Raw genomic sequence first — 56,998 nt, 5'->3', positions numbered from 1 at the left:
ACGACGGACGGATCCTGTTCCAGCGCCGCCGGGACAGTGGACTCTGGGCCCTGCCCGGCGGCGGGATGGAGATGACCGATTCCCTGCCCGGCGCGGCCGTCCGTGAGGTCGCGGAAGAGACCGGGTTGGAGGTCGAGATCACCGGACTGGTCGGCACATACACCGATCCGCGTCACGTGATCGTCTACAGCGACGGAGAGGTCCGCAGACAGTTCAACATCTGCTTCACCGCCCATGTCACGGGCGGTGAACTCGCCATCTCGGACGAGTCCACCGAACTGCGGTTCATCGCCCCCGCCGAACTCGACGACCTCCCCATGCACCACACACAGCAACTCCGCATCAGGCACTACCTGGAGGGCCGGGAGCGGCCGTACCTCGGCTAGAAGCCGTGAGCGCGGTCAGCCGTCGGTGGGCGCTACGCCCACCGGGCAGCTCACGCCCGTGCCGCCGATACCGCAGTAGCCCGCGGGGTTCTTGTCGAGATACTGCTGGTGGTAGGCCTCGGCCGGATAGAACGGGCGGCCTTCGGCCGGGAGGATCTCCGTGGTGATCGTGCCGTAGCCGGAGGATGTGAGGACCTTCTGGTACGCCTCGCGGGAGGCCGCGGCCGTCGCCGCCTGGGCGGGGGAGTGGGTGTAGACCGCGGAGCGGTACTGCGTGCCGACATCATTGCCCTGGCGGAAGCCCTGCGTGGGGTCGTGGGACTCCCAGAAGACCTTGAGCAGCTGTTCGTACGAGATGACCGAGGGGTCGAAGACGACGCGGACCGCCTCGGTGTGGCCGGTACGGCCGGAGCACGCCTCCTCGTAGGAGGGGTTGGGGGTGTGGCCGCCCTGGTAGCCGACGAGGGTGGTCCAGACGCCGGGGATCTGCCAGAACTTCCGCTCCGCGCCCCAGAAACAGCCCAGACCGAAGTCCGCGACCTCCAGCCCCTCCGGATACGGGCCCAGCAGGGCGTTCCCCAGGACCGTATGCCGGTCGGGGACGGAGAAGGCGGGGGAGGGGCGGCCCGGGAGGGCTTCCTCGGGGGTGGGGAGGACGGGGGCGCGACGGGACAGGAACATGCGGGCTCCTCCTCGGAAGGTCGGTATCCATGGAACGCCGGCGGTGCGGCGGACATTCCGGAAGCATCATGCGCCCCGGGCGCCGCGCCCCGCCGTAGTGGGGGCCGGGAGGGGCCCCGCGCCAGGAACGGCCGGGAAAGTGCCCGCGCCCGGGGAGGCCGGGCACCTGCCTGCGGGTGGGGCGGCCGGGAAAGTGCCTGCGGGCGGGGGCCGGGACAGGAACCCCGGGCCCGGGGCTCGTCCTCGTCCGGGAAGGCCCTCCGGGCCCGCCCCGCCAGGATCTCCGGGTCAGACGCCGCCCAGCATCGCCGGGCTGCCGCCGTTCGCCTCGAAGCCCGCCACCGCGAGGTTGCGGTAGAGCGTGTACTCCGCGGCGGGGTCCTCGTTCAGCGTCCACGGGAGGGCGCCGACATGGCCGTCGATCCGGATGAGCTGGGCCATCGCCTCGGCCCAGCGTTCGGAGCGGATCAGGAAGAACACCAGCAGATGGCGGACGTGGGCCAGCATCGGATCGTCGGGGCGGGCCGAGTGGACCGCGTACAGCGCGCCGTCGACGGCCTTGGAGACCACCGCGCTCCCATGGAAGTTCTGCATGATCACCAGGTCGGGGATGTGCTCGTAGACCGCGAACAGCGGCAGCGCGGCCAGCAGCGAGCCCTGCGGGGCGCGGGCCGCCGCGGTGGTCGCGAAGTGGTCGGCCTCCTCACGGGAGCCGTGCCACTTCTCGCACAGATACTGGAGGGCCGCCAGATGCGCGCCCATATGCTCGGGGGCCCGGTCGATGACCTTGGCCCACAACTGGTCGAACTGCTCGTGGCCGTAGCCCAGGCCGCGGGCGACGGCCAGCTCCGCGATATACGGCACGGGGTCATCGGGGGAGAGCCGCGCGGCCTCCTCGCACACCGTCCGCGCCTCCTCCAGGATCATCCGGAAGTCGTCCTGGCCGACCGCGGACGACCGCCAGGCCTGCTGCACGAGGAACTGGGCATGCACCTGCGCGGCGCCCGGGTCCTCCGGGGCCTCGGACCGCCAGGAGCGCAGCCAGGAGCCGCCGACGCCGGGCCGCTGCTGCAGCTCCAGCGCCGCGGCGCCCGCGAAGGCCTGCACCCGCTGCCAGCGGACCTCCCCGGCCGCCGGGGTGCCCGCGAGGAGCTGGGCCGCGGCCTTCCAGCTCTGGGTCTGCTGGACCACATCGAGTACATCGAGGAGATCCTGGTCCGGTCCGGGGAGCCGGATGTCCTGCTGCTCCTGGCGCAGGAACCCGTAGGCCTCGGGATCAGCGGCGTCGGGTGAGCGGGGGTCGACGACCTGAAGGCCCCCGCCACCGCCGCGGCGGCGGCGCACGAACGGCGCGACGACGCAGAACAGCAGGCCCATCGCGATCAGGAACCAGAGAATCTCCATGCCCCCATTGTCCCGGACCCCGCGGGAACCGAATCCGCCCGCCCACCGGGTTCCCCGTAATGTGGCACCGAGTTGTCCACAACGTGCAGGTTGTCCACAGGCGGGGCCCGGTCGGTCGCCGCGCGGCTACTCTCGGGCCTCATGAGCGACGACCAGCACAGCCACCACCATCTCGAAACCCTCGCGATCCACGCGGGCAACACCGCCGACCCGCTGACCGGCGCGGTCGTGCCGCCGATCTACCAGGTGTCGACGTACAAGCAGGACGGCGTCGGCGGTCTGCGCGGCGGCTACGAGTACAGCCGCAGCGCCAACCCCACGCGCACCGCGCTGGAGACCAATCTCGCGGCGCTGGAGGGCGGCCGCCGGGGGCTCGCCTTCGCCTCCGGTCTGGCCGCCGAGGACTGCCTGCTGCGCACCCTGCTGTCGCCCGGCGACCACGTGGTGATCCCGAACGACGCCTACGGGGGTACGTTCCGGCTGTTCGCCAAGGTCGTCGCGCGCTGGGGCGTGGAGTGGTCCGTGGCCGACACCTCCGATCCGGCGGCCGTGCGGGCCGCGATCACCCCGAAGACCAAGGTGATCTGGGTCGAGACCCCGTCCAATCCACTGCTCGGCATCACCGATATTGCCGCCGTCGCCGGGATCGCGCACCAGGCGGGCGCCCGCCTCGTCGTGGACAACACCTTCGCCAGCCCCTATCTCCAGCAGCCCCTCGCGCTCGGCGCGGACATCGTGGTCCACTCCCTCACGAAGTACATGGGCGGTCACTCCGACGTAGTCGGCGGTGCCCTGGTCGCCGCCGACGCGACCCTGGGCGACGAGCTCGCCTTCCACCAGAACGCGATGGGGGCGGTCGCGGGCCCCTTCGACTCGTGGCTTGTGCTGCGGGGCATCAAGACGCTGCCCGTCCGCATGGACCGGCACAGCGAGAACGCGGGCCGGATCGCCGAGATGCTCACCCGCCACCCCAGGGTGACCTCGGTGCTGTACCCGGGGCTGCCGGACCATCCCGGTCACGAGACCGCCGCCAAGCAGATGAAGGCGTTCGGCGGAATGATCTCCTTCCGGGTCGCCGGTGGCGAGCAGGCGGCCGTCGAGGTGTGCAACCGTGCCCGCCTGTTCACGCTCGGTGAGTCCCTCGGTGGAGTGGAATCACTGATCGAACACCCCGGTCTGATGACCCATGCCTCGGTGGCCGGATCGGCGCTGGAGGTCCCCGCCGACCTGGTGCGGCTCTCCGTCGGCATCGAGGCCGCCGACGATCTGCTGGCCGATCTCCAGCAGGCGCTCGGCTGACGCGCCGAGCCGGTGAGCCGGCGCCGGAGGGGGCTCGCCCCGGGCGCCGGCTCACCGGACACTCGCACAGCCCCGGAACGGGGCAGAGCAGAGTGGGGCCAGCCGCAACGACAGCCGAGCCGACGGGGGAATCTCTAGGCGGGGACCTTCTCGTCCTCCAGCAGGCCGCGGATGTCCTTCCGCAGCTCGGGGGATTCGGTGTGCCCGTGCACGGAGACCGCATGTGCGGTAGCAGCCCGTACGACCTCGTCCTCTTCGCCGGAGATGGTCAGGGTGCAGCCCGATTCGCTCGGGTACTTGCGGCAGTCGGCGACTTTCCTGGTCATGACGGCCTCCTCGGATGTCCGTACTCCGCTCCCTCCAGAATAGGCAGTGCGGAAAGGGGCGAAGGGAATATCTTTCCCAAGGCCCGTCGCGCCACCGGACCCCTCCGCGCCACTGGCCTCCGCCGCGCCACCGGGCTCCCCGACGCTCGACGCCGGTCGGGGCCCGGTCCGGGTCAGATGCCCTCCACCGGCGGACTCTTCTCCCTCGGCGGGCCGCTCCACGGTTCGGCCACCGCCGCCCAGAGCAGCAGCCCGGTGATCAGGGCGAAGAGGAGCAGCCAGACCGCGGCTCGGGCCGTGCGCCGTCGCCGGGCGATGCGCGCGCCCAGCTCCATCGCCCGCCGCGCCAGATCGGGCGGCAGTGCGGCCGGGGCGGCGCTCAGCATGCGCCGGACGTCGTCCTGCTTACGGGTCCGCCCGCTCATCGGGCCCCCGGGGTGTGCACGGCCGCGACCGCGCGCCGGCAGATCGTCCGGATCCGCTCGGCGGAGAGCCCGAGCAGGGCAGCGGTCTGCTCCTCCGGCACCCCCTCGTACAGCCGCAGCACCAGGACGAGCCGCTCGCGCGGGCGCAGCACCCCCAGTAGCCCGCCGCGGGGCGGCTGGAAGCGCCAGGCACCCACGGCGAACCGGGCGGCCAGCTCCCGGCGGGCGTGGTCGTAGGGGTCCTCGTCGCGCAGTTGGTCCCAGACGGCGTAGGTCCGGGCCAGCGCCGAGACCAGCAGATCCCGGGCGCGTGGATTGCGGTCCGCCGTCTCGGCCGTCAGCAGGGTGGCGGCATGCAGCAGCCGGCCGCCCGCGCCCGCGACGAAGGATTCGAACCCCCGGGCCCGGCTGCTGCTCATGGACGGCTGCTCCGGCTCACCTCCTCATCTAGGAGCAGAGGTCCGGCCGGGGTCAATACGTCGGCGGCCATTCCCCGCGCCCCGGTGCTCCCGGGACGGTCGCGCGGACCGCGAACCGCTCGCCGAGCACGGGAAGGCATCGGAAGCCCAGAAGGAAGCCCAGAAGGAAGTGCAGGAGGAAGTGCAGGAGGAAGACGGCCGGAAGACGGCGGCGAGACGACAGAAAGACGGCGGGCAAGCAGCGGTCAGGCAGCGGGAAATCGGCGGGAAATGGCGGAGAAAGGGCCGGAAAGGATCGCGACGAGCGGTGCGGAACCGTGCCGCGGGGCGTGCGGCCGGGCCGGACGACCGGCGGACCCAGGTGGTCGGCGTACCAGGGTCGGATCGCCGGTGCGCGGGCTCGGCCGCGAAACCGCTGCGGACGGTGCGCGCCGGATGCGCGGGACGCGCCGTACCGGGATCGGAGACGTACGCAGAGGTGAGGGCGCGTACGGCCGGTGTCGGTGAACGGGCGGATTCTCGGAGTTCAGCGAAGGGGCATGGAGAAAGGGCAGGTCAGCCCGTGGCCGGGGGCGGTACCTCCGTCCCCGTCTGCCGGGCGGACAGCGCCCGGTTGAAACGCGTCAGCAATGAGGTGAAGGACTCCCTCTCGGAGTCCGACCAGCCGTCCGTCACCTGGGCCATCAGCGCCCGCCTCGACGAGCGGACCTCCTCCAGGCGGGCCTGCCCGCGCGGGGAGAGCTGAAGGACGACGGCACGGCCGTCCTCGGGGTGGGAGGTCCGCTTGACCAGGCCGGTGTCCACGAGGGGCGCGACCTGGCGGGTGACCGTCGACGAATCGATGCCCATACCGGCCGCGAGCGCCTTCACGCCCATCGGACCCTCCAGGTCCAGCCGGTTGAGCAGCAGATAGGCAGCACGGTCCATCGAGTTGCGGACCTGTCCGACTCCTCCGAGCCGGGTCTGCTCCGCACGCCGTGCGAAGAGGGCCACTTGGTGTTGGAGGGCATCGAGGAGACCGGGTTCTAGACGGGTCGTCATGTCCTGAGAAGTGGGCATGGCAAAGGGCTCTCTCGTGCGGGAGCGGTCGATTGGTGGGGGACAGAGTACGCGGCCCCGGGGCGGTCCGTACGGGGCCTGAGAAAACCGGCGGAGAAGCGGTACGCGCGCATTCGGCGGGGGCGCAGCCGGGCGGTGCGCGCCCCCGTCAGCTGCGAGACTGGGAGTCATGAGCTTCCGTCCGCGTCACACCTTTCACCCGGTCATCCTCGACGACGTCCGGGGGGCGCAGAAGATGCTGTCCGGGGTGGCCAGGGCGACCGCGGTGGAGGGCAGCCGTCATCTGACCCGGCTGGTGGGCGCCCCGGTCCACTTCAAATGCGAGAACCTCCAGCGCACGGGCTCGTTCAAACTCCGCGGCGCGTATGTCCGGATCTCCGGGCTCCGCCCCGAGGAGCGGGCGGCGGGCGTGGTCGCCGCTTCGGCGGGGAACCACGCGCAGGGCGTGGCGCTGGCGTCGTCGCTGCTCGGGGTCCGCTCGACCGTGTTCATGCCGCAGGGCGCGCCGCTGCCGAAGGTGGCCGCCACCCGCGAGTACGGGGCGGATGTCCGGCTGCACGGCCAGATGATCGAAGAGACGCTGGAGGCGGCGCAGGAGTACGCCCGTACGACGGGCGCGGTTTTCATCCACCCCTTCGACCACCCGGACGTGATCGCCGGACAGGGCACGGTGGGGCTGGAGATCCTGGAGCAGTGCCCGGAGGTGCGGACGATCGTCGTCGGCATCGGCGGCGGTGGTCTGGCGGCCGGGGTCGCCGTGGCGGTGAAGGCGGTCCGGCCGGATGTCCGGATCGTGGGGGTGCAGGCGGAGGGCGCCGCGGCCTATCCCCCCTCCTTGGCGGCGGGCCGCCCGGTGGCGGTGCGGACCCCGGTGACGATGGCCGACGGGATCAAGGTGGGGCGCCCCGGTGACCTGCCGTTCCGGATCATCGAGGAACTCGTCGACGAGGTCCGTACGGTCTCCGAGGACGAACTGTCGTCCGCGCTGCTGCTCTGCCTGGAGCGGGCGAAGCTGGTGGTGGAACCGGCGGGCGCGAGCCCGGTGGCGGCCCTGCTGAGCGACCCGGCCGCCTTCTCGGCGGGCCCCGTGGTCGCGGTTCTCTCCGGCGGCAATGTGGACCCGCTGCTGCTTCAGCGCATCCTCCGCCACGGAATGGCCGCCGGCGGCCGCTATCTCTCCCTCCGCCTCCGCCTCACGGACCGCCCGGGCGCCCTGGCGACCCTGCTGGGCACCCTTTCGCTCCTGGACGCCAACGTCCTCGACGTCAGCCACGTCCGCACGGACCCCCGTCTGGGCCTGACGGAGGTGGAGGTCGAACTCCAGCTGGAGACGAAGGGCCCGGACCACTGCGACGAGGTCGCCGAGACCCTCCGTAACGAGGGCTACGCGGTCACGGTGATGGGCTGACCTCGGTAGCCCTTTCCAGCCGCACGATGAGCTGGGCCGCACGCATCCATTTGATGCGAGGGTCTCCGTAGGCGAGCCCGCCGCCGGTGTCCGGGAGTGGATGGGGCAGTCCGGGCCGATGGAGCACCCCGTGTACCCCGAAGGGCACGCAGGACCGGGCCCGGACCAGGGCATGCTGCCGCCGTAGTGAGGGGCAGGCGCGCACGGCCAGTGCGGCGCAGGGCGCGCATACGGGCGGATGGGTGGTGGTGAGGTCTTCGTCGCTGGTGCCGCTGAGCAGCCAGAGAATCCCCTGCTCGTTGCGGTCGGCGGGGTGCCCGCACACCTGGCACAGCAACCGTCGCATGGCCCGTCGCTGCCGCATGGGATGCACCCGCCCGAACTGGGGCTTCCCCCGCCCCGGGCTGGAGGGTTCCCGGATCCACAGCACCCCGTCGCGATCCCGGTCGTACGGCGTCTCGTCGGCGTAGCCGATGCCCGCATCCTTGGTGATCACTAAAGGCCGGGCCATGGTCTCGGAGCTCCAGGCGGTGATGTAGGGGACGAGGGGGCCATGGTGGTCCAAGGGGCTCGTGTTCGGCACGGAGAAATCCCTCCCTGTGATATCTCTAGAGATGTATCTAGCGAACGCCAAGAACTCTAGAGATGTCAACGCCTCGTTCGGGTGGAACGCCCGGCCCCAGGGGACGGATGTGGTGCCCGTACGTGCCGCTTAGGATCTCCGGACGGGCTACGAGGAGAGTGCGCACATGGCCAGCGGTCGCCGACCCAAGTACCAGCTCATCGCCGACGCATTGCGGGAGGCGATCCACACAGGCAGGTACGGGCCGGGAGACCGTTTGCCGGGCGAGAACGACCTGATGGCGGAGCATCGCGTGGCACGCATGACGGCACGGCAGGCTCTCGGTGTGCTGCAAGCCGAGGGTCTCACCGAGACCCGCAAGGGCGCGGGAGTCTTCGTACGGGCGTTCCGGCCGGTACGCCGACAGGGAATCGGCCGTGTCGCACGAGCGGAATGGGGGTCGGGGCGCTCCGTCTGGGACGGTGATATCGAGGACCGTCAACTCACTGTCGACGAGATCGTCGTACGCGAAGAGCCCGCACCCGAGCGCATCGCCGCCGTGCTCGGGCTCGATGCCGGGGAGCCCGTGTGCGTACGGTCTCGGCGCTACGTACTCGACGGCAAGCCCGTCCTGCTCGCCACCTCGTATCTGCCCGCTGCGCTCGTCGCGGGTTCACCGGTCACCTGGCCCGACCCCGGGCCCGGCGGGATCTACGCACGGCTCGCCGATCTCGGGCACGCGCCTGCGCGGTTCCGCGAAGAGGTCCGGGCGAGGATGCCGTCACAGGAGGAGGCCGGGCGGCTCGGGCTCGGCAGCGGCGTGCCCGTCGTGCTGGTCTGCCGGACCGCATACACCGCACAGGCGCGGGCGGTCGAGGTCAATGAGATGGTGCTCGACTCCGCCGCGTACATCCTGGAGTACGGCTTCGAGGCCTGAGCCCTCCCCGGGCCGACTCTCGACGATCACCCGCACAGTTCCCCGCGCAGGGAACGCCGATGCCCCCGGGGCGGACCCCTCGGGGGCATCGGGCGCGGGCAAGCCGCGGGCTCAGCCGGTGTAGGGCTTGGCGTTGAGGATCTTGACCGAGGCGATGCTGCCGTTCGGGAGTTCGTACTCCGCGGTGTCGCCGACCTTCTTGCCGTTGACCCCGGTGCCGAGCGGCGACTGCGGGGAGTAGGTCTCGATATCCGAGCTGGCGTACTCGCGGGAGGCCATCAGGAACGTCAGGGTGTCGTCCTCGTCGCCGTCGAAGGCGATCGTCACGACCATGCCGGGCTCCACGATGCCGTCGTCCGCCGGCGCCTCGCCGACCTTCGCGGTCTCCAGGAGCTGGGTGAGCTGCCGAACCCGCAGCTCCTGCTTGCCCTGCTCCTCCTTGGCCGCGTGGTACCCGCCGTTCTCCCGCAGGTCGCCCTCCTCGCGAGCCGCCTCGATCTTCTTGGCGATCTCGGTGCGCGCGGGACCAGACAGGTATTCCAGCTCGGCCTTGAGCTGGTTGTACGCCTCCTGGGTCAGCCAGGTGACGTTCTCGCTGGTCTGGGTCACAGGTGCTCCTCGTCGGTACATGGGATACAAAGCTTCGCCCTACCCAGAAGCATGTGCCTCTACGGGAGGGCGAAACCACGACCCTAACAATTTCGTGCCGAAAGGGGGAGAACAAAAGGCATCAGAATCACATCAACGCAGGTCAGGTAATGATCCGTGGCCGAACGACCCGATCGGGTTTTCCGATCGGCGCCACTGGACCACACCACCGGACCACTCTGCGCCGGCCCCCTCGCCGCTGTTACCTCAGCCGCCGTTGCACTGGACCAGCTCGGCCGTCGTGCCCTTCGCCAGGGTGCGGATCTTGACCACCTGGTCGATCCGGCGCTCACCGCGCGCCTCCACCGGGACGTCCAGCCGTCCGACCTCGGCACCGTCCGCGGCGCGCGAACGCACGGTGCACGTGCCCGTGGCGTCGGCGTCCTTGCGGATCTCCAGATGGACCTGGACCTCCGAGTCCGAGGTCACATCGAACTTGATGAGTTCGGCACTGATCTTCTGCTCGGCGATGTAGTCGTAGCCGAACCAGCCGACCATGCCGACGAAGCCCACGCCCAGCACGGCGCCGAGGATCTTGAGCTTGCGGTCGGAGCGCCGGTCCGCCGAGCGCCCGTAGCGGGCCTCGGGAAGCTGCTCGCGCACGCCGCTCATGGTGATTCCTTCCGCACGGTCCGTCGTCGGGCGGACCGGAATTTTCCACCGCCCGATTCGGTCACTATAGAAGCCGTGCCGACCGACCAATGACTGAGGATCCCGTCTTGACTGAGCAGCTTCGACTGATGGCCGTGCACGCCCACCCCGACGACGAGTCGAGCAAGGGCGCGGCGACGATGGCCAAGTATGTGTCCGAGGGGGTGGACGTGCTGGTGGTGACCTGCACGGGCGGCGAGCGCGGCTCCATCCTCAACCCCAAGCTCCAGGGTGACGCCTATATCGAGGCCAATATCCACGAGGTCCGCCGCCGGGAGATGGACGAGGCGCGGGAGATCCTCGGCGTCCGGCAGGAGTGGCTGGGTTTCGTCGACTCGGGGCTGCCCGAGGGTGATCCGCTGCCGCCGCTGCCCGAGGGCTGCTTCGCGCTGGAGGATGTGGAGAAGGCGGCCGGGCGGCTGGTGCGCTCCATCCGTTCCTTCCGCCCCCAGGTGATCACCACCTACGACGAGAACGGCGGCTATCCGCACCCCGACCACATCATGACCCACAAGATCACGATGGTCGCGTTCGAGGGCGCCGCCGATGCGGAACGCTTCCCGGAGGACGAGTTCGGCCCGGTCTTCCAGGCGCAGAAGCTCTACTACAACCAGGGCTTCAACCGTCCGCGTACGGTCGCGCTGCACGAGGCGCTGCTGGCCCGCGGCCTGGAGTCGCCGTACGGGGAGTGGCTGGAACGCTGGAAGGAGTTCGAGCGGGTCGAGCGCACCCTGACCACGCATGTTCCGTGCGCCGACTTCTTCGAGATCCGCGACAAGGCGCTGATCGCGCACGCCACCCAGATCGACCCCGACGGCGGCTGGTTCCGCGTTCCGCTCGACCTCCAGAAGGAGGTCTGGCCGACCGAGGAGTACGAGCTGGCGAAGTCCCTCGTCGCTACTTCCCTCCCCGAGGACGACCTCTTCGCGGGCATCCGCGACAATGCCTGATATGACCCCTAGCGCAAATCTGGCAATGATGCACGCGGCCGAGTTCGCCAAGGAGCTGGACAAGAACAAGGTCACCCCCGGTGTGCTCGGCTTCCTGGTCTTCGCGGGACTCGCCGTCGGCGTGTGGTTCCTGATGAAGTCCATGACACGGCATATGAACCGGGTGAACTTCGAGAACCCCGGGACGGCGGCGGACGCTCCGGCCGGGGAGAGCCCGGAGACCGGACCGAGTACCTCCGCGAAGACCGCGTAGCGGCGCTTTCCAGAGGCGTGCGCGAGCCGCCCGTACCCCCGCCGGGGGCGCGGGCGGCTGCACCAGCGGGGGACGGGTCCCCCGCTGGTGCTGTGACCGGAAAGGTCTGCCGGGGGGCCCGCGGCTCCCCCAGCCCAGCGGCCGAGTGGGCCCCCGAATGCGCTGTGTCGCAAGGCGGTGGGGGCACGCCCCCTGGCTGCGCCGGGGGTCCCCCGCGCCCCAAGAGCCGCGGGGGAGTACTCGGGCGATTCCGGCCACGCAGCCCGGGGTACCCCTGGGCTACCCCCACCCGGGCCGCCGGGCCCAGGGGGAGTGCCGCAGCCGTCGTCGAGGGCCCGGCAAGAACCCCCGGACAGGGCCTACGGCACCGGGACGCCCATCACCTCCCGCGCATGCCGGTTCGGATACAGGCCCAGCTGCCAGGCCTGCCAGCCGTCCTCCAGCCGTACGCCGCGCTCCAGCATCACCGTCAGCGCCCCGGCGCAGTCCTCCAGCTTGCCGTCGCGCGCCGGATGGTGGGCGGCGGTCATCCGGGCCAGCTCCTCCTGAGCGACGACGGTGCCCACCTCCGTACCGCCGGGTGAGGCGTACGGCAGCAGGGTGCAGCGCAGCAGCTTCGCCCAGTCGGCGCCGCGTTCGTCGCCGTACGAGCCGAACAGTTCGACCGCCTCGTCGCAGAGCGCCAGCGCCTGGGCCTCCCGGCTGTTGCCCGCGTCGATCAGCGCCAGCTCCAGACAGGTCCACGCCTCGCCGTGGGCCACCCCGATCCGCCGGAAGTCGGCCCGCGCGTCCACCAGCAGCTGACGGGCAAAGCCCGAATTGCGCAGATTGCCGGTCCGGGCGGCCCGCATGTCCCGGGTCACCCGCCCCGAATGGTGCCGGGCGCACGCCAGCCCGTACACGTCCCGCATCCGCGAGAACATCGTCCGCGCCCGCTCCAGCTCCCGGATCGCCCGGTCCCGGTCGCCGCTCTCCTCCAGCGCCTGCCCCAGGTAGTAGAGGGTCCACGCCTCACCACGCGCGTCCTCGTTCTCCCGGTGCCGCGACAGCGCCCGCTCCAGCTCGTCCACGGCCGCCGCGGGATCGCCGTCCACCAGCTTCGCCCGGGCCAGCTGGGTCAGCGCCCAGGCCTCGCCGCGGCCGTCCCGGGTCCGCCCGTACTGGCCGAGCGCCGTCTCCAGCTCCGCCACCGCCCGCGGCACATCGCCCATCCGCAGACAGACCTGGCCGAGCTGGAAGTGGGTCCACGCCTCCCCGTGCAGCGACTCGCCCTCCCGGTGCAGCGTCAGCGCCGTGTCCAGCAGGGTCACCGCCTCCGCCAGATACGCCTGGTCGCGGCGGACCGCGGCCAGCGCGTGCAGTGTCCAGGCCCGGTCCTCCGCCTGCTCCTCGGACGACTGCATCGCGATCGCCTCGTTCAGTTTGGCCGCGGCCTCGGTGAGATTGCCCTGGTGGTGCAGGGTGATACCGAGGGAGCAGAGCGCCAGCGCCGCGCCCGCCTCGTTCCGGGCGTCCCGGTAGAGGCCGACCACCGAGGACAGGGTCGTCCGCGCCTTGTCCAGCTCGCCGAGCTGCCGGGCCGCGATACCGGTCCGCAACTGCACCGCCCGGTCCAGCAGCCCCTTGTCCACCGCCTGCGTCAGCTCCGATATCTCCCCGAGCCGGTAGAGGTCGCCGCGGAGCAGGCAGTAGTCCGCCAGCGCGCCCAGCAGATGGAGTACGGACTGCTGGTCGACGCCCTCCGCGTACCGCAGGGCCGAGGTGATGAAGCTGGACTCGTCGTCCAGCCAGCGCAGCGCCGCGTCCAGCGACGGGAACCCGTGCGCGTCGAACTTCCCGGCCCGGGTGGACAGCTTTCCGTCGACCATCCGGATCACGGCCCCGGCCAGATCCGCGTAGTTCCGGATCAGCCGCTCCTGCGCCGCGGCCCGCTCCGCCGGATCCTCCTCGTCCAGCAGCCGCGCCAGGGCGAAGGCCCGTACCGCGTCGTGCAGCTTGTAGCGGGACGAGCGCACCCGGTCGATCAGCCCGGCGGCCGCCAGCTCCTTCAGCAGCGCCAGCGACTCCGCCTCGTCGGTCGCCAGCAGCGCCGCCGCGGCCGCGCCGCCCAGCGACGAGCGGCCCGCCAGCGCCAGCCGCCGCAGCAGGCGGCGGGCCGGTTCGGGCTGGTCCGCGTAGCGCAGCCGGAGCGCCCGCTCGACCGGATCGGCCGGACCGGCGGCGGCCAGATCCTCCGCGAGCCGGCCCGCGGTCCGCGCCCCCAGCGACGAGCCCGCGACCCGCAGCGCCAGCGGCAGCCCGCCGCACAGCTCGCGGATCCGGTCCGCGCCCTGCGCGTCGTACGGACCCGTACCGTCCGCCGCCGCGACCCCGGCCAGCAACTCCTCCGCCCCCGCCGCGTCCAGCGCCTCCACCGGAAGCTGGTGCACCCACGCCGGTACGTCCGCGGGCAGGTCGAGCCGCTCGCGCGCGGTGACCAGCACCAGACTGTCCGAACGCTCGGGCACCAGGGTCCGCACCTGCTCCGGATCGCGTGCGTCGTCCAGGACCACCGTCACCGGAAGCCCCGTCAGATGCTGGTGGTACAGCTCGGCCAGCCGCCGCACCTGCTGCTCCGCCGACGACCGCTCCCGGAACAGCAGCTGCTCCCGGGGCGCGCCCAGCCGGTTCAGCAGATGCAGCAGCGCGTCCCGGGTGCTCAGCGGGCGCCCGCTCTCACCGCGCAGATCCACCACGCAGGCCCCGCGGAACTGGTCTTTGAGCTGGTGGGCGGCGCGCACCGCGAGGGCGGTGCGCCCGGCGCCCGGGCGCCCGTACAGCACCACGATCGTGGGTCTGGTCTCCGTGGCCGCCCTGGCCGTACGCACCCACTGCGCGATCTGCCCGAGGGCCTCACGGCGCCCCGCGAACGGGCCCTCCGGCAGCGGCAGATGCCCGAACGACTGCTCCAGCACCGACCGGCGGCGCGCGGCGGCGCTGCGGTCGGCCCCGCGCAGCCGGTCCACGGCGGCGGCGGGCGGGTTCGCGGGCCGGGTCCGGGAGGCCGTCAGCATCCGCTGCTGCTCCAGATACGGGCGGATGCCCCGTACCTCCAGCGCCGTCAGCCACTGGAGCCGCAACTGCTCGGGCCCGCCCGGCTGTCCCAGCCGGCCCGCGGTGCGATGGGCGGCGGGCCAGTGCGAAGCCGTCACCTTCAGCACGGTCGCCGCCGCGCCCGCCACCGCGACCACCGCCCCGGCGCCCAGCGCCGTACCCGATGAGGTGCCCAGGGCCAGATCGGCCCCCGTGGCGGCGACCGCGGCAACGGCCGTCACCAGCGCCGGAGTCGACAGATTCCGCCAGGCGAGCCGGGCCGACAGCGGCTGCCGGGCCGCCTCCGCCGCGCTCAGCGCCTGCTCGTACGCCGCGTACTCCTCGCCCGCTGCCGCGGCCATCCCGTCGAGGGCCGCCCGGCCGCGGGCCAGCAGCATCCGCCCGTCGCCCGTCCCGCCCGACCGGCGGCTCTCCTCCTCCACCGCGCGCGCCAGCAGCTTCTCGGCCTCGGCCCTATGACTTTCCCGCATGACGGCCCCCCTCCGTACCTTCGATCGTGTGACGCCCGGCCCCCGGCACCGGCCCCCGCCCATGCCAGGGCCGCGCCCGGGCGCCGTTGCCACCACGCGAGGAGACCGGGAATCCATGACAGGGACCCGAACCGAGGGCCGTGTCCTACGGATCCCGCCGGACACCGATCCGGCCCGATCCACAAGAAGCCCCCTTGGAGCTGCCCTACCCGCTCAGGCCCTGCCCACGCCTGCCGACAGCCGTCCGCCACAGTGCGCAGGGCCGGGCAGCTTGGGCGGGCGGTTCCCCTCCTGCTGTGGGTGACATGCGTCAGCACCCCTCCCTTCCGGACACGGCCAGCGGTAGACGGCCGCGTCGCGGCAGGTCTGCCGACCTGCCGCGACGACGCGTACAGGCAACGAGACCGGAGCATCCTCATTGAGCTGCAGAAGGACGTTTCGCCGGGTCACCTGACTGCACTACCCCTGGTGCTTGATGTAAGACAGTGCCGTGATGCCCGCGAGGAAGACGAAAGCGAGGGCGCCGCCACCAGCGGACAACGCCATGATGGTGGAGGCGTCGAGTGCGACAAAGACCACAGAGACGATCAGTCCGACGAGCATTGATCCCAAGGTGAGGATCATTACCTCGTAGACCCTGCCGCCCGGCACCGGAGCAGTGGGCAAGGACGGTCCTTCCGTTTCGGGGAGGCTCTCGGGCCGATTGTTTGGCAGGGGAGATAGCTGTGCCGGCGACGAGAGGCTCTGCCATGCCGACTAGTCAGAGCGGCGTGAACAGCGAGTTCTCTCCCGTCGCCGGTAGATCGGCAAGGTCAGAGTCAAACATGTTACTGTGTAAGGGAATTCAGCAGATCGCCAGGCAGTGCATGTACAGGCCTGGGCATTTTTTCGCCTCGCTGAAATCGGAGCTGCTTCACAGGCTTCTGGAGGACCCAGGCATTCCATGCCTTCAAGTAGAGGCCCAACTGGCCACGTGAATCACTCCTTCGGCGACCGCTGGTTCCCGTTCCGAGCGAGATAAGGGCATTTCGCAAGGCAAGCCGAGGGTCTCCCGGGGAGAGGTCCGCTCCAGTTGTTACGCCCTCAACCCAAGGTTCCTGATCGACGCCTGGTGATGCCTCTCGTGTGGTGTAGTAGCCAACTGCTGCAGCCGTTGGGATGATGAGGCGTTCTTTGCTCATGAGCCGTGCGATTCCGCATGCCTGCACCACGGCTTCTCGGTTCTCCTTCAGGAATTTCAGTACTTGCGAGTTGGTGAGGCGAGAGGAATGTCCCTTCCACTCGGTGTCAGGCATACTCTGGAACAGATAGATATGCCGGATGGCGGCTGCCAGCAAGGATGCGTCCTGTTCGCCCTGAATGCTGAGGATGGATGAAGCGGTACGAGAACGTCCCGTGTCCATCACGGAGAATGTTTCCGGCGGTACATTCTCGAAGACCAGGACAGGCACCGTCTGGCCGGAAATTCGAATGGCTTCAAGCCGATGCTGTCCATCCAGTAGGCGACTGTTGGACCAAGAGCCGGAGAAGGCGATTCCTTGATGGCTGACGAGCCACTCTCCCCTGTGAATGGCCTCGCGGAGATGGGTAACTCGCCCCTTATCGAGAGGGCGATTTCCATAATTTCGAGAGATCATCTCGGTAGCGATGCTCGGCGTGATGTCCATGATGCTCGACGAGAGCGGCGGTCCCTGAGTTGCGACCTGGCTGGTGTCCATGGCTTAAGGTTCGCCGAGATGTAGAAGAAGTATGACGCTTTGATCGTAATCATTTTTACGTAACCTTATTCTGGTCTCCAGTGGAGCGAAGTTGATCTATCTGTGATTATTTGTGATTGTCTTGGATCGTTTTGTCAGGTGGGCCGCTCCCAGATGTCGCACTGCTGGCCGGCGGGGTCGGTGCCCTGGCATCGCCTGCTGATGAGTGTCGCCCAGCGGCGAGCAAGCTGCTTGGACGGAGCGGCTATTACCGAGCCAAGCTACCGGGCTGGGCGGGCGGAAGGGGGCCGGTGGACGGCGGCTCCGAGGGGCCGGAGACCACGCGATCTTGATGTCAGGATCTGGCGTTATGTCCTGGCTCGATTGGAGCTTCGTGTAGCAAGTGGTCGGTCGACCTGTATGAACGGGCAAGATCCTCTCTGTCCGTCATATCCGCTGGCCCTTGGCTCGCTCAGGTTTGTGGAGTGCGCCGGGTCGCCCCTGGGGTCTACGTCGGCATAGCAGCATTTCGTGAGCGTTGATCGCCGTCGATGAAGAAGGGCCGGCACGCAAGTGCAGGTGACAACTGCTTCCACCGAGTTCGGCCCTGCCAACCGCATGCTCAATCCGCGTCCCCCGGCCGGGCACGAGTGCAAGGGCTGCGACGCCGACGCGACCTGGCCCGACCGTCAGCAGTAATCCGGCACCCCGTAACGTGGTGGTCCGGGAGCCCGGAGGCATTCACCGAGGCGTGGGAGCGTGGCGTGCCGTTACTGCTCTCGGGACGTAAGCGCGGCTGGAGGCGGGGTGACAGGCACACGGTGACCTTTCCCGGGTGCTGTGTCCGGACCACTCGTGTGTGGAGAGCCTGGCCACCGGCGCCAAATGCCGACGGCGGGATCCGCGCGTGCGTCCGCCTCCGGTCGGCCGTTGAGCGGTTCAGCGTACGAGTATCAGCCCGCAGCTGTACGCGCGCGCGTGGCCGATGCCCTGAGTGAGGGCCGCGACGAAATTCTTGGGGTCGGTGACCGTGAGGGTGCCCTTGATTTCCGCACGAGCGATGCGCAGGCCCTTATGCGGTGCCGGGCTCGAGATGGTCGGTAGCATGCGTACGGCGATTCGATCGGTATCGGCATCCGCTCCGATGCGGGTGACTCCATCCGGGGCGATCGCGGGTTCGCCGGTTGGCTGGAGCCGGCGTGTGAACCATCCCTTCACGTGTTCCGGGCGTGTGTGGGGGACGCGGGTGCCCCGGGTCCTCGGCGGAGAGCCGGGTGGAGGTGGAACGCTGCGGACGGGATTGACGACCGTGCGGAAGGCGACCCTGTCGCCAAAGCGGAAAGTGCGATCGACAGTAAGAGGTTCCGGCTTCTCGGCCAGGGCCGCGCGGGGAATACCGCTCCAGTCGGCGGGGAGTGACGACTGGACCACCAGGTTGAGCCGCGCCTGCCGGAGGTCGACGGTCCAGGTCGACAGGATGCCCATCTGAGCACGAGGGTCGGGGCTGCCGTCGTCCACCCAGCCGGGGAAGCCACTCATGACGGTTCGGTGCATGTCCTGCGCGTCGATAAGCGATTTGCCGACGAAAGGATGCCGGGCGTCCAGAGCCAGCAGAGTCTGCGCGGCAACGAATCTGGCGACCCGACCCGCGCTCGACGACAGGTCCGACGCGGTGGTGTTCGTGTTCACAGGATGATGTCCCATCCACGGGCGTGTGCGGCGATGGTGATGCGGTGTCGGGTCTCCCAGCGGAGGCTGTGGGTCCCTCCGTCCGCTCCGAATTGCACGGGCTGGTCGGACAGGGGGCCGGCGCCGGGGAGCGGCCGTCTGCTTTCGATCCAGGCCCATGGGCGTATGTGCTGCGCGCTTGCCGACAGCTCGGCTCCGGGACCGACGGCATCGGGAAGCAGGGAATGCGTCTCGAAAACCTCCTTGAGCGAGCCCGGAACGATACCGATGGCGAGATCGCCCGACGGTGGGCAGGCTTTGCGGCCGAGCCAGAGGAGTCTCTTCGGGTACTCCAGGGCGTGGGCCACACGTTCCAGGAGAGCCCTGTCCTGGTGTTCCAGACCGACGAGGAAGGCGGCGTCGGCGAGATACCAGCGCTCTGTGATCATGCTGTGGCGGCGAACTTCTGCAGAAACGAGCGCCCCTGACCTCAAGTCGGCGACGACGTACTTCGGTGAGCCGTACCAGGCATGCAGCTCGGCGCCTCCGAACGGCTCGGGCTCCAGGGCATCATCCGGCGGTGGCAACGGCAAGGGGTCCGTGGTTGCTTTGGCCGCACGCTGATGGTCGGTGATCAGGTCCCGCGGACGCAGCGGGTACTTTCCGCCACCGACCGTGTGATAGTCGCGGAACGGCGTGCCTGGCCGGTCGGCCCGTACTCCGAAGCGCATCTCGGCGAGTTCCCCGAGAGGCTCTTCCCGGGGTAGCCCGAGGGCTGCCGCGCACAGGCCGATCAACCCCGACTTCGTTGGACGGCTGTGTGTGTCGCGACGGGCGAATCTGCCGGCGATCCCCCAGGACTGCAGGGGGCCGGCCAATCGGACGAGGAGGACGTGCGAGTCGTTCGTGTCGCTCACAGCGTGAGGTCCTTGGCCCGCTTCACCACGGACGACGAATCAGGCAGTTCCAGCTCTCCCAGCAGCAGATCGATCTCAGGGTCGTAGGTGAGCAACCGCGTGGTGCGCAGATCGTCGCGACGGAGGCTGACGAACGCGTGATGGCGCAACAGCCTCCTCACGGCCGCGGGTCCCGCCGGTCCTTCCCCACCAGCCGACAAGGGCCCCTCGTCGACCGGCCTCTGAAAGGCGGACGCGTAGTTGTAGGGACGCTCCCCCTCGAAGGCGAGGACGAGCGCCGGCAGTGATCCGGTGGATGCAGTGGAGTTCTTCTTCGCTTCCGGAAATGCCTCCACGAAGGAGTTCACGAACTCCTTCTCGGCCTCGGACGCCACCTGTTCGGCCTCGGCCTCGTCCATTCCGGCTACCCTCAGATTGACCTGAAGCTGCTTACGATCAAGGACCGCGTGTCGGTAGAAGGTGCCGGAGATCAGGGACTGGTAACCGGTCATACCGGCACCCGCGTCGTCCGCGGCGTCGAGGAAATCAAGAGCATTGCGCTTGCGATCGAGCTTGGCATCATCGGCGGCTGCGTAGAAGTCTTCGATCTGTTCTGCTTCGTGCACGGTGAAGGCATGCCCTGTCTGGACGGCGCCGTCGACATTGGGCGAGTCGGGAATCTCGGCCAGGAACCGACCGTAGAGAGCGATGTCCACGGCGTCCCGAGGCGCGAGGGCCAGCAGAACGGCGTCGCGGGTGGCCTTGGGCAGCGGAGGCAGGGCGACGGGCTTGGCGGATTCCGCGGGGGCCTCTGCCGTATCCAGTGTTGTTGCGTCCTTGCTCCTTGCCCCGCGGCGTGTCTTCTTCGTCGCCTCGGCGCGAGTCTGAGCTTCGAGGTAGGCATCGCGCCACCCCTCGACCTCCGCCGCATGGTCGACGATGTGGCGCGCAATTCTCTCTCCGGCGTCGGACGGCGCGAAGATCAGTACCTTGGTCAGATTGGCCACGGTTTTCTTCTTCGGATCGCCGAATTTGAGACCGCTGGCTTCCATCACCGCACGGGCCGTAGCCAGAGCCCTGTCCTGGGCCCAGCCGTGGCCGGACTCGAGTTCCCGTCCGGCCAGAAGGGCCCACTCCCGGGTACGGACGCCCATGCTTCGTCCCCTGAGTTCCCCCAAGCCGGCGTTGGCCCGGTTGCGGGCGTGGACCCGCTCGGCGCGCCTGCGGGCCTGGCTCGTGATCATGTGGCGTTCCACACCGCCGAAGACCAGGGACTTGGGTTGGCCGTTCTCGTCGCGTACCGGAAGGACGGCAGCAAGGGTCTCGATGAGGTGCAAGGAGAGGAACTGGCTCCGAGGTGGCTCGGTCACGGGGTGGTGTCCTTTCGAGTCGTCGGCGGAGGAGCCGCTCGCGTCACGGGTTCGTTCCATGCTTCCCGGCTCCTCCCGGCGGGGTGTGGAAATGGACCGACCACTCATAGGCGATGCGTGCCTTCCGGTCGTTCCACCGGATGAGGTCTTCGGCCAGAGTGGTCCAGGACGGTGGGGGCTGTTCACAGGACCGGAGCCGAGTGATCGCGTGCTGGAGGTGCCGCCAGGGAATGCGTCGGCTTGCTACGACACGGTCCAGAAGCCGCTGAGCGCCGGGGTTGTCCGGCCCGCGTCCGGTCCCGTCTCCGATCCTGCGGGCTGCGGCGCCGAGACTGCCGTGGCCGTACGAGGGTGTGGGACGGCCCTGGTGGTAGATCGCGAACAGGAAAGCCATCCGCTCGAAGAGGTCACGATGGTCGTCACCTCCGTACCAGCCGGCGCGGATGTGCGCGTTGGTACGAACCCGGGACCGGCGGAGTTCGGCGAGCGTCCCGTACTCGCGGTTGCGGACGAGAGTGGTGAGCCACGTGGTGAGTGCCGCGCTGTCGTGAGCCAAACGGGGCGCCCCCGTACCGGTCGACGAATCCTGCTCAGTCATGTGCTGTCTCCCCTCGGAGTTCGGCCGGAGCCCGGTCGTTGGACATGGCCTCATCGAAAAGTCGCTCGGCCCGGGACCGCGCCCGGTGGTAGCGGTCACCGGGCGGCAGGGTGTCGAGGAGCTGGAGCAGCCGAATACGAGCCGTGATCATCAACTTCAGGGCGTAGGCGACCAAGGGTGCGGACACCGGGTCGTCGTCCTCGAGCCCCCCGTCGATCACCTCGTCGAGCAGCTCGTGAAAGGGGTCCTCGGCTGCCGGCCAGAAGTCGTACCGGGCATCGAGACGGGCCACCTGGCCGGCCTCGTCCGCGGCCCTCATCGCGGGAAACGCGGTCTCTGCCGCCACGATTGCCGCGTTCTTGAGGGTCCGTGCCACGTATTCGGCAATGTCCGAGCCGCGGCGGGACGCGCGGTAGAGGTGCGCGGCCATACCCGGAGCGTAGGGGTAGGCACCCTGAGTCCAGCTGAAGGGGAGCGCCTGGTTGGCCAAGAAGCCGACGGCCCAGAGATGGTACGGGGCACCGTGCTGCGTTTCCTGATCTGACCCCTGCGTCTCGCGCCGCCGGTACGGGAGAAGGGACCGCAGTCGCGCGTACATCCCGCCCTGGCCCTCGTTGACGGCGCCGTACAGGGCATGGGCCTGCTGCCACAGGGCTCGGCTGGGCGAGGGCCACAAGGGCTTGGAAACGCCGTTCGTCGTCGTGCCGTACACCGCGTCATGAAGGTGACGCGCCGGGTCGAGATCCAGTACGTCACCGGCTCCGATCAGTACCTGGTCAACCATGACCTGCCCGTGGGGACCGCGTGCCGGACGCAGCAGTACGGAACGCCCGAGGGCGCTGTGCAGGTCCGCGGAGCTCCGCGGCGCCCTGGGCTTCCGCTTCTCCTCGAAGCTGCGCTGCTCGACGGAGGACGTGGTCCAGGAAGTGTTGAGATGCTGCCCCGGCCCGTCGGGTGGATAGAGGTTCAGACGCAGCGTCTCGCCGAACGTGCTCCCCAGGGCGACGACCCGGATCCGGCCCGTCAGACGGCCCGCCGCGAGGTTGGTGACCTTCGCGCCGAGTCTGCCCCCGGACATGCGCGCCCGCCCATAGGTGGCGTAGACGTGCTGGGTGAGGGTCGCACGGAACGCGTCCGCTGCAGGGATGGGGTTGTGGCGTGCGAGAGAGTGGTGGTCGAAGTGCTGGTTGTAGTCACCGGCATGCTCGATGATCAGCTGGGCGGTTCCGGTGCCGCTCGAGCACAGGTCCTCTGCCAGGTCGGAGTTCTGCGCCAGGGGCTGCGTGGGATGGAACAGGTCCCAGTCATCCGCCGGTTGCTCCACCAGCCACTCGGCGGCTCGGGCGAGGGGCCTTCGGCCAAGAACCCAGGCATTCCAGTCCTCGTCGGAGGACGGACAGGTGCCGGAGGCGAAACAGATGGCCAGCAGGTACTCGATGACGGCGATGGTCTCGCCGGGCGAGGCGCAGTCGAGGGCTGCCAGCTCATCGGTCCGGGCGAAGAGCGCGCTCAGGGAGTGGTGTGCGACCGCACCGTCGAGGTCGACGGCGGGGATGCACGGCTGGAAGCGGGGGTCCCAGCTGGCGCGCTGCCCGGCGGGAGCCGGCGGTCGGTCCTCAGGCATGTCCGTGCCACCTCCTTCTGCTCAATGACCGAAAGACGAATGGGTGGTGCCTCCATGCGAGGACGGTGGCCCCGCACGGAGCCTCACTGCGAGCGGTCCGTGGGTACCGGAAGTGCGACAGCCCCCGCCCACGCGGGGAAATCCCATCCAAGGCTCTGCAGGCTCCCGAGGGGCCATTCCCGCAGTAAGCGGGAAGCTTTATCCGGCCTGATGGTCCTTGTGGGTCCCAGGACTCGATCACTCGACCGGATGGTTTCTACGCGCAGGTCTAAACTCGGGGATTGCCGATGTCTCGGCACTCCTGGCAGTACCTCACCGGGGGACCGGCGAGGTGTGGGTGGTTCCCGTTCCGGGCGAACGGGACGGGAACCACCCACTGCTGGGGGGTGACCGTTCTCGACGCGTGTATTGCGTCGAGAACGGTCGTCTACCAGAGGTGGTCGACCACCTTGGCAGCCACTGCGCTGACCACTCCGGCCACCAGGATGAGGAGCAGGTCCTCCCTCCGGCGCCCCAGCCACTCACGTGCAGCCTTTCCCATACATCTCCTTCCGCGTCAGGGCCTGCCGCGCTGCGGTTGCAGAGCAGCAGGCCCGGCTACGGAGCGAGCAGGTGGCAGCACAGGGATTTTTTACACCAGCGTCGGCTCTGGAGGGGTGACTTCAGGCCATCCATGAGTGGTTGGTGAAGTCGAGCAGCCCAGACCAAAGCTCTCTAGGCACCCGACTTCCAGCACAAGCCCGTTGGGCCGACCCGCTTGGTCAGGGTTCGCCACGCTCAGCGGAGCCGTCGCCGCACCAGGATGCTGAGCGTCGTCCGTGCGTCCCTGCGGCGCTCCGGCGCAGAGGCGATGACGGAGATGAGGGCCACGGTGAGCAGGGTGACCGCATAGAGCAGGCCGGCTGATCCGCTCAAAATCATTGTGTAGTGCAGGAGTTCGGGGACCTGGGACACGGATTATCCTTCCATCGGGAGCTGGTTGCAGCTGTTGTGGCGATTGCTCCAGACTGGCGGCGGCGGTCTCGTGCGGTGAAGGTGCGCCGGTCCTCGATCGCGATTTCCCCAGGTCAGAAGCTTGAATCCGTACGTCGGCAGCCGAGTTTTCCGGGCGTCGAACACGGAAGGGAGCCGGGTCGGTGAACGGGCCATCCAGGCATGCGAGGAACAAGCTGCACGGAATGCTTCAGGAAGCGTGGGGCTGCGAGAAGCTCACGTACCGCGGCCTGGCAAAGGAGTTGGACCTCTCCCACTCGATGCTGCAGGGCTGGATCGAGGGGAGGACGGTTCCCACACCGGAGCGAGAGCCGGGCTTCCGGTCCGTAGTGGCAAGGCTGAAGAGTGCCCCCGGCGCTCCGGCCTACGCGGACGTCGAATGGGAAGCCGCCTTGCGGGCGGCACAGCAGGAGGCAAGGAGCGCACAGCACGGGCAGAGTTCCGTGTACCGGCGCCCGAAGGACCCCGGCCTCCGCTTCATCGGACTGCACTGTCCGGCTCCCCGCGTCTCCGCGGTTGAGGCCCGACTGCGGAAGAACGAACGTACGGTGATGACCGAGTTCGTCCGGGACTCGCGCCCCGGGGCACCCTCCTACCTGTGCTGGTGCGCCGATGGACCGGTGGGCAAGACGATGCTGCTGGCCGGTTACATCCGGCAGAAGCCCCCGACCGGCGTCGACATCCTGACCTTCTTCGTCTCCGCGGCCCACGGTGCGCACACCCGGGCCGAGTTCGAGAACGAGATCGCCGGCCAGATCGGCCGTCTTCTCGACGATACCGAGGGTCCGGTCCCCAGGGGCACCCGGGCGTGGAACGCGCTGTTCGCCAAGGCGGCCGACAAGAGCGCGGAGCACGGGCGGAGCCTCCTGCTCGTGGTCGACGGACTCGACGACGATGCGGCATGGTCGGGCGGCATCGCCGGGTCTGGCTGGGGAGGCAAGGACGGCGTCCCGCAGTCCGGGCCTCCCTTCGGGGAAGAACCCCAAGGCCGGTCCCGGGGTGTGCGGAGATCCGTGCGCGGGAGCATCGCCGCCCTCCTGCCCTCCCTCCCGCCACCCAACATGCGGATCATCGTGTCCCTCCGGCGCTGGGCCCCCCTTCCCGGCGACGTTCCGGAGAAGCGGCATCCACTGCGTCAGATCCGCCATCTGCGAACGCTCCTGCCCGTCGCCGGGATGCCGCAGCTCCGGCACCCGCGACCCGACGCCACTGCGCTGGGCGAACCGGTCGCTGGGCTGTTGGCCGTGGCGAACGGCGGGCTGCGGACGGCCGATCTGGCTGAGCTGACCGGGCTCCCCGCGGACCATCTCGACCGCTTGGTACAGGGGCCGACGGGGCGCGCCCTCGTGACCGAGGACCCAGTGCTCGGGACGTACGCCTTGGCGGATCCCCACCTCGTACGCGCCGTGCGCGAGGGCTTGGGACAGGCAGAGGTCCTCCGGTACACCGAGGAGTTACTGGCCTGGTCGCGCAGGTGGCGTGACGTCGGTTGGCCGGACGGCACTCCTCCGTACCCCTTGACGTATCAGCTCCGCCTGCTGACCGGTGCGGCCGAGCGCACTGCCTACGTCCTCGATGTGCGCCGGCTGCACCAGCTCGCCCGCACTGCCGGTCCGGATGTCCCGCTCACCCAGCTGGATGCCTTCGAACAGGAGATCAGTGCGGCGCCGGATGCCGCATCCGGTGCAGAACGTATGGCGACACTCGTCGCCCTCTCCGGTGCACGTTCCATTCTGCGCCGGGCACACGGCACGCACGTGCCCGACGGAGCCGCGGCCCTCTACGTCAGGCTCGGGGACACGGAGCGCGCACGCGGCTTGGCGCGCTCCGCGCCCACGGCTCTCGACAGGGCCGTACACCTGGTCGAGACGGCAGTGGAACTGGCTTACGCGGGACAGACCTGCGGGGAACGGGCCGCCCTGCATACCGATGCGGTCGTGCAGGAGGCAGTGGAGTGGCTGGCCCGTGATCGTGCGGACCAAGGCTTTCCCGGTGCCCTCCGAGACTCCGAGCTGTACGCGCGTCTCCTCTGTGCCGCCGCGGTCCTTGCCCGTCTGAACGGTCCCGACGCCGCCCGGCCCGTGTTCCGTGCGGTGCTCCAGGATCCGGCGGCCGGGACAGCTGCGATCACCGAGGCGGCAGGGAGACTGGATGCCGTCATGGGGCTGCACTACCGGGCGGAGACGTTCAGCGCGGGCGGCCTGCGCGCCCGGACCGTGGCAGTGGAACTCTACGGCGCGCTGGCGCAAGTGGCGCCCCACCTCGGCTCGTACGCCGGTGATCGCGTCGAGGCCCTCTGTGAGGAACTCGGCGATACCGAAGGGCTGAGCGCGGTCGACGTCCTGGCCGCCGCGGCGTCCATGCTTGTCACGCTGCCCGCCAAGCGACACCGCCGGGCCGTCGAACTGCTGCAGGCGGCCCGGGCCCGGATGCGCCAGGCCCTCGAGGCGCTGGAGGAATCCGATTCCCCGGCCGATGCCTTGTCCGAAGCCGATCGCGCCCACCTGCGCCGCGAACTCTCCGGGACACTGCGCCGCCTCGTTGAGGCCACCGTGGCCATGAAGGAGAAGGGAGACCGCGACGGCATCAGACGGCAGATGGAGGCCGTGCCGGAGGATCAGCGTATCGGGGTGCTCGGCGACCCCCTGCCGGAACGGGCGCACACGATCCTCGATGCAGAGGAGAAGGAGAGGGCGCGGCGGGCCGACGAGGCAGCTCGGGAGGCTGCCGAGAGGCGGGATGCGGAGCGCAAGACGAAGCGCAGCAAGGCCGATGCCGAGCGGGCAGCGCTGAACAGGCAGCGGGCGTCCCGTGGTGCACGAGTCGCGGAGGCGCCGCAGCCCGCACCGACAGAACCTCGAGACGCAAGCCCCTTCCCGCCGCCCCGCCGTTCCAACCCGCACCGGCGGTCGACCGGTCTGCTGCGGCCGGGTGACGGCCCGCACCCCGACCGGCCGGAACAGCCACTTCTTCTCCGCCTCCTGGAGGTGGACGACCAGGTGAGGGCGGGCGACCTCCTCCGCGGCCGGGAACTTCTGGAGGCGGTCCTGCGGAGCCGCCCTGCAACGCGGCCAGTGAACAGCCGGCACCTCCCCGAAGGCTGGACCGTGGAACTCTGCCAGGCCATGGGCGCGGCAGGAGTACCGGATCAGGCCGAAGCACTCGTGGAGCACTTGCCCGACACGTATGCCCAGGCGCGGCACCTGGCGGCCCTTTCCCTCGGAGCTTCCCTCGCCGGACACGAGAACCCGGGCGCCCGCTACGCCCGGGCGGCGGCCCGGCTGGTACCCGCCGGAGCCGCCCCCGAGCTGGCCAACGCCGTGGCCCAGGCCCTCGCCCACACGGGGGACGAGGCCGCGGCCACGGCGATGGCGGCGGGAGGTACCAGGCAACGGCAACAGGCGCTGACGGCCGTCGCCACCGGGCTCGTACGACACTCCCCGGAAGCGGCTGCACGCGTCGCCGAGCCGCTGGTGGAGGTCCTCGCCCGTCGGATGGAGAGGGGCGACTCGCGCACCTGCCTTCCCGAGCTGGCAGCGCTGCTCCTCGCCTTCCCGGACGCCCGGAACCCGTCCCCTCGGCTGAGCGACGTGCTCGGGCGGGCCGCGCTACGGGTGGCTGACCCCTCTACCGCGGCGTCGGCAGGGCCGATGGCCGTCCTCGCCTTGCTGGAACGGCTCCATTGCCTTCCGGACGAAGCCGTGACCGCCGTTGAAGGTGCGGTCGGCAGATGGCAGCACGCCCGTCAGATGGAACCACAGCCCTCTGTGGAACTTGCGATCCTGGCAGCGGTGAACGGAGACACCATCGCCGTGCGACGGCATGCCGCGGCGGCGCGGACGCCGGACGACCGGGTGATGGCGCTCGGTGCCGCCGCCGCGTACTTGGTGGGTGCCCAGGCGGCACTGGCTGCGGACAGCGGCGCCCACGACCGGGTGGTCCGGACCTGCCTCGCGCTCGCCGGAGCCGTCGACCGCGGTAGTCCGCCCTGCGAAGAGGCGGCCCGGGACATCACGCTGGAGCTTTTGCGATACGAGGAATGGACCCGCACGATCCTGTTGCTCCCCACACTCGCCCCTGGGGCGCTGGGGCACCTGGGCGCCATGGCGGGGGCATGACCATCCCATGAGAGGAGCCTGTTGAGGGAGGCCCGACAACCTGAGCGAAGAGAGGCATGAGGCTCGGTCGTCTCGGGGCGCTGGCTCCCACGGAGCCTGTATGTTCCCCGGACGGATCGGGTGCCTTGAGAGCCCGGGGACGCATGAGTTGATCCGGACCGCCGTCCCGCGGCCGTTGCGCAGGAGGCGGGAGAGCGCCTTCCGGCACCGGCGAGTGAGCCGACTTATGGGATGGGCGAAGGCACCGAGACTTTTGTTGCCGGTACACCGGCCGGACGGGCCCACTGACCTCACGTCAACCAGATCACAATCCTCGACGTGGAGCGGCCTGCCCGCAGGGCGGCCTATAGCGGCCGCGCTTCGTGCACGCGCGCACGATCCTCCTCGTGCAACGATGGAGGTATGAACCGACTGGCAAATTCCCAGTCGCCCTATCTCCTCCAGCACGCCTCCAATCCGGTGGATTGGTGGCCATGGGGAGAGGAGGCGATGCAAGAGGCCAAGCGGCGCGACGTTCCCATCCTTCTCTCGGTGGGCTATTCGTCGTGTCACTTAGCCTGATGATCATTGGTGTCACGTCATGGCCCACGAGTCCTTCGAGGACGAGGCCACCGCCGCGTATCTCAACGAGCACTTCGTTTCGGTGAAGGTCGACCGGGAGGAGCGGCCCGATGTGGACGCCGTCTATATGGAGGCGGTGCAGGCGGCGACCGGGCAGGGCGGATGGCCGATGACCGTGTTCCTCAACGCCGACGGGGAGCCGTTCTACTTCGGCACCTACTTTCCGCCCGAACCTCGGCACGGCATGGCGTCGTTCCGGCAGGTCCTGGAGGGTGTCACCGCCGCATGGCGGGACCGGCGGGAAGAGGTCGGGGAGGTCGCCGCGAAGATCACCCGCGATCTGGCCGGGCGGACGGCGGCGCACGGCGGTGAGGGGCTGCCCGGCGAGGACGAACTGTCGCAGGCGCTGCTCGGGCTGACCCGGGACTACGACGAGCGGTACGGCGGCTTCGCCGGTGCCCCCAAGTTCCCGCCGTCCATGGTGCTGGAGTTCCTGCTGCGGCACCATGCACGGACGGGGGCCCGGGGCGCCCTCGATATGGCCGCCGGTACCTGCGAGGCGATGGCCAGGGGCGGGCTGTACGACCAGCTCGGCGGCGGGTTCGCGCGCTACTCCGTCGACCGCGAGTGGATCGTGCCGCACTTCGAGAAGATGCTGTACGACAATGCGCTGCTGTGCCGCGTCTACGCCCACCTCTGGCGGGCCGACGGCTCCCCGCTCGCCCGCCGGATCGCCCTGGAGACCGCGGATTTCCTGGTCCGTGAACTGCGCACGGCCGAGGGTGGTTTCGCCTCGGCGCTGGACGCCGACAGCCACGACCCGGCCGGTGAGCACGGCGAGGGCGCGTTCTATGTCTGGACGCCCGCGCAGCTCACCGAGGTCCTCGGCGAGGCGGACGGCCGCCGGGCCGCCCGGATCTACGGGGTCACCGAGGAGGGCACCTTCGAGCGGGGCGCCTCCGTGCTCCGGCTGCCCGGCGAGGACGATCCCGCCCTGCGCGCCCGGCTGTTCGAGGCGCGGGAGCGGCGGCCCCGGCCCGAGCGGGACGACAAGGTCGTCGCCGCCTGGAACGGGCTCGCGATCGCCGCGCTCGCGGAGACCGGCGCCTTCTTCGACCGGCCGGATCTGGTGGAGCGGGCCACGGAAGCCGCCGATCTGCTGGTACGGGTGCACCTCGGCGAGGGCGCCCGGCTGACCCGTACCTCCAAGGACGGTGTCGCCGGCCACAACTCCGGTGTCCTGGAGGACTACGCGGATGTCGCGGAGGGGTTCATCGCGCTCGCGGGCGTCACCGGCGAGGGCGTCTGGCTGGACTTCGCCGGTGTGCTCCTCGACCTGGTCCTCGACCTGTTCACCGGCGAGAACGGCACTCTGTTCGATACCGCGCACGATGCCGAACAGCTGATCCGGCGGCCGCAGGACCCCACGGACAACGCCACCCCGGCCGGCTGGACCGCCGCCGCCGGTGCCCTGCTGTCGTACGCGGCGCACACCGGTTCGGAGCCCCACCGGGCCGCGGCCGAACGGGCCCTCGGGGTGGTGAAGGCGCTCGGACCGCGGGTGCCGCGGTTCGCGGGATGGGGGCTCGCGGTCGCCGAGGCCCTGCTCGACGGCCCCCGGGAGATCGCCGTCGTCGGCCTCGACGGCGATCCGGCCGCCCGGGCCCTGCACCGTACGGCCCTGATCGCGACCGCTCCCGGCGCGGTCGTCGCCTCCGGGGAACCGGACGGCGACGAGTTCCCGCTGCTGAAGGGCCGTCCGCTGGTGAACGGCGAGGCGGCGGCGTACGTCTGCCGGGGTTTCACCTGCCGTACCCCGACCACGGATCCCGCGCAGCTGGCGTCGGAGCTGGCGGGGGCCCCGGAAGGCGGCTGACCCGAAGCCGGCCCGGGTCGGCAGACCGGGGTGACGGGGTCCCGCCCGCCCGGTGGAGGACCGGTGGCTGTTGTGAACGCCCCGGCCGTATCGCGCTTGTGCGATACGGCCGGGGCGTTGTTGTTGTGTCCCTGTCCATTTTTATTCGTACCGCCGGTAACGGCAGGGTGACACGGAATCCCATAGGTCACAGCAGTCTCGGTGGTCATCCCGTTTCACCTGGGGCATCAAGGCTCCCGGCTCGTCCTGGACGGAAACGAGACAGAATTTTGCTAAACCATGACAGACGGCCGGCCCTGCACCACCCTTGACCAGGAGTGGTGGCAACGCGGTGGAGAATGCGCCAGGTTCCGACAGTTCGCCAGTGGGATCAAATCGGCACCGGACTTTCACATTCCGCCACTAGGGTCCACACTCGTCAACAACTACGAGTAGCCGGGAGAGCACGCAGGGGAGCGTGTCGCTCTGCCCGGGACCAGTAGCGCATTCCGCCGGCAGGGGGGTCCTGTACGCCGCGTGCGCTGGGGGTTCCATGTTCCAAGGGGGGACTTCGTGCTGTTATCGGTGTTCGTCGTGGCCATTTCCCTGGCCCTGTTCGGGATGGCGGTCTTCACGCTCTGGTGGCAGATGCACGCCTGGCGTACCCCCGAGACGCTGGCCGCCACCAGCTTCGACCGGCCCGACGGAGACGTCGGCCTGGCGTTCTCGCTGCTGCTGCCCGCCCGCCATGAGCAGGCGGTGCTGGAGCACACCATCCAGCGGCTGCTGGAGTCCAGTCACACCAACTACGAGATCATCGTGATCGTCGGACACGACGACCCGGAGACCGCGGCGGTCGCCGAACGCGCCGCGGCCCGCGATCCGCTCCGGGTCCGGGTGATCACCGACACCCACGAGAAGAAGAACAAGCCGAAGGCGCTCAACACCGCACTGCCGCACTGCCGCGGCGATGTCGTCGGTGTCTTCGACGCCGAGGACCAGGTCCACCCCGAGCTGCTCGCCCATGTCGACCACGCCTTCACGACCACCGGCGCCGATGTCGTCCAGGGCGGCGTCCAGCTGATCAACTTCCACTCCAGCTGGTACAGCCTGCGCAACTGCCTGGAGTACTTCTTCTGGTTCCGCAGCCGGCTCCACCTCCACGCCGAGAAGGGCTTCATCCCGCTCGGCGGCAACACCGTCTTCGTCCGGACCGAGGTCCTGCGCGAGGCGGACGGCTGGGACCCCGAATGCCTCGCCGAGGACTGCGATCTGGGGGTACGGCTCTCCTCCGTCGGCAAGAAGGTCGTCGTCGCGTACGACAGCGATATGGTCACCCGCGAGGAGACCCCCGACACGCTGATGAGCCTGCTCAAGCAGCGCACCCGCTGGAACCAGGGCTTCCTCCAGGTGTACCGGAAGAAGGACTGGAAGCAACTGCCCGGCCGGGGCCGCAGACTGCTCGCCCGCTACACCCTGATGACCCCGTTCCTCCAGGCGTTCTCCGGGGTGATCATCCCGCTCAACGTCGGTATCGCGCTCTTCTTCGACGTCCCCGTCGGCGCGGCCATGGTCACCTTCCTCCCGGCGATCACGGCCGTGGTGACCTTCATCTTCGAACTGGTCGGACTGCACGACTTCGGCAAGCAGTACGGGCTCCGGGTGCGCTTCGTCCACTACCTCAAGCTCGTCGTGGGCGGCCCCTTCTACCAGATCCTGCTCGCCGGTGCGGCGCTGCGGGCGGTCTGGCGCGAGCAGCGCGGACGGAACGAGTGGGAGCTGACCAGCCATATCGGCGCCCACCTCCAGGACGGCCGGACTTCCGACGGCCGGACTTCCGACGGCCGGACTTCCGACGGCCGGACCTCCGGCTCCGCCCCGACCGGCGATGACCTGCTGTCCGACGGCCGGACCCCGGCCGGCCGGCCGTCCGGTGAGCGGCCGCCCGGCGATCGGGTCTCCGACGGCCGGGTGCCGGGCGACCGGACCGCCGCCCTCTCCGCCGCCGCCGACCGTGCCGACATCCGAGAGGACGCCCACCGGTGACCACGACCCTGCCCTCCCCGGACGAGACCGCTCCGGAGAACACTTCGCGGAAGAAGCCTGTCCCGGACCGGTTTTCCGACCGGGCTGCGGCCGCCGGTGCCGAATCCGCCCCCGCGACCGGCCCCGCCCCCGCGACCGGCCCCGCCCCCACGGCCGTCGTCGGCGCGCCCGCCCGCTCCGGGATATCCGGGCCGGGTACGGCCGTACCGGACGCCCCGCCACCGGACCCCGGCACACCGCCCCCCGGGGCCCCGGACCCCGGCACCCCTGCCCCGGCCGCCGCCCGTACCGCGCTCGCCCGCGCCGCCGCCAAATCCGTGGCGGCCCGGCGGCGTACCGAGCCCCGGCCGGTCGTCAGATTCCGCTCCTCCCGCCCCGACCTGCTCCTCTGCTTCGGCCTGCTGGCCGTCATCGTGCTGGTCCAGGGCTGGAACATCACCGGCTTCCCCGCCCTCAGCGACGACGAGGGCACCTACCTCTCCCAGGCCTGGGCCGTCCAGCAGGGCGAGGGCCTCGCCCACTACACGTACTGGTACGACCATCCCCCGCTCGGCTGGATGCAGATCGCGGCGCTCACCTATCTGCCCGCGCAGATCTGGCCCGAGTCGATGAACGTCGCCTCCATGCGCCCGGCGATGCTGCTGATCAGCGCGGTCAGCTCGGTCCTCGTCTACGTACTGGCCCGCAGGCTCTTCCTGCCCCGCTGGGCCGCCGCCCTCGCGATGGCCGCCTTCGGCCTGTCGCCGCTCTCCGTCTACTTCCAGCGCGAGCTGTTCCTCGACAACATCGCGGTGATGTGGATGCTGCTGGCGTTCTGCCTCGCGGCCTCCCCGAGCCGCCATCTGTGGCACCAGTTCGCCGCCGGACTCGCGGGCGCCGTCTCCGTACTCTCCAAGGAAACGATGCTGCTGGTCCTGCCCGCGCTGCTGGTCACGCTCTGGACCCACAGCCATCGCGAGACCCGGAAGTTCGTGGTCACGGGTGCCATCACGTCCTGTGCGCTGGTCGGCTTCTCGTATCCGCTCTACGCCCTGCTGAACAACGAGCTGTTCGCCAGCCCGGACCATGTGTCCCTGTTCGCCGGTATCGAGTACCAGCTGAGCAGGCCGGGTTCCGGTTTCATCCTGGACGCGGGCTCCGGCTCCCACAAGACGTTCCAGGCGTGGCTCTACTACGACCCGATCCTGCCGCTCGCCGGGGTCGCCGCAGCCGTCCTCTTACTGCTGGTCTTCCGCTGGTCGGTCACCGCGCGGGCGATCGGCGGGCCCGCGCTGGCCGTGGCGATCCTGACCCTGCTGGCCTTCCGCCCGGACGGCTATCTGCCCGCGATGTACGTCATCCAGGCACTGCCTTTCCTGGCCCTGGTGCTCGCGGGCGCCGCCGCCAGCATCGTCCATATGGTGCTGCACCGCCGCGGTACGGACGAGACCGACAGCGCCGCGCCGGCCGCCCCGCCGGCCGGTGGATTCCGCAAGCGGTGGGGCCCGCGCCGGCTGGTGGTCGCCGTCCTCGCCGTCCTGGCGAGCGTCGCCGTCCTCCCGGCCTGGGCCGAGGGCAACCGGGACGCCCTCACCGAGGACGCCAACCGCCACTACCGCGCCGCCGCCGACTGGTTCGAGACCGAGATCGACGATCCGGCGAACACCCGCGTCCTGGTCGACGACGCCCTCTGGCTGGACCTGGTCCACGACGGCTACACCCCCGGCACCGGCGTGTTCTGGTTCTACAAGGCCGACCTCGACCCGGCCGTGATGAAGACCATCCCGCGCGGCTGGAAGGACATCGACTACATCGTCTCGTCGCAGACCGTCCGCCGCGATGCGCCCACCCTGCCGACCACCGCCGCCGCCCTCGCCAACTCCACCGTCGTCGAGGTGTTCGGCACCGGCGACGACCGGATCGAGATCCGCCGCGTCAACGGCGGTACGGCGGCGGCCGGCGCCGGCGCGCCCACCGCCGGAGGGGGCCGATGAGGCCCCTCGGCACCGGTACCGGAGAGGATACGGAGCCCGGGACCGGCGCCGCCGACATCGCCGAACCCGGCGCGGTCACCGTGGTCGTCCCCACCTTCAACGAGTCGGCCAACGTCCGCGAACTGCTGCACCGGCTCACCGCATCGGTGCCCGGCCGGCTGCCCTGCGAGGTCGTCTTCGTCGACGACTCCACCGACACCACACCCGAGGTGATCCGCGACGCCGCCCGGGACTGCCCCTTCCCGGTCACCGTCATCCACCGCGAAAGCCCCGACGGCGGACTCGGCGGCGCGGTCGTCGAGGGACTGCGGGCCGCCGGTTCGGAGTGGATCGTCGTCATGGACGCCGACCTCCAGCACCCGCCCGCCCTGGTCCCCGAGCTGGTCTCCGCCGGGGAGGCCGCGGGCGCCGATCTCGTCGTCGCCAGCCGCTATCTGCGCGGCGGCAGCCGGGAGGGCCTGGCCGGCGGCTACCGCATCGCGGTCTCCCGTACCGCCACCCGGCTCACCAAGGCACTGTTCCCCCGCGGGCTCCGCGGTATCAGCGACCCGATGAGCGGGTTCTTCGCGATCCGCCGCAGCACCGTGACGGACGCGGTCGCGGCGGGGGAACTGCGCCCGCTGGGCTACAAGATCCTGCTGGAACTGGCGGTACGGCTCCGGCCCCGGGCCGTCGCCGAGGTCCCGTTCGTCTTCCAGGAGCGGTTCGCGGGGGAGTCCAAGTCGACGCCCGCCGAAGGCCTGCGCTTCCTCCGGCATCTGATCGGCCTGCGCACCGCCGCGCCCCTGGCCCGGATGATCGCCTTCGGACTGATCGGGCTGACCGGATTCGTCCCCAATCTGCTGGCGCTGTATCTGCTGACCCGGGGCGGGATGCACTATCTGCCGGCCGAGGTCGCGGCCAACCAGTTCGGCGTGGCCTGGAACTTCCTCCTCATCGAAGTGCTGCTCTTCCACGACCGCCGCGGTCACCGCCACTGGGCGGACCGGCTGGGCCGGTTCGCCCTGCTCGCCAACGCCGATCTGCTGCTGCGCATCCCGCTGATCGCCCTGCTGGTGGCAGGGGCCGGAATGCCGGTGCTGCCCGCGACCGCGCTGGCGCTGCTGCTCACCTTCGTCCTGCGGTTCGCCGCCACCGAGGCCCTGGTCTATCTGCCCCGGGGTCCCCGCGGCCCCGGCAGACCCGGGGCGCTCCGGCCCGGCAGCGCCGATCACGCCTGACCGACGCGCCTCCCACAGACACGGCGACCGGAACGACCCCCGGCCGCCGTTCCGTCCACGAGCCGCTCGACGGGTTCGGGCCGCTTCGGGGACGCAGTCACCGCGCGGGCATATCGGTGCCCGCGCACAGAACAGCAACAGGGAAGGAGGACCGCCATGCCGTCAGCGATACGCCGCCGCAGATCCGTCGCGCTGCTGGCCGTCGCGGCGATGAGCGCAACGCTTCTCGTCACCTCGCCCACGCCCGCGACCGCCGGGCCCAATCTGATCCGCAACCCCGGCTTCGAGGTCCCCGGGGGACCGGGCGACGACGGAATGCCGGAGTGCTGGAAGAAGTCGGGCTGGGGGAACAACGACTTCGCCTTCGAGACCGTGGCCGACGCCCGCACCGGGTCCGCCGCGATGAAGGTGTCGCTGGCCCGCCGGGTCGACGGCGACCGCAAGGCGCTGGTGACCGAGAGTTCGCTCTGCGCCCCGGTCGTCACGCCGAGCCGTCAGTACGATCTGTCCTTCTGGTACAAGAGCACGACGCCGGACACGGCCGTGACGCTCTTCCGGCACGACGCGGCCACCGGCTGGCAGTACTGGACGGACGTACTGACCCTGCCGGTCAATCCGTCCGCATACGCCAGGGCCGAGGTACGCACCCCCGAGGTGCCGCCGGGCACCGACCGGATCGCCTGGGGTGTTTCGGTGTACGGGGTCGGCTCGGTCACCACCGACGACTATGTGATGGAAGAGGTCGAGGTCCCGGTGCCGGAGCCGGACTGCACCGGCACCCCGGAGGAGTGCGTCAAGGGCCGCTGGGATGTCCTGCCGACCAAGAATCCGATCCGTTCCATGCACTCGGTGGTGCTCAAGAACGGCAAGGTCCTGGTGATCGCCGGCTCCGGGAACGATCCGATGCTCTTCGCCGCCGGAACGTTCACCTCCGCCGTCTACGACCCGGTCAACGGCTCATGGCGGCAGGTCCCGACGCCCGCCGACCTCTTCTGCGCCGGTCATGTCCAGCTCGCGGACGGCAAGGTCCTGGTCATGAGCGGGAACAAGGGCTATCCGACGGCCGACGGCCGGCTCGGCTACCAGGGGCTGAAGGACAGCTATATCTTCGACCCGGACACCGAGAGGTACATCCGTACCAACGATATGAGCGACGGGCACTGGTATCCGTCGGCGACCATCCTCGGCAACGGTGACGTGATCTCCTTCGGCGGGCTGAAGGAGGACTCCACGGGCAATGTGACGGCGGAGAAGTTCTCGGCCGCGCAGAAACGCTGGCTTCCGATCAGCCAGGTCAACCAGACCTGGTCGTACTGGGGCCTGTATCCGTCGATGATCCTGATGCAGGACGGCCGGCTCTTCTACTCCGGCAGCCATGTCTTCGGCAACGGCACCCCCGGTACGGGTGCGTCGATCTACGACTACGACCGCAACACCATCACCGACGTTCCCGGGCTCCAGAACAAGGACGAGCGCGACCAGTCGGCGAGCGTACTGCTGCCGCCCGCGCAGGACCAGCGGGTGCTGACCATCGGCGGCGGGAACAACGAGCGCAATCCGGTCGCCAACCGGCTCACCGACATCATCGACCTCAAGGAGCCCAGCCCCCGCTACCGGCCGGGGCCGCTGCTGCCGCAGGGCGAGGTCGACCAGGGGCAGGGCCGCCGCCCGCAGCGGGGCGCCGAGGGCAAGATGTACGTCTCCGCGGTACTGCTGCCGGACGGCAAGGTCTTCGAGACCGGGGGCGGGCTGCACGACCGGGCCGATCCGGTGTTCGAGGCGTCCATGTTCGACCCGGTGACCAATACGTACCAGGCGAACATGGCCCGGGACCCGATTCCGCGCGGCTACCACTCGTCGTCGTTCCTGCTCCCCGACGGGCGGGTGATGTCGGTGGGCGACAACCCCGGCAACAACAGCTGGAACCACAACGTGTCCGTCTACACGCCGCCGTACCTGCTCAAGGGGCCCCGGCCGGCGATCACCTCCGTACCCGACGACCGCTGGCACTACGGCGACATCCAGCGGATCACGGTGAACCGGCCGATCGTCAAGGCGGAGCTGATCCGGCCCGCGGCGGTCACCCACTCCTCGGATCCCAACCAGCGGTTCGTCGATCTGCCGCTGACCGTCCACGGCGGCAACCGGATCGACCTCAATGTCACCAGCAACCCCAATCTGGCGCCGCCCGGCTGGTACATGCTGTTCGCGGTGGACGCCAACGGGATCCCGTCGGTCGCGAAGTGGGTCCACCTCGGGCCCGCGCCGGGGCAGCCGGGCGCCGAGGCGGCCGCGAAGTCCTCGGGCGGGCACGGGCACGGGGCCCCTCCGGCGCCGTCGGCGCCTTCGGCCAAGGTCAACGAGTTCGCGGACGCGCTGGAGAAACCCGCGAAGCCGCCGCTGAAGAAGAGGTCGTCGGCGCCGGTGAGCCCCAAGGTGGCGGGCTGTGAACCGGCCTACGGCACACCGGGCGTCTGTGTCCCGGTGAGGTTCCCGGCGACCGTCGCGGCCACGGCCGAGGCCCGCTGCGACTGGCTGGCGGCCCGGGACTTCGGCCGGCTGAAGGTCAACGGCCGCTCCGACCCGCTGGGACTTGACCGCAACAAGGACGGTGTGGCCTGCGGAAAGGGGGACCGCAGAAAATAGCCGCCGCCCGGCCGGGGCGCCCCGACCGGGCGCTCCGGCACCGGTGATCAGGACCGGCTGAACCGGGGCCGGCTGAACCGGGGCCGGGGTGCCGGGCGGACGCATCCGTCCGGCACCCCGGCCCCGTTGCGTACGGCCATCGGCTCTCCGCAGCACGCTCGCGGGCGTGTGCCGAACCCGGGCCGGGTACCCGGACGGCCGTGGCGCCTGAGCGCCACGGCCGTCGCGGGTCTCGTGGAGACGCAGCCCCCGGCAGGGACTACGCCTGGTAGGCCACGAGGGAGATGCCCACGTAGTGGACGACGAACGCGGCCAGTGTCAACGAGTGGAAGACCTCGTGGAAGCCGAACCACCGCGGTGAGGGGTTGGGCCGCTTGATGCCGTACACCACCCCGCCCACGCTGTAGAGCAGTCCGCCCGCGATCACACAGACCAGAACGGCGATACCGCCCGTGCGCAGGAAGTCCGGCAGGAAGAAGACCGCGGCCCAGCCCATCGCGATATAGCAGGGCGTGTAGAGCCAGCGCGGCGCGCCGACCCAGAACACCCGGAAGGCGATCCCGGCCACCGCGGCGGCCCAGACCGCCCAGAGGAGGGGCCGGGCGGTGGAATCGGGGAGCAACAGCATCGTCAGCGGGGTATAGGTGCCCGCGATGATCAGAAAGATGTTGGCGTGGTCCAGGCGCCGCAGCACGGCCTCGCCGCGCGGCGACCAGTTGCCCCGGTGGTACAGCGCGCTGACCCCGAAGAGCAGACAGGCGGTCAGGACGTAGACGGCACAGGCGGCCCGGGCCCGGGGGGAACCGGCGAAAGCGGTCAGTACCAGTCCGGCGATCAGCACCGCGGGGAACATTCCGGCGTGCAGCCAGCCGCGCAGCTTCGGTTTCGCCGGAGGAGACGGTATCGAGGTCGCCGTGGTCGCGGAGAGGGCGTCGGGCGATGCAGGCGTCATAAGGCGATGGTAGCCAGCCCGCCGGGCAACCGGAGCGTCCGCCCGTCCCCCGCGGTGTCCGCGACACGTGGCGATGCTCACGTGAGTTGCCCCCTGGACATATGGGCACCGGCCACGGATGATCAGATGAGTGCGGTCGGCACCGGATGAGCGGCAAGCTGCGTCCGGGTCGCAGCCCCCACGGGGCAGACAGTTCAAAAAACCCTCGACTAGGAGCGATCGTGGCGCGCGACGCTGTGCTCTCCGGGAACGCCCCCCACAGCCCCGGGGCCCTCGGCACCCTCCCCCCTCCCCCCACCACCCACAAGGCACTGGTTGCCTGGGTCGACGAGATCGCGTCGATCACCCAGCCCGACCGGATCGTCTGGTGCGACGGTTCCGAGGCGGAGTACGAGCGCCTGTGCGAGGAGCTGGTCGCCAAGGGCACCTTCACCAGACTGGACCCGGTCAAGCGCCCGAACTCGTACTACGCGGCTTCGGACCCCACCGACGTCGCCCGCGTCGAGGACCGCACCTTCATCTGCTCCGAGAAGGAGGAGGACGCCGGGCCGACCAACCACTGGAAGGCCCCGGCGGAGATGAAGGAGATCTTCGCCGGCGAGAACGGCATCTTCCGCGGCGCCATGCGCGGCCGCACCATGTACGTGGTCCCCTTCTGCATGGGCCCGCTCGGCTCCCCGCTCTCCGCCGTCGGCGTCGAGATCACCGACTCCGCCTATGTCGCGGTCTCCATGCGCACCATGACCCGGATGGGACAGCCCGTCCTCGACGAGCTGGGCTCCGACGGCTTCTTCGTCAAGGCCGTCCACACCCTCGGCGCCCCGCTCGCGGAGGGCGAGGCCGACGTTCCGTGGCCGTGCAGCTCCACCAAGTACATCTCGCACTTCCCGGAGACCCGCGAGATCTGGTCCTACGGCTCCGGCTACGGCGGCAACGCCCTGCTCGGCAAGAAGTGCTACGCCCTGCGGATCGCCTCGGTCATGGCCCGTGACGAGGGCTGGCTGGCCGAGCACATGCTGATCCTCAAGCTCACCCCGCCGCAGGGCGGGGCCGAGTCCGCCGAGTCCCCCAAGTCCCCCAAGTATGTGGCCGCCGCCTTCCCCTCCGCCTGCGGCAAGACCAACCTCGCCATGCTGGAGCCCACGATCCCCGGCTGGACCGTGGAGACCATCGGCGACGACATCGCCTGGATGCGGTTCGGCGAAGACGGCAGGCTGTACGCGATCAACCCCGAGGCCGGTTTCTTCGGCGTCGCGCCCGGCACCGGCGAGCACACCAACGCCAACGCCATGAAGACCCTCTGGGGCAACGCCGTCTTCACCAATGTCGCCCTCACCGACGACAACGACATCTGGTGGGAGGGCATGACGGAGGAGACCCCGGCCCGTCTGACGGACTGGAAGGGCAACGACTGGACGCCCGCCACCGGCACCCCGGCCGCCCACCCGAACGCCCGCTTCACCGTCCCCGCCGCCCAGTGCCCGACCGTCGCGCCCGAATGGGAGGACCCCAAGGGCGTCCCGATCTCCGCGATCCTCTTCGGCGGCCGCCGGGCCTCCGCCGTACCGCTGGTCACCGAGTCCTTCAGCTGGCAGCACGGCGTCTTCCTCGGCGCGAACGTCGCCTCCGAGAAGACCGCCGCCGCCGAGGGCAAGGTCGGCGAGCTGCGCCGCGACCCCTTCGCCATGCTGCCGTTCTGCGGTTACAACATGGGCGACTACATGGCCCACTGGATCAAGGTCGGCCAGAACGCGGACCCGGCGAAGCTGCCGAAGATCTACTACGTCAACTGGTTCCGCAAGAACGGCCGGGGCAAGTTCGTCTGGCCGGGCTTCGGCGAGAACAGCCGCGTACTGAAGTGGATCGTCGAGCGCCTCGACGGACGGGCCGACGGTGTGGAGACCCCGATCGGTGTGCTGCCCACGGCCGAGTCCCTGGACACCGACGGCCTGGAGCTGTCCCGGGAGGACCTCGACTTCCTGCTGACCGTCGACCCCGAGGTCTGGCGCGAGGAGGCGGCCCTGGTCCCCGAGCACCTCAACACCTTCGGTGACCACACGCCGCAGGAGCTGTGGGCCGAGTACCGCGCGCTGGTGGCCCGCTTGGGCTGACCCCATGAACCGGGTACGGGCGCGCACGAACGCGCCGGTCCCCGTCCGCGGCGGTCCTGCCGACCACACCGCCCTGACCTGTGGAGTGTCCTCACCGGTCCGCCGCCCCCGGCCCCGACGCCTACCGACCAGGCGCCGGGGCCGGCGTGTTCCGGCGGGGCCCCGGCAGCGGCTTCCGACCGCGGCAGCTCTCCCCGGCCCCGTCTGCCGTACGGGGGCGGGACCGGTGCCTGTCGACAACGCGGAGACCCCGCCCACCGGGGTGGACGAGGTCTCGGTTCCCCGCAGTTCCGTGCCGTACGTTTCAGGCCGCCGCCAGCTCCGCGCTGCCGAGGGCGGCGGCATGGGCGTCCATCCGCTCGGCGGCCAGGATCGCCACCGCCGTATCGGCCCGGGACGCGGCGACGACCAGGGCACGCCCGGCGAGCGTATGCGCCCTGCGGTGCAGCGCCACCGGATCGGCACCGCTCAGCGCCGCATGCCGGGCGGGCGGCGCCCCGCGCAGCCGGGCGACCTGGACCGCGATCCGGTCGGCCGCGGTGTCCAGAGCCAGCTCGTCGGTGACCGCCAGCAGAGCGGAGAGATGCCCGGCGAGCTGGATGTCCAGCTCCTCCTCGCGGGAGCGATGCGGAAACGCGGCGGTGTCGGCCATCGAGTGGACAGACCTGGTGCGGATCGGCTCGTACATAAAGATGGCCTCCTGCTCACTGTCAGGAGACCATCCTACCTTGGATTGAGTCTAAAGTTCGTCCCGGTCGGAATCCGGCCCGGTCTGCCCGACCGGAGGGAGGGGGGACCGGTTCGGCTCAGTGCTGGCTGTAGCCGTCCAGGAACGATCCGATCCGGGTCACCGCGTCCGCCAGATCCTTGGTCGCGGGCAGGGTGACGATCCGGAAATGATCCGGTTCGGGCCAGTTGAAGCCCGTCCCGTGGACCACCATGATCTTCTCGGCCCGGAGCAGGTCGAGGACCATCTGCCGGTCGTCCTTGATCTTGTAGACCTTCGGGTCCAGCCGGGGGAAGAGATAGAGCGCGCCCTTGGGCTTGACGCAGGTGACCCCGGGGATCTGCGTCAGCAGGTCGTACGCCGTATCGCGCTGTTCCAGTATCCGCCCGCCCGGCAGGACGAGGTCTTCGATGGACTGCCTGCCGCCCAGTGCGGTGGCCACGGCGTGCTGGGAGGGCATATTCGCGCACAGCCGCATATTGGCGAGGATGGTCAGCCCCTCGATATAGGAGGCGGCATGCGCCTTCGGGCCGCAGACCGCCAGCCAGCCGGAGCGGTATCCGGCGACCCGGTAGTTCTTGGAGAGCCCGTTGAAGGTGAGGGTCAGCAGGTCCGGGGCGATCGCGGCGGTCGGGGTGTGGGTCGCCCCGTCGTAGAGGATCTTGTCGTAGATCTCGTCGGAGCAGACCACCAGCCGGTGGCGGCGGGCGATCTCGGTCAGCCCGCGCAGCAGTTCGTCGTCGTAGACCGCGCCCGTGGGGTTGTTCGGATTGATGATCACCAGGGCCTTGGTCCGGTCGGTGATCTTGCGCTCCAGATCGGCGAGGTCGGGCATCCAGTCCGACTGCTCGTCGCAGCGGTAGTGCACCGCGGTGCCGCCGGCCAGCGAGACGGACGCCGTCCACAGCGGATAGTCCGGCGCCGGTACCAGTACCTCGTCCCCGTCGTCGAGCAGCGCCTGCATCGACATCTGGATCAGCTCGGAGACGCCGTTCCCCAGGTAGATGTCCTCGACATCGAGGTCGATTCCCTTGGTCTGGTAGTGCTGCATCACCGCGCGCCGCGCCGAGAGCAGCCCCTTCGCGTCACCGTAGCCGTGGGCCCCGCCCACATTGCGGAGGATGTCCTCCAGGATCTCCGGCGGGCACTCGAATCCGAATGCCGCGGGGTTGCCGGTGTTCAGCTTGAGGATCCGGTGTCCTGCTGCCTCCAGCCGCATCGCCTCCTCAAGGACCGGACCGCGGATCTCGTAACAGACATTGGCGAGCTTCGTCGACTGGATCACCTGCATGTGCGTGAGCTTACGACCGTCGGTCGCCGCTCGCCGAGTGTTTTAGCCCACGTCGCCCCCGGGCCGGTAATCCGGGGTACGGGGGAGGCGTCGGGCGCGGGCCCATTCCGCCGGGGGTTCGCCCGCCGCCGGGCGTGGACGGGGAAAGGCCCCGGGATGCGGCGACGCACCCCGGGGCCCCTGGTCCGGCGGCCGGTGGACCGGCCGTTTCCCATTCCTCATGACCGGTGAAGGATCAGCCGTTCACGCAGGCGTTGCCAAGGGCCGGGTTCAGCAGCGCAATGATGTTCACCGTGTTGCCGCAGACATTGACCGGAATGTGAATCGGGACCTGGATCACATTGCCGGACAGGACGCCGGGGGAGTTGGCGGCGGCGCCGTTGGCATTCGAGTCGGCCACGGCCGGGGCGGCCGCGCTGAACGCCAGCAGAATGCCCGCAACGGTGGCGGCAGCCTTCTTGTGCTTCATCGTTCGATCCTTTCAGCGGCGGCACTGAACGCAGGCACGACCCTCGTGCGCTGCGCCGACAGTCCTCTGTTCCATGGCGCCCCCGCAGATCTAGTAACGACTGGGTTCCCGCCAGGAAACCTCGCCTATAGCGACCTGAGGAAATCTCACTCGTATGCGAATCGGTCCGGGTAAATGCCCCGGAAAAGGGGTGTGCCCCCGGGCGTCGAACGCTCGGGGGCACAACTCACGGACGGATGGCTCAGCTGTTGCCGGCGCCGTTGCCCGAGAGGACCGGGATGTTGCTGAGGATGTGCGACAGCGGCTCGTCGCCCTTGGCCTGCGTCGAGTTCTCGGTGCACTGCTGGTTCTGCGGCGCCGACAGGATCGGGACGTCCTGGACGGCGATCGGGACGAGGCCGATGAGGGAACCGGCGTTGACCTTCGCCGGCAGGCCGATGCAGGGCTTGTTCAGCGAACCCTGGACGAGGGCCATCTGCGGGCTCATGTCGCCGTGCGTGGCGGCGTTGCCGTAGCTCTGCGAGGCGCCGTTGCCGCTGAAGGACGTGGTGCCGTTGTCGTTGCCGATGGCCATGGCCGGAGCGGCCACCGTGGCGCCGGCGCCCACCATCGACGCGGTGACCGCAGCGGTGGCCAGAATCTTCTTGATCACTTGATGTTCCCTTTTCGCTATGAACGATCGATCGTGGAGCAGACTGATCAACTGCCCCCGATCCGTTTGGTTCCGCGCGTTCACCCGAAAGCCGTAATACGGCCGGATGGTCGACGCCCGGAATATCGGAGGGGGGACCGTGGACGGTCCCGTCCTCCGATACGGCGGATCGCGATTCGTCCCCGGATGCGCCATGCCAACTGGAAGCACGACTGCCCCACGACGCAACGCGCCGCCGGCTGGAGGCAGGCATCCGGAACGGATCCGATTCCACGGTCCGCGGGCTTATTGAAGCAGTTCCGACGGTCGTCTGCCGAGGTTCGTTCACCCATCTGCCGAGTGAATTCCCGTCGGACGGATTCCTTCGAAATGATGAGGCAGTCGGAGCAGGGTTTTCGAGTAAACGATTCTGCAATTCCGGGGTGCACCGGCGCGGAAAGGGCGGAAAAAGGGGAAGCCCCCGGCACCGGGCGGGTGCCGGGGGCTTCGTGCCGTCCGCTGTGGCGGGCCGCCTCAGCTGTTGGCGACGCCGTTGCCCGAGAGGACCGGGATGTTGCTGAGCAGGTGCGAGAGCGGCTCGTCGCCCTTGGCCTGCGTCGAGTTCTCGGTGCACTGCTGGTTCTGCGGCGCCGACAGGATCGGGATGTCCTGGACGGCGACCGGCACGAGGACACCCACGAGGGAGCCGGCGTTGGCCTTCAGCGGCAGACCGATGCAGGGCTTGTTCAGCGACCCCTGGACCAGGCTGAGCTGGGGGCTCATGTCGCCGTAGGTCTCGGCGTTGCCGTAGGACTGCGAGGCGCCGTTGCCGCTGACCGAGGTGGTGCCCGTGTGGTCGCCGATGGCCATCGCCTGCCCGGCACCCGCGCCCACCACGGAGAGGCCGACCACCGCGGTCGCCATAACCTTCTTGAGCATGTTCCGTCCTTCTGTCTCGTGGATGCCCACTAGCGGAGCGACCTGACAACAGGGGGCCGCCGAGTTTGGTTCTCCCGGTTCACCCCAATGGCGCACACGCCCTGGTCGGACCGGACCGCGGTGGCCGGGTCCGGGGGCCGGAAACGGGTGGTCGTTGGGCCGAATGGGGGTCCCCCGACATGTCGCCCGTGTCCCCGCCGCGCATCGTCCGTTTCGATCTGTGTGAGCCCTTACGCAGGGCAGAACATCGAACAGAAGGTGCTATCTCCCATGAACACTGCCAAGAAGGCCGCCGTGGTGCTCGCCACCGCCGGACTCGCCGCGGGTGCCGCCGCCGGCAACGCGTTCGCCAGCAGCGACGCGAACGGCGCCGCCGCCAACTCCCCGGGCGTCCTGTCCGGCAATGTGGTCCAGGTCCCGGTGCACGTGCCGGTCAACGTCACCGGCAACTCGATCAACGTCATCGGGCTGCTGAACCCGGCCTTCGGCAACACCGGCGCCAACGCCTGACGTCCGCCACAGCGCGTCACGGGTGGTGCCCCCGGCTCCTTGCCGGGGGCACCACCCTTTTTCCGCCGCCGTCCGGTGCGTGAGGTATCCGGATGCGGAGCGGACCGGAGTACGGGACGGGTACGGGGAAGGGGCGCGGCCGCTGCGGCCGCGCCCCTTCCCCGTACCCGGACGTCCGTCAGCCGCCGACCGAGATCCCGCCCAGCATCGGCGTGGCTCCGGCGGCGGTCTTCAGGATGCGCTCGGGCGCCTGTCCCTTGATGCTGTTGAGCTGCATCGCCGTCTCCGCCGCGTCCTTGACGACATTGCCGCTGCCGCCGTTCAGCAGCGGGGACTGCTCGACGAGCTGGGTGAGACCGCCGTTCAGGCTCATGGGCGGCATGGCCGGCGGGGCTGCGGTCGCGGCCATCGCGGGTGCCGCCGCGCCGACCGCAGCCACCGAACCGGCGATGATCACGGCAACCCTCGACGAATACTTCATCTCTTCGCATCCCTTTCTCCGGCGGCGTTCCTCGCCGCCGTCACCGTGGACAACGACGGCCCCGCCCGGGGGTTATCGCCCAACCCGGCCGAGGAACGGGAAAACGCCATAACGAGTACCGGAGAAAAAGGGTGCGTCGAATCACCCGAAGGTTTTAACGGGGGGCCGCCGTGCGTTGCCGAGGCAGTGGCACAAGGCGCGTCCGGCGTGATTACCGGCGGTTCATCTGCCAAAGTGCACACTCCTGTTCTTGTCATCTTGACCGAGTGGGAGAGGCGCCTCATGTCGAACTCGGCGGGCAGCACCACCAGGGGCGTCCGGGGCGCTGCTCTCCTGCTGGGGGCCGCTGCCGTCCTCGCGCTCGCCGGGGGCGGTGCCGGTGCCGTCGGGCGGTCCGACCAGCCCGAGTCGCCGAGCCTCCCCTTCACCCAGCGTTACCACGCCGTCCAGCACGGCGGGATCGTGCGTACCGCCAACGCCGCCATCACCTGCCGCACCCCCGAGACCACCGGCGCCACCCCCTGCGCGGCGGTGCAGCGGGGCGGCAACGGCGTCAACGGCGACTACGAGATGTTCTACGTCGACGAGGACGACGACCCCAACACCTACAACTCCAGCCGCGCCCGGCTCACCCTGCCGCCGGGCGCCCAGGTCAGCTACGCCCGGCTGTACTGGGGCGGCAATCTGCGGGTCGGCGAGCAGAAGCCCCCGAAGGACAACGGCCGCGTACTGATCGCTGAACCCGGCGGACGCTACAAGGAGGTCCTCGCCGACACCCCCATGGCCCACCGCGACGCCGACGGCGCCGATGCCTTCCAGGCCTCCGCCGACATCACCCCGCTGGTCCGCAGCAGCGGTTCGGGGCTCTGGACCGTCGCCCAGATCAACGTCGCCATGGGCCACTCCGGCACCGGCGCCTGGGGCGGCTGGACCCTCGCCGTCGCCTACGAGGACCCCGCCGCGCCCCTGCGCCACCTCGCCCTCTGGGACGGGTTCCAGACCCTGAACAAGGCGAACCCGGCGTACGAGATCGCCCTCACCGGACTCCGGATCCCCGCCGGAGCCGAAGGGATCGCCGGCCTCGCCGGATACGACGGGGACCGCGGCACCACCGGCGACCGGGCCCGTATCCGTACGGACACCGGAAAGACGTTCGACCTCAAAGGTGCCGGAAATCCGGCCGACGACCTGATGAACTCCACCATCACCGGACCCGGGAATCCACTGGTACGACAACCTGCCCATAGCAACACCCTCGGATATGACTCGGATGTTTTCGATATCGGCGCCGCACTGGTGTCCGGGGTCACCAGTTTGAGTTTCCGCTTCGAGACCGAAAACCTCGGATACTCCCTCGGCGTTCTCTTCGTGCAGGCAGACACCCGCCGCTGAGATTCCCCGCGCGGCGCTGCTCGCCCCGAGCCTGATCCGCCCATGTACCAAGAGAGCCGCACGTGCCGCAGAGAAACCGGACCGAGCCGAGCCAACTGACGATCTTCCATCTGGTGCAGCCGGTGGAAGGGGGAGTCGCCCGCGTCGTCACCGACCTCGTCCGGGCGCAGATCGCCGAAGGCCTGCGGGCCGAGGTCGCCTGCCCGCCCGGCGGCGAACTCGCCGAGCGCGCCGCCGAGGCCGGGGCCCGGGTGCACTCCTGGCCCGCCGGACGCGCCCCCGGACCCGCGCTGCCGCGGGAGGTGTGGACCGCCGCCCGGCTGATCCGCCGCAGCCGTCCGCATCTCGTGCACGCCCACAGCGCCAAGGCCGGTCTGGTCGCCAGGCTGGCCGTCCGCGGCCGGGTGCCCACCGTCTTCCAGCCGCACGCCTGGTCGTTCGACGCCGTCGAAGGGCGCGCCGCCGAACTGGCCCGGGTCTGGGAGCGGTACGGCACCCGCTGGTCCACCCGGACGCTCTGCGTCAGCGAGACCGAACGGCGGGCCGGGGAGAGCGCCGGGATCGCCGCCCGCTGGGCCGTCATCCGCAACGGCGTCGACCTCGGGCACTTCGAACCCGGCGACGGGCTCCCCGGCGGACGGCCCCTACCGCCCGCCGAACGGCACGACCGGCTGCGGGAGCGCGCCGGACTGCCCGAGCTGACCGGGGTGCCCGACGATGCGCCGGTCGTCCTCTGCGTCGGCCGGCTCTGCCGCCAGAAGGGCCAGGACGTGCTGCTCGCCGCCTGGCCCGCGGTCCGGGCCGCCGTCCCCGGCGCCCGGCTCGTCCTCGTCGGGGACGGCCCCGACCGCGCCGCGCTCACCCGGCTCGCCCCGCCCGGGGTCCGGTTCGCGGGCGCCATCCACGACATCCGCCCCTGGCTGCGGGCCGCCGACACCGTCGTTCTCCCCTCCCGCTGGGAGGGCATGGCGCTCGCCCCCCTCGAAGCCATGGCCTGCGGACTGCCGGTCGTCGTCACCGATGTCAGCGGCGCCCGGGAGAGCCTCCCGCCCGGCCACGACCTCCACGGCCTCGTACCCCCGGACGATCCGGGGGCCCTCGCCGCCGCCCTCACCGGGCTGCTCACCGACCCGGAGCTACGGGCCCGCCTCGGCCGCGAGGCACAGACCCATATGCGGGCCACCTGCGACGTACGGCAGACGGCCGCCGCGGTCTCCGGGCTCTACCAGGATCTGCTCAGCTCGCCCCCCAAGCCGCCCCACCAGACGAGAAAGCGCACCAGGCGATGACGACGGAGAGCGCCCCCGCACCCCACCACCGCGCCGTCGCCGTGCCCTCGGCGGTCACGGCCCTGCACCCGCCGCGCCGCACCGCCCGCCACCGCCACCGCGCGGCGCGGGCCGTCCGGCGCAGCAACGCCGCCCGCTACGGGCCCGCGGCCGGTCTGCTCACCGCCGACACCCTGGCGCTCGGGCTGACCGCCGCCCTGCTGCTGCCGTCGCTGCCGTGGCCCGCCGCCCTCCTCGTCCCGGCTCTCCTCGTCCAGCCCGCCGCCCACGCCTGCCGCGGCCTCTACCGGCCCCGGCTCTCGCCCTCCGCGCTCGCCGAGATCCCCGCCGTCGCCGGGCTCGCGCTCCTCCAGTGGCTGCTGCTCGCCGAGGCCGTGGCCGCCTATGATGCCTCCCTCGCCGTCGGCAAGGCCGTGCTCGCGCTCGCCGTCGCCGTCCAGACCGTGCTGTGCGCCGGGGCCCGCGCCCTGCTGTACGCCACCCGCAGGCTGGCCGCGGCCCGCTGGCCCCACTCCGTCCTCGTCATCGGCACCGGACCGCTGGCACCCCAGGTCACCGCCGCCCTCGCCGACCACCCCGGCTACGGGATGCGGCCGGTGGGCCTGGTCGGCGGCGGGCCCGCCGACCCCGCCCGCTCCCTGCCGCTGCTGACCACCGCCGAGGACGTTCGCCGGGCCGTCGTCCAGAACGCGGTACGCCACGCCGTCTTCACCGAACAGCCCGGCACCGACCACGAGTCCGCCGCGCTCGTCGCCCTCTTCGCCCGCGCCGGGGTCCGGCAGTGGCTCGTCGACGGCGGCGCGACCAGCGGAAACCGCTGGTACCGCGCCGCGAGCACCGACCATCTGTGGGGATTCGCCGTACAGCCGCTGCACGGAGGGCTCCACCGGCCCGTCGCCCGCGCCGTGAAACGGGTCATCGACACTGTGCTCGCCGGGCTGGTGCTGCTGGCCGCCGCGCCCGTACTCGCCGTCTGCGCCCTCGCCGTACGCCTCTCCGACGGCCCCGGGGTGATCTTCCGCCAGGAGCGCATCGGGCTCGACGGCCGCCCCTTCACCCTGCTGAAGTTCCGCACCCTCGCCCCCGCCGACGACCACGAGTCCGCCACCCGCTGGAACATCGCCTACGACCACCGGATGAGCGCCACCGGCAGCGTGCTCCGCCGGACCTCCCTCGACGAACTGCCCCAGCTGTGGAACGTCGTCCGCGGCGATATGAGCCTCGTCGGGCCCCGGCCCGAACGCCCCTACTACGTAGGCCGGTTCAGCCACACCCACCCCGGATACGCCGCCCGCCACCGGATGCCCGTCGGCATCACCGGACTCGCCCAGGTCCACGGACTGCGCGGGGACACCTCCATCGAGGAGCGGGCCCGCTTCGACAACCACTACATCGAGACGTGGTCGCCCTGGCAGGACCTCTGCATCATGGCGCGTACCGCCGTCTCCCTCTTCCGGCTCGGAGGCAGTTGACGATGGCCGTGCCCTGGACCGCGCCACGGCCGCGTCCCCTCGGCGGCCCGGCGCCGAGGCTGATCCCGTGGGAGCTGCTCCCCCTGGTCGTGACGGTGCTGCTGCTCGCCGTACCGCTGCCCGTCCCGGCTGCGGGCGGCGGGGGGCTCGGGCCCGCCGACTACGCGTCCGGGGTGCTCGTCCTGTGCTGTCTGGCCCGGGTGCTGCGGACCCGGAGCCGCCCGCTGAGCCGTACCGCCGCCGTCGTCGTGGGCGCACCCGCCGTCGCCATCGCCCTGGCCACCGTCACCGCCGCCGATCCGCTGGCCGCCGTGCCCGGTTTCGTCCGCTACCTCCAGGTCTTCGTCCTCGTCCCGGCGGCCGTGGTGCTGCTGGTGCGCGACGCCCGCGACTTCCGCGCCGTCACCGGGGCGCTGGTCGTCCTGGCGCTGGTCCAGGGCGCGATCGGGGTGCACCAGTACGCGACCGGTACCGGCGCCTCGTACATGGGCGAGGACATCCGGGCCGTCGGCACCTTCGGCCCCACCGACGTCATGGGCATGGCCACGGTCGTCGCGTACGGACTCCTCGCCTCCGCCGCCCTCGCCCTGCGCACCCCCAAGGGCGCCCCGGTCCCGCTGCGCCCGGCCGCCGCCGGGGCCGCGGTCCTCCTCGTCGTCCCCCTCGGGCTCTCCTTCAGCCGCGGCGCGTGGATCGCCACCGCCGTCGCCGCGCTGGCGATGCTGACGCTCGCCGGGGTCCGCCGGGCCCTCACGGTGCTGGCCGTCGCGGTCGCCGCGACCGTCGTCCTGGTCGGCGGCTTCGGCGTCGGCTCCGCGATGATCGGCGCCAGGCTCAGCAGCATCACCCAGGTCACCGACGCCCCCGACCGCTCGGTCACCGACCGGTACACGATGTGGGCCGCCGCCGAGAGCATGTGGCGCGAGCATCCGCTGACCGGCGTCGGACTGAAGGGCTTCCCCGACCACCGGGACTCCCACGCCACGATCGGCCTCTCCTCCGGCAGCGACACCGCGGGCGCGGGACAGGAGTTCCTGCGCCAGCCGCTGCTCTCGCCGCACAACATGTATCTGCTGATCCTCAGCGAACAGGGGCTGATCGGCGCGGTCGCCTTCACCGGCAGCTGGGCGGCCCTGCTGGTCGGCGGTGTCCGGCGGCTGCTCGTCCGGCGCGGCGCACTGGACTGCGGTCTCGCGGCGGTGGCGCTGACGCTCTGGCAGACCGTCGACTTCCTGTACGCGGACATCGGCGGCCCCTCGACCGTGCTGACGGGCGTGGTGTTCGGCCTGGCGGCGCGGTGGGCGCTGGCGCCGCTGGGCGAACCGGTCCGCGCCGGACGGGTGCCGGGGCCGGCCACTGGGACCGGGGCACGGGCCGGGGACCGGGCCCGGGCGTGCACCGCGCCAGGCCCCGGGGCCGGCCGCGGATCCGGTACGGCCGGATGACCGGCGTGGACACCCGCGGGAAAGCCTCCGCCACGGCCGAACCCTCCCGGCTCGGCAACGTCCTCGCCCGCGCCGCCGCGGTCACCGCCGGACTCACCGTCGCGGGCGCCCTCTTCGGCCTCGTACGCGACCAGACCATCGCCCGGATCTACGGCGCCAGCGTCGACAGCGACGCCTTCCTCATCTCCTGGACCGTGCCCGAGATGGCGGCGACCCTCCTCATCGAGGACGCCATGGCGCTGCTGCTCGTCCCCGCGTTCAGCCATGCCCTGGCCCGGCGCGCTGCGGCGGGCGGGGAGCCGGACGGCGGGGCGCTGCGCGGGGACCCGGTACGCGTACTGGTCCGCCACACCTTCCCGAAGCTGTTCGCCGTCCTCGCCGCCGCGACCGGACTGCTGCTGGTCTTCGCCCCCTGGTTCGTGGCCGCGCTCGCGCCCGGCTTCGCCGATCCGGAACTGGCCGTCGAATGCACCCGGCTGACCGCGCTGACCGTGCTCAGCTTCGGTATCGCGGGCTACTTCAGCGCGGCGCTCCGCGCCCACGGCTGCTTTATGCCGCCCGCAGGCGTGTACATCGCCTACAACGCCGGGATCATCGCCACGACGATCGCCCTGACCGGCCTGTGGGGGGTCCGGGCCGCGGCGGCGGGGGTCGCGTTCGGGGGGGCGCTGATGGTCCTGGTGCAACTTCCTTTCTTCGTCCGCGAGGTGACGCTCCGCCGGATCCCTCCGGGAAAGCACTCGGTCCCGCACCCCCGCTCCGGTGTCCGCACGGGCAGGTTCCGGGGCGTCCGGGCCCGCGGGTCGTCGGGGCCGGAACTGCGCGACCCGCCGCCCACGGCTGGCGGGCGGACCGCCCCGGGGCGAAACGAGCCTCACCCGGAGCCGGAGAGCCCGCACCGCACAGCGCCCGGCACACCACCGGCGGGCCCGGCGGCAGCCGTCGGCGCCCTCCTCGCCCCCATCGTGCTCTTCGCCGTCAGCCGCCAGTCCCAGGTCCTGGTCGAACGCTTCCTCGCCTCCTCCCTCCCCAGCGGCGCGATCTCCCATCTCAACTACGCGCAGAAGGTCGCGCAGATGCCGATGGTGCTCTCCCTGATGTTCTGCACCGTCACCTTCCCCGCCGTCGCCAAGGCCATGGCGGAGGGCGACCGGGAGCGGGCCCGCCGCCGGGTCGAGAACGATCTGGCCCTCGCCGGGCTGACCGTCCTCCTCGGCACCGCGCTGATCGTCGGCTACGCCCCCCAGATCGTGGAGGTCCTCTTCCAGCGCGGCGCGTTCGGCCCCCAGGACACGCAGACCACCGCGACCGTGATGCGGGTGTACGCCGCCGGGCTCCTCGGCCACACCCTCGTCGGCGCGCTGGGCCGGCCGTTCTTCTCCGCGGGCCGCCCCACCTGGTATCCGGCCGCCGCGATGGCCGCCGGCCTCGTCGTCACCGTGGCCGCGGGCGCCGCCGCCGCCGGCCCCTGGGGCGTCTACGGCATCGCCGCCGCCAACGCGGCGGGCATCTCCACCACCGCCCTGCTCCTGCTGCGCGGCCTCGGCTCCCGGGTCGTCCCCATCCGGGTCGGCGCCATCACCCCGGCACTCGGGCGGCTCGCGCTCGCCGCCGGGTGCGCCGCCGCCGCCGGACGGCTCGCCGCGGGCACGATCGAACCGGCGCTGCCGAGTCTGGCCGTGGGCTGTCTGCTGGTCCCCGCCGTCTTCACCGTCACCGGGCTCGCGGTCCGAGCCCCCGAAGTCGTCCATCTGCTGGCTCTCATCCGACAGAGGATCGCCCGACATGTCCGCTGACACGGCGCCACCGCGCAACCAGACTCCCGCCACCGCCACCGCCACCGCCGAGCTGTCCCTCACCGCCGTGGCCGCGCCGGTCGCCACCGCCGTCCGCCGGCCGTGGATCCTGATGTACCACTCGGTCTCCGACCCGGCACACGATCCGTACGGCATCGCCGTCTCGCCCGACCGCCTCGACCTCCAGCTCCGCTGGCTGCGGGCCCGCGGACTCACCGGGGTGTCCGTCGCGGCCCTGCTGCGGGCCTGTGCGCAGGGCCGCGGCCGGGGGCTCGTCGGCCTCACCTTCGACGACGGCTACGCCGACTTCGCCGACGGCGCGCTGCCCGTCCTGCGCCGCCACGGCTGCACCGCGACGCTGTTCGTGCTGCCGGGGCGGCTCGGCGGCGACAACGTCTGGGACCCGGACGGCCCCCGAAGACCGCTGATCGACGAGGACGGGATCCGTACCGCCGTCGCGGCCGGTACCGAGATCGCCTCGCACGGCCTCTACCACGTCGACCTCACCCGGCTCGACGACGACGCCCTGCGCGAGGAGACCCTCCGCAGCCGCTTCTGGCTGCGCGAAGTGACCGGCCGCGATCCGGAGGGCTTCTGCTATCCGTACGGCACGGTCGACGGCCGGGTCGCGTCGGCGGTGCGCTCGGCGGGGTACGCCTACGGCTGCGCGATCCGCCCGCCCGCCGGACTCGGCGGCCCCTACGCCCTGCCCCGTACGCACATCAGCCAGGCCGACCGCGCGGTCCGGCTGTGGGCGAAGCGGGCCGGCCACCGGGCGGGTCTGCGATGACGGCCGCCCCCCGGGTGCTCCAGGTGATCACCGGTCTGGGCACGGGCGGCGCCGAGCAGCAGCTGCGGCTGCTGCTGCGCCACCTTCCCTACGCCTGCGACGTGGTGACGCTCACCAACCCGGGGCCGGTCGCGGACGGACTGCGCGCGGACGGGATCGCGGTCACCGACCTCGGTATGCGCGGCAACCGCGACCTGGCCGCGCTGCCCCGGCTCGTACGGCTGATCAGGGACGGCGGCTACGACCTCGTCCACACCCATCTGTACCGGGCGTGCGTGTACGGGCGGATCGCGGCCCGGCTGGCGGGGGTGCGGGCGGTCGTGGCGACGGAGCACTCCCTCGGCGACCGCGAGATCGAAGGCCGGCCGCTGACCCGCGGGACCCGTGCCCTGTACCGCGGTACGGAACGCCTGGGCGCGGCCACGGTCGCGGTCTCGGACACGGTCGCGGCCCGGCTGGCCGGGTGGGGCGTCCCGCCGGAGCGGACGCATACGGTGCCCAACGGCATCGACGCGCGGCAGTTCCGCTTCGACCCCGCGGCCCGGTCGGCGGTACGGGCCGGTCTGGGCGTCGCCCCGGACGCGTATCTGCTCGGCGGGGTGGGCCGGCTGGTCCCCGGCAAGGGCTTCGACGCCCTGATCCGCACGGCGGCGGCCGTGCCCGCCGTCACGGTCGTCATCGCGGGCGACGGCCCCGAAGGCCCCGCCCTGGAAAGGCTGGCGGCGGAGCTGGGCGTGGCGGACCGGGTCCGCTTCCTGGGCGACTGCGCGCCGGGCCCGGCGCCGGGCGGCGGCCCTGCCGTGCGCTCCGGTCCGGGCGGCTGCGGTCCGGTGGCCGGTCACGCCGAGGGCGGGGGTCCTGCCGGGCTCGGCGGTTCGGCGGACACGTATCCCGGAGCGGCCGTCACCACGGAGCCCGGGGGCGTCCGGGCGGGCGGGCCCGACGGCGGCGTCCGGGCCGCGGGGGCCCCGGTTTCGGCGCCCGCAGCCGGCGCCGGCCCGGGCGGTACCGGCGAGCCGGGGACACCCGCTGCCGCAGCCGCCCTTCCCGCGGGAGGGACGGAAGCGGGCGACGCAGCCGCAACCGGGGCCCCCGCCGGGTCCGGGCCGCCCGCCGGGCCCGGTCTCCGGTTCACCGTCCCCGACGTCCTCAGCGCCGTCGACGCCTTCGTCTCCGCCTCCCGGGACGAAGCCTTCGGGCTCGCCGTCGTCGAGGCGCTCGCCGCCGGGCTGCCCGTGCTGTACCGGACCTGCCCCGCCGTCCAGGACCTGCCGCCCGAACTGGTGCCCGGAGCCGTCCGGTTCGGGCACGACGACGCCTCCCTCACCGCCGCCGTCCGCGAACTCGCCGCCCGGCGGCCGCCGCGGAGCCGTACCGCCCCCGGCGGCGTCGGGCACTACGACATCCGCCGGACCGCGGGCCTCGTCGCCGAGGTGTACGAGCGCGTGCTCGCCGGGGACCGGCCGTACCCCCCGGACCCGCGGGGCCGAAACCTGCCCCGGCAGAAAACCGAGACCGATCCGACCGAGAGAGTCCACCGATGAGCAAGCCGCAGACCGGGCAGCCTTCGCAGCCTTCGCAGACCCAGCGCCCGGAGCCCCGGGACCGCGGGCCCGAGCGGGCCGGGAAGACCGACCGCACCGAACCGGCACCGGTGCCGCCGGCCGCCCGGCCCCGGCGGCCGGTGCCGCTGCGGTGGGCCGCGGACCGGGTTCGGCGGCTGCCCGTCTGGTGGCCGCTGCCCGCGCTCGCCGCCGCCGGTGCCCTGTGCGGGAGCGCGTACGGACTCCTCGCCGCCCCCCAGTACGCCGCCACCAGTTTCGTCGTCGCCGTCACGGGCAAGGACGCCCAGCCCGGGGCCGCCCTCGGCTTCGCTCAGGCCTACGGGCGCATCGCCACCAGCGACTCCACCATCGCCTACGCCCGGGTCGCGGCCGCGATGCCCGCGCAGGAACTCCGCAGCCGGGTACGGACCGAGACCTCGCCCGACTCGCCGATGATCGCGATCACCGGCACATCGGACCGACCCGGTGAGGCCGCCGATATCGCCAACGCCGTCGCGGACGCCGTGTTCGTCAGCGGCAACCAGGTCGCCAAGAACACCGGCGTCCAGCTGCTGAGCTTCTCGCGGGCCATCCCGCCCGCCGAGCCCGTATCGCCGTCCGTACCGCTCGGCGCGGCCGTCGGCGCCGCCACCGGAGGTCTGATCGGCGGTCTGGTGCTGCTGGTCCGGCCCCGGGTCCGGCACCGCAGCGCCGAGGACGGAACCGGGGACGGCACCGGCCGCGCACCGGCCGGGCCCGCGCCCGCCTCCGTACCCGCGCCCGCCACTCAGGGCTCCGCGGCCGGGAAGGAGCGCGTCTGATGGCCGCGGCGGAACGGAAGCCGCACGGCTTCACCGTCACCCTCTGCCGGGACCAGCGCACCTTCGCCCTGCTGCGGCCCGAATGGGACGACCTCCAGCGCC

47 protein-coding genes and 1 pseudogene (2 of these 48 only partly in view) are annotated in these 56,998 nt (G+C 70.9%); 23 read left to right on the top strand and 25 right to left on the bottom strand.

The annotated features are described in order from the left end of the window. Positions 1-386 carry the 3' portion of an NUDIX domain-containing protein gene (locus ACIQ9E_RS06545; RefSeq protein WP_403702819.1) on the top strand. 85 nt of this gene lie to the left of the window's left edge, so only the last 386 of its 471 coding nucleotides appear in the window; its start codon lies beyond the left edge, outside the window; it ends in the stop codon at positions 384-386. A gap of 15 nt (positions 387-401) precedes the next feature. Here ACIQ9E_RS06545 and msrA read toward each other — a convergent pair whose 3' ends face one another. Both msrA and ACIQ9E_RS06535 read right to left on the bottom strand, forming a co-directional pair. After that, on the bottom strand, positions 402-1,067 hold the full coding sequence (gene msrA / locus ACIQ9E_RS06540; RefSeq protein ID WP_403702817.1) for a peptide-methionine (S)-S-oxide reductase MsrA: 666 nt from the start codon (positions 1,065-1,067) through the stop codon (positions 402-404). Between the two features lie 288 nt (positions 1,068-1,355). Next, entirely contained in the window at positions 1,356-2,471 is a 1,116-nt protein-coding gene (locus ACIQ9E_RS06535) for a hypothetical protein (protein ID WP_403702815.1), read from the bottom strand. Positions 2,472-2,612: 141 nt separating this feature from the next. On the opposite strand from ACIQ9E_RS06535, the gene ACIQ9E_RS06530 reads away from it, so the two are divergent. Beyond that, positions 2,613-3,770 carry a cystathionine gamma-synthase gene (locus ACIQ9E_RS06530; protein ID WP_403702812.1) on the top strand — a complete coding sequence of 386 codons (1,158 nt, stop codon included), beginning with the start codon at positions 2,613-2,615 and terminating at the stop codon, positions 3,768-3,770. Positions 3,771-3,904: 134 nt separating this feature from the next. Here the strand turns inward: ACIQ9E_RS06530 and ACIQ9E_RS06525 are convergent, their stop codons facing one another. The 4 genes from ACIQ9E_RS06525 to ACIQ9E_RS06510 form a co-directional block, all read right to left on the bottom strand. Beyond that, positions 3,905-4,096 (bottom strand): DUF1059 domain-containing protein, encoded by a 192-nt coding sequence (locus ACIQ9E_RS06525; protein WP_403702809.1) that lies wholly within the window; start codon positions 4,094-4,096, stop codon positions 3,905-3,907. Between the two features lie 173 nt (positions 4,097-4,269). Further along, positions 4,270-4,521 (bottom strand): hypothetical protein, encoded by a 252-nt coding sequence (locus tag ACIQ9E_RS06520; RefSeq protein ID WP_403702805.1) that lies wholly within the window; start codon positions 4,519-4,521, stop codon positions 4,270-4,272. Then, on the bottom strand, positions 4,518-4,940 hold the full coding sequence (locus ACIQ9E_RS06515) for a sigma factor-like helix-turn-helix DNA-binding protein (protein WP_403702802.1): 423 nt from the start codon (positions 4,938-4,940) through the stop codon (positions 4,518-4,520). The genes ACIQ9E_RS06520 and ACIQ9E_RS06515 overlap by 4 nt, the downstream gene beginning before the upstream one ends. A gap of 555 nt (positions 4,941-5,495) precedes the next feature. After that, positions 5,496-5,999, bottom strand: coding sequence for a MarR family transcriptional regulator (locus tag ACIQ9E_RS06510; protein ID WP_366258995.1), 504 nt, complete (start codon positions 5,997-5,999; stop codon positions 5,496-5,498). Positions 6,000-6,168: 169 nt separating this feature from the next. On the opposite strand from ACIQ9E_RS06510, the gene ilvA reads away from it, so the two are divergent. Beyond that, entirely contained in the window at positions 6,169-7,407 is a 1,239-nt protein-coding gene (gene ilvA, locus ACIQ9E_RS06505) for a threonine ammonia-lyase (RefSeq protein ID WP_403702798.1), read from the top strand. Here the strand turns inward: ilvA and ACIQ9E_RS06500 are convergent. Next, on the bottom strand, positions 7,391-7,990 hold the full coding sequence (locus ACIQ9E_RS06500) for a hypothetical protein (RefSeq protein ID WP_403702795.1): 600 nt from the start codon (positions 7,988-7,990) through the stop codon (positions 7,391-7,393). The two genes, ilvA and ACIQ9E_RS06500, sit on opposite strands and share 17 nt — an antisense overlap. A 166-nt stretch (positions 7,991-8,156) precedes the next feature. Here ACIQ9E_RS06500 and ACIQ9E_RS06495 point away from each other — a divergent pair, with 166 nt between their 5' ends. Then, complete coding sequence (locus ACIQ9E_RS06495) at positions 8,157-8,906, top strand: GntR family transcriptional regulator (RefSeq protein ID WP_403702792.1); 750 nt, start codon at positions 8,157-8,159, stop codon at positions 8,904-8,906. 111 nt (positions 8,907-9,017) lie between these two features. Here ACIQ9E_RS06495 and greA read toward each other — a convergent pair whose 3' ends face one another. Together greA and ACIQ9E_RS06485 are read right to left on the bottom strand one after the other, a co-directional pair. Further along, complete coding sequence (gene greA, locus ACIQ9E_RS06490) at positions 9,018-9,515, bottom strand: transcription elongation factor GreA (RefSeq protein ID WP_403702789.1); 498 nt, start codon at positions 9,513-9,515, stop codon at positions 9,018-9,020. 246 nt (positions 9,516-9,761) lie between these two features. Beyond that, the gene (locus ACIQ9E_RS06485; RefSeq protein ID WP_403702786.1) at positions 9,762-10,166 is read right to left on the bottom strand and encodes a DUF4307 domain-containing protein; all 405 of its coding nucleotides are present in this window, start codon (positions 10,164-10,166) and stop codon (positions 9,762-9,764) included. 107 nt (positions 10,167-10,273) lie between these two features. On the opposite strand from ACIQ9E_RS06485, the gene mca reads away from it, so the two are divergent. Both mca and ACIQ9E_RS06475 read left to right on the top strand, forming a co-directional pair. Next, positions 10,274-11,155: a mycothiol conjugate amidase Mca gene (mca, locus tag ACIQ9E_RS06480; protein ID WP_403702783.1), complete on the top strand. Its 882-nt coding sequence runs from the start codon at positions 10,274-10,276 to the stop codon at positions 11,153-11,155. Next, positions 11,148-11,408: a hypothetical protein gene (locus tag ACIQ9E_RS06475; protein ID WP_403702780.1), complete on the top strand. Its 261-nt coding sequence runs from the start codon at positions 11,148-11,150 to the stop codon at positions 11,406-11,408. Before mca ends, ACIQ9E_RS06475 begins: the two co-directional genes overlap by 8 nt. A gap of 359 nt (positions 11,409-11,767) precedes the next feature. On the opposite strand, the gene ACIQ9E_RS06470 is transcribed toward ACIQ9E_RS06475, so the two are convergent. The 9 genes from ACIQ9E_RS06470 to ACIQ9E_RS06430 form a co-directional block, all read right to left on the bottom strand. Then, positions 11,768-14,971, bottom strand: a complete 3,204-nt coding sequence (locus tag ACIQ9E_RS06470) for a tetratricopeptide repeat protein (protein ID WP_403702777.1) — start codon at positions 14,969-14,971, stop codon at positions 11,768-11,770. Positions 14,972-15,430: 459 nt separating this feature from the next. Beyond that, positions 15,431-15,583 (bottom strand): hypothetical protein, encoded by a 153-nt coding sequence (locus ACIQ9E_RS06465; RefSeq protein WP_403702774.1) that lies wholly within the window; start codon positions 15,581-15,583, stop codon positions 15,431-15,433. A gap of 215 nt (positions 15,584-15,798) precedes the next feature. After that, positions 15,799-16,689, bottom strand: coding sequence for a hypothetical protein (locus ACIQ9E_RS06460; protein ID WP_403702772.1), 891 nt, complete (start codon positions 16,687-16,689; stop codon positions 15,799-15,801). 918 nt (positions 16,690-17,607) lie between these two features. After that, positions 17,608-18,357, bottom strand: a complete 750-nt coding sequence (locus tag ACIQ9E_RS06455; protein WP_403702769.1) for a type I-E CRISPR-associated protein Cas6/Cse3/CasE — start codon at positions 18,355-18,357, stop codon at positions 17,608-17,610. Next, on the bottom strand, positions 18,354-19,253 hold the full coding sequence (gene cas5e / locus ACIQ9E_RS06450) for a type I-E CRISPR-associated protein Cas5/CasD (protein ID WP_403702767.1): 900 nt from the start codon (positions 19,251-19,253) through the stop codon (positions 18,354-18,356). Before cas5e ends, ACIQ9E_RS06455 begins: the two co-directional genes overlap by 4 nt. Beyond that, positions 19,250-20,602, bottom strand: a complete 1,353-nt coding sequence (locus ACIQ9E_RS06445; protein ID WP_403702764.1) for a type I-E CRISPR-associated protein Cas7/Cse4/CasC — start codon at positions 20,600-20,602, stop codon at positions 19,250-19,252. Before ACIQ9E_RS06445 ends, cas5e begins: the two co-directional genes overlap by 4 nt. 43 nt (positions 20,603-20,645) lie before the next feature. Then, positions 20,646-21,200: a type I-E CRISPR-associated protein Cse2/CasB gene (gene casB, locus ACIQ9E_RS06440; RefSeq protein ID WP_403702761.1), complete on the bottom strand. Its 555-nt coding sequence runs from the start codon at positions 21,198-21,200 to the stop codon at positions 20,646-20,648. Beyond that, positions 21,193-22,824 carry a type I-E CRISPR-associated protein Cse1/CasA gene (locus tag ACIQ9E_RS06435; RefSeq protein ID WP_403702758.1) on the bottom strand — a complete coding sequence of 544 codons (1,632 nt, stop codon included), beginning with the start codon at positions 22,822-22,824 and terminating at the stop codon, positions 21,193-21,195. The genes casB and ACIQ9E_RS06435 overlap by 8 nt, the downstream gene beginning before the upstream one ends. Before the next feature lie 777 nt (positions 22,825-23,601). Continuing rightward, positions 23,602-23,739 carry a hypothetical protein gene (locus ACIQ9E_RS06430; protein ID WP_403702755.1) on the bottom strand — a complete coding sequence of 46 codons (138 nt, stop codon included), beginning with the start codon at positions 23,737-23,739 and terminating at the stop codon, positions 23,602-23,604. A 263-nt stretch (positions 23,740-24,002) separates the two neighbouring features. Here ACIQ9E_RS06430 and ACIQ9E_RS06425 point away from each other — a divergent pair, with 263 nt between their 5' ends. The 6 genes and pseudogenes from ACIQ9E_RS06425 to ACIQ9E_RS06400 all read left to right on the top strand — a co-directional run bounded on the left by ACIQ9E_RS06425 (position 24,003) and on the right by ACIQ9E_RS06400 (position 38,236). Beyond that, positions 24,003-27,935: a hypothetical protein gene (locus ACIQ9E_RS06425; protein ID WP_403702752.1), complete on the top strand. Its 3,933-nt coding sequence runs from the start codon at positions 24,003-24,005 to the stop codon at positions 27,933-27,935. A 402-nt stretch (positions 27,936-28,337) separates the two neighbouring features. Continuing rightward, positions 28,338-30,372: pseudogene (locus tag ACIQ9E_RS06420) on the top strand (thioredoxin domain-containing protein). 552 nt (positions 30,373-30,924) lie between these two features. Next, entirely contained in the window at positions 30,925-32,397 is a 1,473-nt protein-coding gene (locus ACIQ9E_RS06415) for a glycosyltransferase (RefSeq protein ID WP_403702749.1), read from the top strand. Then, on the top strand, positions 32,394-34,370 hold the full coding sequence (locus ACIQ9E_RS06410) for an ArnT family glycosyltransferase (RefSeq protein WP_403702746.1): 1,977 nt from the start codon (positions 32,394-32,396) through the stop codon (positions 34,368-34,370). The genes ACIQ9E_RS06415 and ACIQ9E_RS06410 overlap by 4 nt, the downstream gene beginning before the upstream one ends. Further along, positions 34,367-35,590, top strand: coding sequence for a glycosyltransferase (locus ACIQ9E_RS06405; protein ID WP_403702743.1), 1,224 nt, complete (start codon positions 34,367-34,369; stop codon positions 35,588-35,590). Before ACIQ9E_RS06410 ends, ACIQ9E_RS06405 begins: the two co-directional genes overlap by 4 nt. Positions 35,591-35,746: 156 nt before the next feature. Then, entirely contained in the window at positions 35,747-38,236 is a 2,490-nt protein-coding gene (locus tag ACIQ9E_RS06400) for a galactose oxidase-like domain-containing protein (protein WP_403702740.1), read from the top strand. A gap of 259 nt (positions 38,237-38,495) precedes the next feature. On the opposite strand, the gene ACIQ9E_RS06395 is transcribed toward ACIQ9E_RS06400, so the two are convergent. Next, the gene (locus ACIQ9E_RS06395; protein ID WP_403702736.1) at positions 38,496-39,188 is read right to left on the bottom strand and encodes a hemolysin III family protein; all 693 of its coding nucleotides are present in this window, start codon (positions 39,186-39,188) and stop codon (positions 38,496-38,498) included. Positions 39,189-39,424: 236 nt separating this feature from the next. Between ACIQ9E_RS06395 and ACIQ9E_RS06390 the strand changes: the two genes are divergently transcribed. Beyond that, positions 39,425-41,299: a phosphoenolpyruvate carboxykinase (GTP) gene (locus tag ACIQ9E_RS06390; protein ID WP_403702963.1), complete on the top strand. Its 1,875-nt coding sequence runs from the start codon at positions 39,425-39,427 to the stop codon at positions 41,297-41,299. Between the two features lie 304 nt (positions 41,300-41,603). On the opposite strand, the gene ACIQ9E_RS06385 is transcribed toward ACIQ9E_RS06390, so the two are convergent. From ACIQ9E_RS06385 to ACIQ9E_RS06365, 5 genes are all read right to left on the bottom strand, one after another. After that, positions 41,604-41,987, bottom strand: coding sequence for a hypothetical protein (locus ACIQ9E_RS06385; RefSeq protein ID WP_403702733.1), 384 nt, complete (start codon positions 41,985-41,987; stop codon positions 41,604-41,606). Between the two features lie 118 nt (positions 41,988-42,105). Then, on the bottom strand, positions 42,106-43,317 hold the full coding sequence (locus ACIQ9E_RS06380; protein WP_403702730.1) for a pyridoxal phosphate-dependent aminotransferase: 1,212 nt from the start codon (positions 43,315-43,317) through the stop codon (positions 42,106-42,108). A gap of 235 nt (positions 43,318-43,552) precedes the next feature. Further along, on the bottom strand, positions 43,553-43,786 hold the full coding sequence (locus ACIQ9E_RS06375; RefSeq protein ID WP_403702727.1) for a chaplin: 234 nt from the start codon (positions 43,784-43,786) through the stop codon (positions 43,553-43,555). A gap of 241 nt (positions 43,787-44,027) precedes the next feature. Further along, positions 44,028-44,438, bottom strand: coding sequence for a rodlin (locus tag ACIQ9E_RS06370; RefSeq protein ID WP_403702724.1), 411 nt, complete (start codon positions 44,436-44,438; stop codon positions 44,028-44,030). 513 nt (positions 44,439-44,951) lie between these two features. Next, positions 44,952-45,356 (bottom strand): rodlin, encoded by a 405-nt coding sequence (locus ACIQ9E_RS06365; protein ID WP_040914627.1) that lies wholly within the window; start codon positions 45,354-45,356, stop codon positions 44,952-44,954. A 270-nt stretch (positions 45,357-45,626) separates the two neighbouring features. Here ACIQ9E_RS06365 and ACIQ9E_RS06360 point away from each other — a divergent pair, with 270 nt between their 5' ends. Beyond that, positions 45,627-45,866, top strand: a complete 240-nt coding sequence (locus ACIQ9E_RS06360; protein WP_403702721.1) for a chaplin family protein — start codon at positions 45,627-45,629, stop codon at positions 45,864-45,866. 178 nt (positions 45,867-46,044) lie between these two features. On the opposite strand, the gene ACIQ9E_RS06355 is transcribed toward ACIQ9E_RS06360, so the two are convergent. Continuing rightward, the gene (locus ACIQ9E_RS06355; RefSeq protein ID WP_403702718.1) at positions 46,045-46,347 is read right to left on the bottom strand and encodes a hypothetical protein; all 303 of its coding nucleotides are present in this window, start codon (positions 46,345-46,347) and stop codon (positions 46,045-46,047) included. A 282-nt stretch (positions 46,348-46,629) separates the two neighbouring features. Here ACIQ9E_RS06355 and ACIQ9E_RS06350 point away from each other — a divergent pair, with 282 nt between their 5' ends. From ACIQ9E_RS06350 to ACIQ9E_RS06310, 9 genes are all read left to right on the top strand, one after another. Continuing rightward, positions 46,630-47,739 carry a DUF3344 domain-containing protein gene (locus tag ACIQ9E_RS06350; protein ID WP_403702715.1) on the top strand — a complete coding sequence of 370 codons (1,110 nt, stop codon included), beginning with the start codon at positions 46,630-46,632 and terminating at the stop codon, positions 47,737-47,739. Positions 47,740-47,801: 62 nt separating this feature from the next. Further along, positions 47,802-49,028, top strand: coding sequence for a glycosyltransferase family 4 protein (locus ACIQ9E_RS06345; protein WP_403702713.1), 1,227 nt, complete (start codon positions 47,802-47,804; stop codon positions 49,026-49,028). Then, a complete protein-coding gene (locus ACIQ9E_RS06340; protein ID WP_403702710.1) occupies positions 49,025-50,500 on the top strand; it encodes an exopolysaccharide biosynthesis polyprenyl glycosylphosphotransferase in 1,476 nt (491 codons plus the stop codon). The genes ACIQ9E_RS06345 and ACIQ9E_RS06340 overlap by 4 nt, the downstream gene beginning before the upstream one ends. 2 nt (positions 50,501-50,502) lie before the next feature. Further along, complete coding sequence (locus ACIQ9E_RS06335) at positions 50,503-51,945, top strand: O-antigen ligase family protein (RefSeq protein ID WP_403702707.1); 1,443 nt, start codon at positions 50,503-50,505, stop codon at positions 51,943-51,945. Beyond that, positions 51,942-53,741 (top strand): lipid II flippase MurJ, encoded by a 1,800-nt coding sequence (locus ACIQ9E_RS06330; RefSeq protein WP_403702704.1) that lies wholly within the window; start codon positions 51,942-51,944, stop codon positions 53,739-53,741. Before ACIQ9E_RS06335 ends, ACIQ9E_RS06330 begins: the two co-directional genes overlap by 4 nt. After that, on the top strand, positions 53,731-54,531 hold the full coding sequence (locus tag ACIQ9E_RS06325) for a polysaccharide deacetylase family protein (RefSeq protein WP_403702701.1): 801 nt from the start codon (positions 53,731-53,733) through the stop codon (positions 54,529-54,531). The genes ACIQ9E_RS06330 and ACIQ9E_RS06325 overlap by 11 nt, the downstream gene beginning before the upstream one ends. Beyond that, positions 54,528-56,075, top strand: coding sequence for a glycosyltransferase (locus ACIQ9E_RS06320; protein ID WP_403702698.1), 1,548 nt, complete (start codon positions 54,528-54,530; stop codon positions 56,073-56,075). The genes ACIQ9E_RS06325 and ACIQ9E_RS06320 overlap by 4 nt, the downstream gene beginning before the upstream one ends. Next, a complete protein-coding gene (locus ACIQ9E_RS06315) occupies positions 56,072-56,896 on the top strand; it encodes a lipopolysaccharide biosynthesis protein (protein WP_403702695.1) in 825 nt (274 codons plus the stop codon). Before ACIQ9E_RS06320 ends, ACIQ9E_RS06315 begins: the two co-directional genes overlap by 4 nt. After that, on the top strand, positions 56,896-56,998 hold the beginning of the coding sequence (locus ACIQ9E_RS06310; RefSeq protein WP_403702692.1) for a GNAT family N-acetyltransferase. It continues 1,115 nt past the right edge of the window; 103 of the gene's 1,218 nt are visible here — the first part of the coding sequence; it begins with the start codon at positions 56,896-56,898; the stop codon falls past the right edge of the window. Before ACIQ9E_RS06315 ends, ACIQ9E_RS06310 begins: the two co-directional genes overlap by 1 nt.

It is taken from the genome of Streptomyces sp. NPDC094448, assembly GCF_044763775.1.
GTDB lineage: Bacteria > Actinomycetota > Actinomycetes > Streptomycetales > Streptomycetaceae > Streptomyces.
The sequence above is the reverse complement of the archived record's forward strand: the minus strand, read 5'-3'. Positions and strand labels throughout refer to the sequence as shown.

What these genes read in the sequence shown, in the direction of transcription:
- casB (WP_403702761.1), bottom strand. Translation starts at nt 21,200, where the DNA reads ATGACTGAGCAGGATTCGTCGACCGGTACGGGGGCGCCCCGTTTGGCT.
- ACIQ9E_RS06325 (WP_403702701.1), top strand. Translation starts at nt 53,731, where the DNA reads ATGTCCGCTGACACGGCGCCACCGCGCAACCAGACTCCCGCCACCGCC.
- ACIQ9E_RS06435 (WP_403702758.1), bottom strand. Translation starts at nt 22,824, where the DNA reads ATGCCTGAGGACCGACCGCCGGCTCCCGCCGGGCAGCGCGCCAGCTGG.
- ACIQ9E_RS06425 (WP_403702752.1), top strand. Translation starts at nt 24,003, where the DNA reads ATGCTTCAGGAAGCGTGGGGCTGCGAGAAGCTCACGTACCGCGGCCTG.
- ACIQ9E_RS06385 (WP_403702733.1), bottom strand. Translation starts at nt 41,987, where the DNA reads ATGTACGAGCCGATCCGCACCAGGTCTGTCCACTCGATGGCCGACACC.
- ACIQ9E_RS06515 (WP_403702802.1), bottom strand. Translation starts at nt 4,940, where the DNA reads ATGAGCAGCAGCCGGGCCCGGGGGTTCGAATCCTTCGTCGCGGGCGCG.
- ACIQ9E_RS06495 (WP_403702792.1), top strand. Translation starts at nt 8,157, where the DNA reads ATGGCCAGCGGTCGCCGACCCAAGTACCAGCTCATCGCCGACGCATTG.
- ACIQ9E_RS06330 (WP_403702704.1), top strand. Translation starts at nt 51,942, where the DNA reads ATGACCGGCGTGGACACCCGCGGGAAAGCCTCCGCCACGGCCGAACCC.
- ACIQ9E_RS06340 (WP_403702710.1), top strand. Translation starts at nt 49,025, where the DNA reads ATGACGACGGAGAGCGCCCCCGCACCCCACCACCGCGCCGTCGCCGTG.
- ACIQ9E_RS06360 (WP_403702721.1), top strand. Translation starts at nt 45,627, where the DNA reads ATGAACACTGCCAAGAAGGCCGCCGTGGTGCTCGCCACCGCCGGACTC.
- ACIQ9E_RS06365 (WP_040914627.1), bottom strand. Translation starts at nt 45,356, where the DNA reads ATGCTCAAGAAGGTTATGGCGACCGCGGTGGTCGGCCTCTCCGTGGTG.
- ACIQ9E_RS06535 (WP_403702815.1), bottom strand. Translation starts at nt 2,471, where the DNA reads ATGGAGATTCTCTGGTTCCTGATCGCGATGGGCCTGCTGTTCTGCGTC.
- ACIQ9E_RS06520 (WP_403702805.1), bottom strand. Translation starts at nt 4,521, where the DNA reads ATGAGCGGGCGGACCCGTAAGCAGGACGACGTCCGGCGCATGCTGAGC.
- ACIQ9E_RS06350 (WP_403702715.1), top strand. Translation starts at nt 46,630, where the DNA reads ATGTCGAACTCGGCGGGCAGCACCACCAGGGGCGTCCGGGGCGCTGCT.
- ACIQ9E_RS06335 (WP_403702707.1), top strand. Translation starts at nt 50,503, where the DNA reads ATGGCCGTGCCCTGGACCGCGCCACGGCCGCGTCCCCTCGGCGGCCCG.
- ACIQ9E_RS06315 (WP_403702695.1), top strand. Translation starts at nt 56,072, where the DNA reads ATGAGCAAGCCGCAGACCGGGCAGCCTTCGCAGCCTTCGCAGACCCAG.
- ACIQ9E_RS06380 (WP_403702730.1), bottom strand. Translation starts at nt 43,317, where the DNA reads ATGCAGGTGATCCAGTCGACGAAGCTCGCCAATGTCTGTTACGAGATC.
- ACIQ9E_RS06460 (WP_403702772.1), bottom strand. Translation starts at nt 16,689, where the DNA reads ATGGACACCAGCCAGGTCGCAACTCAGGGACCGCCGCTCTCGTCGAGC.
- ACIQ9E_RS06485 (WP_403702786.1), bottom strand. Translation starts at nt 10,166, where the DNA reads ATGAGCGGCGTGCGCGAGCAGCTTCCCGAGGCCCGCTACGGGCGCTCG.
- ACIQ9E_RS06375 (WP_403702727.1), bottom strand. Translation starts at nt 43,786, where the DNA reads ATGAAGCACAAGAAGGCTGCCGCCACCGTTGCGGGCATTCTGCTGGCG.
- ACIQ9E_RS06405 (WP_403702743.1), top strand. Translation starts at nt 34,367, where the DNA reads ATGAGGCCCCTCGGCACCGGTACCGGAGAGGATACGGAGCCCGGGACC.
- ACIQ9E_RS06355 (WP_403702718.1), bottom strand. Translation starts at nt 46,347, where the DNA reads ATGAAGTATTCGTCGAGGGTTGCCGTGATCATCGCCGGTTCGGTGGCT.
- ACIQ9E_RS06530 (WP_403702812.1), top strand. Translation starts at nt 2,613, where the DNA reads ATGAGCGACGACCAGCACAGCCACCACCATCTCGAAACCCTCGCGATC.
- ACIQ9E_RS06320 (WP_403702698.1), top strand. Translation starts at nt 54,528, where the DNA reads ATGACGGCCGCCCCCCGGGTGCTCCAGGTGATCACCGGTCTGGGCACG.
- ACIQ9E_RS06510 (WP_366258995.1), bottom strand. Translation starts at nt 5,999, where the DNA reads ATGCCCACTTCTCAGGACATGACGACCCGTCTAGAACCCGGTCTCCTC.
- ACIQ9E_RS06470 (WP_403702777.1), bottom strand. Translation starts at nt 14,971, where the DNA reads ATGCGGGAAAGTCATAGGGCCGAGGCCGAGAAGCTGCTGGCGCGCGCG.
- ACIQ9E_RS06400 (WP_403702740.1), top strand. Translation starts at nt 35,747, where the DNA reads ATGCCGTCAGCGATACGCCGCCGCAGATCCGTCGCGCTGCTGGCCGTC.
- ACIQ9E_RS06475 (WP_403702780.1), top strand. Translation starts at nt 11,148, where the DNA reads ATGCCTGATATGACCCCTAGCGCAAATCTGGCAATGATGCACGCGGCC.
- msrA (WP_403702817.1), bottom strand. Translation starts at nt 1,067, where the DNA reads ATGTTCCTGTCCCGTCGCGCCCCCGTCCTCCCCACCCCCGAGGAAGCC.
- ilvA (WP_403702798.1), top strand. Translation starts at nt 6,169, where the DNA reads ATGAGCTTCCGTCCGCGTCACACCTTTCACCCGGTCATCCTCGACGAC.
- ACIQ9E_RS06525 (WP_403702809.1), bottom strand. Translation starts at nt 4,096, where the DNA reads ATGACCAGGAAAGTCGCCGACTGCCGCAAGTACCCGAGCGAATCGGGC.
- ACIQ9E_RS06395 (WP_403702736.1), bottom strand. Translation starts at nt 39,188, where the DNA reads ATGACGCCTGCATCGCCCGACGCCCTCTCCGCGACCACGGCGACCTCG.